The sequence below is a fragment of the Agromyces sp. Y558 genome (assembly GCF_059445415.1).
This window is the reverse complement of sequence record NZ_JCAIUH010000001.1, coordinates 2,053,202-2,110,872: the sequence shown is the minus strand read 5'-3', so window position 1 is coordinate 2,110,872 and position 57,671 is coordinate 2,053,202. Positions and strand designations below refer to the sequence as shown.

Genomic DNA, 57,671 nt, shown 5'->3' with positions numbered 1-57,671 from the left:
CATGACCGACCACTCGTCGTGGCTGCCGGTGGCGCCGAGCGGCAGGTCGAGCACGGCACGCAGGTGTTGCTCGAACTGCCCGGTGGTCGAGCCGTCCATCGACCAGTGCCCGCTGTTGTGCGGGCGCATCGCGAGCTCGTTGATGAGAATACGGTCGTCGGTGGTCTCGAAGAGCTCGACGGCCAGCACGCCCGTGACCCCGAGTCCCTCGGCGATCGTGATCGCGACGTCTGCCGCGACATCCGCGAGCCTGCCCGCCGAGCGGGGCGCAGGCGCGATGACCTCGCTGCAGACACCGCCCACCTGCACGGTCTCGACGAGCGGCCACGCCGCGACGTCACCGGAGGGCCGGCGGGCGACGAGCTGCGCGAGTTCGCGACGGAAATCGACGAGTTCCTCGACGAGGAGCGCCCCATCGCGCCCGTCTTCGGCGATCGTGACGAACCACTCTGCGACCTCTGCTGCGCTGCGCACGAAACGCACGCCCTTGCCGTCGTACCCGCCACGAGGCGTCTTCACGACGGCGATGCCGTCATGGGCTGCGATGAAGTCGTCGAGCTCGGCGACGGTCTCGACACGGGCCCAGTCGGGCACCGGCAGGCCGAGTTCCGAGAGGCGCTCGCGCATGAGCAGCTTGTCTTGAGCGAAGCGCAGTGCATCGGGGCCGGGATGCACCGGCACACCCGCGTCGACGAGGGCGTGCAGCACGTCTTGCGGCACGTGTTCGTGGTCGAACGTCACGACGTCGACGTCGCGTGCGAACGCGAGCACCGCTGCGGCATCGGTGTAGTCGCCGATGCGATCGGCCGCGATCGCCGCGGACATGCCGTCGGCCTCGGCGAACACTCGAATATCGACGCCGAGCTCGATCGCCGCGGGAATCATCATCCGGGCCAACTGCCCCCCACCGATCACTCCGACTCGCACGCCATGCACTCCGTTCGCCGCCGTCATCGGCGCCCGCGCGGGCGCCCTCTTCAGTCTAGGCCGCGGCCGACGGCATAGGATGTGCCGGTGTCCACCCGCCTCGCGAGCGCCATCGCACGCCTCTGGAACGGCCTGCTCGCCTATGCGGTGAAGTTCGGCGTCGTCGGGCTGATCGGCCTCGTGATCGATGTCACGCTCTTCAACCTGCTGCGCCTCGGCGTCTTCGGTGACGACCACTGGGCGCAGTCGGCGATCGGCGCGAAGACGATCTCCACGAGCGTCGCCATCATCTTCAACTGGTTGGGCAACCGCTACTGGACGTTCCGCAACCACCGCCGCCGCAACTACGTTCGCGAGTTCGCCGAGTACGTCATCGTCTCGCTCGGTGGCATGGCCATCGCGCTCGGATGCCTCTGGGTCAGCCACCATTGGCTCGGCTACACGAGTCTCGTGGCCGACAACATCGCCACGAACGTCGTCGGCCTCGCGCTCGGCACCGCGTTCCGGTTCGTGCTCTACCGCTACTGGGTGTTCGGACACCACCGCTCCGACGGGCTCTCGACCCTCGCCCGCGTCGAGGAGGCGCAGCGCACGCTCTTCGAAGAGCCCGACAGCGCACCCGCTCCCTGAGCCCGTCGAAGGGAGCTAGCCCGCTTCGACAGGCTCAGCGAGCAGAGGAGGCCCGCTTCGACAGGCTCAGCGAGCAGAGGAGGCCCGCTTCGACAGGCCCACGAGCAGAGGTTCTGCTATTCCACCGCGTCAGCAGTGGGCTGGAACCACGGCGGATACACCGCGACCCGCGCGCGCACGCCTGCGCCGGCGAGCGCGGCACGCACCCGGTCGCGCACCGGATCGTTGGCCACCGCGATGAGCGCGACGCTGTCGAGCGGCAGGCACTCGCGCACGAGCAGTTCGGCGCCGTCGAGGCCGGCTCCCTCCTCGTCGCGATGCAGTCTCTGCAGGAGGCGCTGCGCGTCGGACCACTCGGATGCGACGGCCGCACCGGCGACCGCGGCATCCGCTTCGCTCACGACGATCGCACCGGGCACATCTGCGTTGTCCGCCTGCACGCTCGCCAGTGAGCTCACGAAGATGACGAAATCGGCGGGAGCACGCTTCACGGCCTCTGCACCGAGCCGCGGATCGGGGGTGGCGGTTCGCACCGCGTTCCACACATGGGCGTCGGTCGTGAGCAGGAACGGCACGTAGTCGGCGACCACCGTGTCGGTGTCGCCGATCGCGGCGCTGCGTCGGTACTCGCGGGCATCGGGCGCAGCGAGGTCGACGATCGGCACCGCGCCGGCGGTATCCGCCAGCAGTGCCCCTGCGTCGAGGATCGGCGGGAGGTTGTCGATGTGCGTCACGTGGTAGATGCGCATCGCCTTCAGGTCGAGGCGCGGTGCGTCGGAGGCGATCGCCGGGCGCGAGGCACCGGGTACCCGGGCCGGCGGGCGGCCGTTCCGGGTCGTCGTGGAGCGTGCGGATCGAGCCACCGGCGCGGGCGCGGGCTTGGGCTCCGGTTCCGGCGGCGGGAAGCAGATGGCGCAGAGGCCGTCATCGAAACCGTGTTTGCATTCGTCGGCCAAGAGGAACCCTTCATCGTGAGGCTCGCACTCGGGGGCGCACGAGACCACCTGTCAACGTTACGTCCTTTGGAGAGGTACCGTGGCATCGAGTTCCACTGCCCGGCAGAACGAGCGCCGTCAGCGGCCGCCCCAGGCGACCGTATCGCCGTCGATCATCGACTGTTCGGCACGACGACGATCGGCGATCCGGGAGTGTTCCTCACCCTGGAGTTCCTGCAGCGCACCGAGCACGAGCTCGGGCTTCGGCAGGTCTTTCAACACGAAGGGCTGCTCATGACCTGTGTTGATGCGCACATCACCGGACCCGAACGAGCTCTGCACCCAGTTGCGGCGCACCGTCACGTCGTACCCTCTGCTATGCAACAGCTCCTGTCGCACGCGCACGAAGATGCCGCTGCGCACGATGATGCGGCGGGTGGTGATGGTCGTCCGTCTCGTCAGCCATCCGAGGAACGGCAGGAACGAGCCGAGCAGCACGACGAGTACTGCCCCGCCCACGATCGCGAGATCCTGCCAGAGCTCGGGCGCGAGGCCGAGGCCGAAGGCGGTCGCGCCGGCGACCGCGGCGAGCAGTATCGCGGGAATGGTCAGCACCCGTGCGTGCCGCCGCACCCGCGCCACGACGCGCTCGGGTGGCTGCGCCGGCGCCGCAGCAGCCGTGTCGGGTATCCCGGCATGCCTCATACGCCATTAATACCGCAGGTGGGTCACGTCTCCGGCGGCGACAGACCAAGGCTCACCGTTCTCACGGTCGATCACGACGAGTCGACCGTCGCCATCGAGGCGCTCGGCGTGCCCGAGCAACTCACGGTCGCCGGGCAGTTCGACCCGGACTTCGCTGCCGAGTGTGCCGCAGAGCGCACTGACCCGGTCGGCGATGCCGCTCGCCGAGGCATCCGCCCCCGAGGCGGCGAATGCGGCGAACATCTCAAGGAACGTCGCCAGGTAATCGGCCAGGACGGCGTCGGCATCGGGCTGCTCGCCGGTGACGAGCAACAAAGACGTCGAGGTGAGCGTCGGCAGGTCGTGCTCGTCGAGCGTCAGGTTGAGACCGGCGCCGACGATCACGGCTCCCGCGGTTCCTGAGCCCGTCGAAGGGGGCAGCAGTTCCGAGAGGATGCCGCAGATCTTGTAGCCCGAGACGAGCACGTCGTTGGGCCATTTGAGCTCGACTTCGACACCGCCCGTGCGGCCTTCGATCGCTTGCTCGCTGAGCTTGTCGAAGCGAGCGGGTGACGCGGGGGTGGTCCCTTCGACAAGCTCAGGGAGCGCGACGGGCTCAGGGAGCGCGACGGGCTCAGGAAGCGAAACGGACACGGCGCGGCGCACCGCTTCGGTCATCGCCGCCCCGGCGATGAGCGGAATCCAGCCGTAGGCATCGGCCGGAAACGGCACGCCGCTCTCGAGCTCCGGCCGCAGCAGCACCGAGATCGCCAGCGTCTTTCCCGTCGGCGCGAGCCACACACGCCCGAGGCGGCCTCGCCCGCGCGTCTGGTTGTCGGTGACGAGCACGGCGCCGTGACCCCACTGCGCGGCATCCGCCCCGCTTGCAGCCTCGCGCAGCTCGTCGTTCGTCGACCCCGCCTCGGCGAGGAACTCGAACCGCGGCACGGCCGCGCGCGATCGCTCCCAATCCATGGCATCACCCTATCCACCAGCGAGTTGCCCGAATCTCGCCATATTCGGGCACTCGGCATGGACGGCGACGGGGCGCGGCCTGGAAGGTGGGCGGGGCGGGGCCCGGCGGCATGGCGATAGCCACCAGTGCCGACCCGGTATTTGTAGGATTCCGTCAACGAAGTCGGCCTGATGTTCGCCGGTAGAGTGAACGGCGTGACCGAAGCGACTGACGGCCCCGACCTCTCCACGACCGCCGGCAAGCTCGCCGACCTCAAGCTGCGTTACCACGAGGCCGTGACGGCTTCGGGTGAAGCGGCCATCGAGAAGCAGCACGCCAAGGGCAAGATGACGGCGCGCGAGCGCATCGCCGAGCTGCTCGATCCCGGCTCGTTCGTCGAGCTCGACGAGTTCGTGCGGCACCGCACGCACTCGTTCGGCATGGAGGCCAAGCGCCCGTACGGTGACGCCGTCGTCACTGGCACCGGCACCATCCACGGCCGGCAGATCGCGGTGTACTCGCAGGACTTCACCATCTTCGGCGGCTCGCTCGGCGAGGTCGCGGGCGAGAAGATCATCAAGGTCATGGAGCTCGCACTGAAGACCGGCGTGCCCATCATCGGCATCCTCGATTCAGGCGGCGCGCGCATCCAGGAGGGCGTCGTCGCGCTCGGCAAGTACGGCGAGATCTTCCGACGCAACACGCAGGCCTCCGGCGTCATCCCGCAGATCTCGATCGTGTGCGGCCCGGCGGCAGGCGGCGCGGTCTACTCCCCCGCGCTCACCGACTTCGTCATCATGGTCGACAAGACGAGCCAGATGTTCGTCACCGGCCCCGACGTGATCAAGACCGTCACCGGCGAAGACGTCGGCATGGAGGAGCTCGGTGGCGCGCTCACGCACAACACGGTGTCAGGCGTCGCGCACTACCTCGCGAGCGACGAGTCCGACGCACTCGACTACGCGCGCACCCTCATCTCGTTCCTGCCGGACAACAACATGACGGATGCCCCCGTCTACGACGCCGAAGCCGAACTCGAGATCACCGACGATGACCGGCGGCTGAACGCCGTCATCCCTGACTCGCCGAACCAGCCCTACGACATGCACTCGGTCATCGAGGGCATCGTCGACCACGGCGACTTCCTCGAGGTGCAGCCGCTGTTCGCTCCCAACATCCTGATCGGCTTCGCCCGGGTCGAGGGACGATCGGTCGGCATCATCGCCAACCAGCCGAGCCAGATGGCCGGCACCCTCAACATCGCTGCCGGAGAAAAGGCCTCGCGCTTCGTACGTTTCTGCGATGCGTTCTCGATTCCGATCCTCACGCTCGTCGACGTGCCGGGCTACCTGCCCGGCACCGAACAGGAGTGGACCGGAGTCATCCGCCGCGGGGCGAAGCTGCTCTACGCCTATGCCGAGGCGACCGTGCCGCTCATCACCGTCATCACCCGCAAGGCCTACGGCGGCGCCTACATCGTCATGGGCTCCAAGCAGCTCGGTGCCGACATCAACCTCGCCTGGCCGACCGCAGAGATCGCGGTCATGGGCGGGCAGGGTGCCGTCAACATCCTCTACCGCGCCGAGATCAAGGCGGCGGAGAGTGCCGGTGAAGACGTCGCGGCCGTGCGCACGAAGCTCGCGAACGAGTACACCTACAACGTGGCTTCGCCGTTCCTCGCCGCAGAACGCGGCGAGCTCGACGGCGTCATCGAGCCGGCGGCGACCCGCGTGTCCGTCGTGAAGGCGCTTCGCGCGCTCCGCACGAAGCGGGCCAGCCTGCCATCGAAGAAGCACGGGAACATCCCCCTGTAGGGAGCGAAATGGACGACGACATCGACGACCGCACCTCCGCGCTGCGATTCACGAGCCATGACGTCACCCCCGACGATGCCGCGGCCGTCACCGCCGTGCTCCTCGCGGCATTCGACGAGGAGTCGTCAGCCGCGGCATCCGTCGCCGACGACGGGCGCAGCGCCTGGGTGCGCAGTGGCGGGGCGATGCGCCGGCCGCTCGAGGTCGGCGCCGGCCGCTGGGCTCGCGCGTCTCGCTGAAGGCCGTGTCCTCATCGTGTCCCCCGAAATGACGACTTTGCCCCTGTGCGCCCGTGCACCAGTATTGGATGTGCAGGCTCCATAGGAGTCGCCACCGTCATCGGTCGGGTAACCGATGACAGTTGGGGGCGAGTCAGGGCGATATTCGGGTTATCGCCGTGACTCGGACTTGATGGGGGGCCGATCTCAGATCGGTCCCCCACTTTCTTGTCCGGACGCTCTTGTGCGGACACTGTTGTTCGGACACTTCGCGCCGACCACGGATGCTGCGGGCGAATCCATCACGAATGCCGCGGGATCTCCAGCCACAGTTCGACCTCGGCCTCATCCGTGTCCGAATCCGAGATGTCGCCTTCGGCTTCGCACAGGCCCACGACGGTGACTGCCACGGGCGATCCCTCCGCCGCGGTGCGGGCGATGATTCGGTCGGCCTTCGAACCGGCGACCGCCTCGGCCAAGCGGGACAGCACCCGGTCGCGCATCGCTTCGTCGAGGTCGTCGATGCCGCCCTCGTCGAGCAGCGTGACGGTGATGCCCCGAGCACGAGCGCGCTGCACTTCGACGCGAACGGCATCGGTAAGCAGCATCCGGCCCCGGATCTCATCGCGGATCGCCGCCTCGAGCATGCGGCATTCGGCACGCTGAGCCTCGGTGAGCTGACCATTCCGATCGGCGATGCGCCGCAGCATCGGCGACGCGAGCCGGTTGGTGTGCGCGAGTCGCATGCGACCCTCGAACAGGTGCGCATCTTGGGCGGCCTGCCACGCCGCCGCCTCACGCTCGGCCTGCGCGTAGCGCCTCGTCTCCCGTGCCGCACCCGTGAGCGCCTTCGTCAGCATGTGTGCGATGCCGACCCACACGATGCTGCCGATCACGCCCAGGCTGCCGAGTGCCAGCGGCCCCGCCCACACCACGGTCTGCACGGCGAGCGCGATGACGCCCAGCCATGCTGCAGTCAGCTGGCGGCGGGCGGCGGTGATCGTCATGAGCGTGCCGACCGCGGCGACGTACCAGGTGGCGTAGCCGTTCTCGGCGTGGGGATCGAGTTGACTCGTCACGAGCAGCGGCAGCACGATCGAGACCGCGAGGCAGAAGGCCGCGAGCCAGTCGGGCATCCTCACGCGCCTCGTCGGCCACAGGCTCAGGGCGGTGGCCGCCGAATACAGCAGCAGGGCCACGATCGCGGGCCACGGTGACGCGGGCACATCGAGCGAGTAGATGCCGAGCACGACGTGATAGGTCGAGAACAGCGCCCCGAGCACGAGGAGGAGCCAGCGGGGAATGGAGATCATGCGCTGCCTCCTGCACCGACGGGCCAGGCGATCGTCACTGTCGTGCCGTGTCCGAGCTGCGATTCGATCTCGGCGGCGCCACCGGCGTTCACCATGCGTTCCTCGATCGACACCCGCAACCCGAGCCGCTCCGAGGGCACTCGATCGACCTCGAACCCCCGCCCGTTGTCGGCGATCTCGATGACGCACCCGCCCGCTCGCACCCCGCGGATGCGCAACTCACGTCTCGTCGAGAGTCCGGGCTCGTCCGCGTGCTGCAGGCTGTTGACCATCGCCTGCACCGCCGCCGTGTAGAGCGCCTCCATCGCCTCCACGGGCAGTTCGACCCCACCGGCGTTGATGACGCGCACCGTGAACGGCGTGTTGAACGTGGTGAGCGCGGCGCGCAGCCGACGCACCAGCACCGGCAGTCCGACGCGGTCGAGTGCACGCGGGCCCGTCGCACCCGCTTCATCGAGGCGGTGCACGGCGTCGCGGGCCATCCGGGCCGCGAGCAATTGCTGCTCGGGCGACGTCGCCGCGGCGGCGGAGAGCAGCGTCGTCAGCACGCTGTCGTGCACCAGGGCGTCGATCTTCACGCGCTCGATCTCGTTGGCGTGCTGCCGTGCGGCGACGTCGTACCGCTGCAACGCCGCCTCCTGTGCGGAGTCGACCGATTCGGCGGCCTGACGCAGCATCGTGATGATCACGAGCACGACGACGCCGAGCACGACCGCGTAGAGCGCATCGAGCACCGCCAGCAGCGGGCCGGCGTCACCACCGCCCGGCATCAGCCGGATGACGCCGTACACGGCCGGGATGACGAGCGTGTAGGCAGCAGCCCAGATCGGCAGCACCGCGATCACCGCCGCCGTCGTCGCGACCGTGCAGAGGTAGTAGAGCCAGGGCGTGCTGCCCTCCAGTGCCGCCGGATCGGCGACGAGGAACGGCCACGCCACGAGCGCCAACGCGTACAGGGCCGCGAAGCCGAGACAGGCGGCGCGCACCGCGACCTTGGTCACCGTCGCGACGGCGAGCGCGACGATCGCACCGTACATCACGGCCATGAGGGCAGCGCCCGCGCCATCGACGAGCGCGTCTGCCTGATGGAGGGCCACGGGTACCGTCTGCGCTCCGAACACGAGCCCGAAGAGTCCGAGGGCGCGACCGGCGACCGTCTCGACCTGGGCACGGGTCACCGTGGACCGGCGACGCGCGAGGCGCGTCACCCGCCAATCAACGGCGGCCATCTCCACCGTCGTCGAGTCCGGGAAGAATTCCATCCTCCACGGCCCGGCGGAGCAGGTCGACCTTCGTCGGGGCCGGGCGGCCGACTTCGACGTACTTGGCGCGGATCCGGTCGAGGTACTCGCGCGCGGTCGAGTGCGCGATGCCGAGCTGCGCCGCAACAAGCTTCAGCGGCAGGCCCGAGGCGTAGAGGTGCAGCACATCGTGCTCACGGCGCCCGAGCTGTGCCTTCGCGAAGTCTCGGTCGGCCTCGATCGCGCTGGCCCACTCCACGTTGTTGAGCACCTCACCTCGGGCGACCGTGGCGATCGCACCGATCACCGCCGACATCGGAGACGCCTTCGGGATGACACCGGCAGCCCCGGCGGCGAGCGACTCCCGCACCGCCCCGACCCGATCGGCGATGCTGTGCACGAGCACCGCGCTGCCGGTCGCCAGAACGGCACGCACGTTCTCGGTCACGGATGACCCGTCGCCGAGCGAGAGGTCGAGCACCACCACGTCGCAGCCCCGACCCGAGAGCCCGGCGAGAAGCTCGGGCACACTCGCCGCATCGATGACGACGTCGTACCCGGCGTCGCCGCACGCGGCCCGAAGCCCCAGCCGAACGGCTTCATGGTCGTCGACGATCGCGACGGTCGCCGCAACCCCTGTTGTTCCGGCCGTTGCTGCGGTCACGACTTCCTCTGTTCCACGTTCACACGATAGCGCGGAGCCGTGCGACCGCTTCGACGTGGTGGGTATTCGGGAACAGGTCGTACGCGCGCAGCTCGTCGAGTTCGTAGCCGAGCCCGCGGAAGAGCCCGACGTCTCGGGCGAAAGCCACCGGGTCGCACGCCACGTAGACGAGTTGGCGCGGACGAAGCTCGGCGAGCCGTTCGACGACCGCGCGGCCCGCGCCGGAGCGCGGCGGATCGAGCACGATCGTGGCGTCGCGCAAGCGCCCGCGTTCGGCTGCCCCCGACTCCGCCGCGAGTTCGTCGAGGTAGCGGTCGACGCGCGCGGTCACCGCGCGGGCGCCGATCCACTCGGCGAGGTTCGCGCCGGCGTGCTCGGTCGCGCGCGCATCGGACTCGACGGTCGTGATGCGCACCGTCTCACCGAAACGGTCGCCGACGGCGGCCGCGAGCAGCCCGACACCGCCGTAGAGGTCGTGGTTGGCCGCACGCGGGTCGAACAGGTCACCGTCGATGAGTTCCTGCACCGCGCGAGTGAGGGTCGCCGCGGCACCTCGGTGCACCTGCCAGAAGCCGTCGCGATCGAGCTGGAAGGCGCGATCGCCCACGCGCTCCTCGATCGTGGTGCGCGGGCCACGAGACATCCGCTCGCCCTCGACCAGGACGATCGCCGGGTCGCCGGCGCTCGGCGCGACGAGGTCGACCGCGCTCGCACCCGGGAATCGGTCTTCGAGTGGCGCCAGCGCCTCGAGCTCGGGTACCGCGAGAGGCACGGATGCCACGGGCACGACCGAGTGGCTTCGGGCGGCGTACGGCCCCACACGACCGTCTGGGCCGACGTGGAGGCGCATCCTGGTGCGCCAGCCCGTTCCGGTCTCGACAGAGGCCCCTGGCGCGAGCAGCGGGTCGACGGGTCGAACCTCGACGTCGGTGTCGACGCCCGCCATTCGCGAGAGCGCCTCGCGCAGCACCTCGCCCTTCAGCGCACGCTGCCGCGGCATCAGGATGTGACCGAACTCGGCGCCCCCTGCCCGCAGCTCGGGCGCGCGGTCGACGGATGCCTCGGCCCAGACGTGCGCTCGCCGGTCGGGCGACGCGTCGAGCACCGACACGGTCTCGGCTCGCCAGAACCGCTCACGCCCCTGGTCGCTGACCCGTGCTGCGACGCGCTCACCGGGGATCGCATCGGCGACGAACACCACGCGCCCCTCGTGATGGGCGACGAACACTCCCCCGTGCGCGACCCGCTCGATGTCGACCTCGATCACGGGGCCGTCGGTGGCGGGCGGTTTCGGGGCGAGGCGGGGCGACCGCGTCTGCCTGCGCGCGCCTGGACGACGGGGACGTCGGTTCTCTGCCATGCAACGAGCATTCCACAGCGCCGGCGCCCCGGGGCAGGATGGACGCATGCGCCTCTACCTCGCCTCGACCTCGCCCGCCAGGTTGCAGACCCTCCGTGCCGCCGGCATCGAGCCGATCGCGGCGCCGCCCGGCGTCGATGAGGAGGCCGTCGTCGCCGCGCGCGAGGCCGAGTCGGGGCCGCTGGCGGCGCGCGAGATGGTGCAGCTCTTGGCTCAGGCGAAGGCTGAGGCGCTCGTCGGTACCGAGCCGGGCGGCGAGCCGATCGACGGGCTCATCCTCGGCGGCGACTCGGCGTTCCTCACGGGCGGCGCGATCCACGGCAAGCCGCACCGGCCCGAGGTGGCGAGGCAGCGCTGGCTCGCCCAGAACGGCGGGCACGGCGAGCTGTGGTCCGGACACTGGCTGATCGATCACCGCGGCGGCCGGGTGCACGGCGCGGTCGGGCGGGCGGATGTCGCGACGGTGCGCTTCGCGGCGCTCGACGAGGCCGAGATCGATGCGTACATCGCCTCGGGCGAGCCGCTTCTCGTAGCGGGCGCGTTCACGATCGACAGTCTCGGCGGTCCGTTCATCCGGCGCGTCGAGGGCGACCCGTCGACGGTCGTCGGCCTCTCCCTGTCGACGCTGCGCGACCTCGTGCGGGAGCTCGGCGTGGCGTGGCCCTCGCTCTGGAACCGCACGGGCTGAGTGCGACAACGGATCCCTTCGACAGGCTCAGGGAACAACGACCGCTCGCTCAGGGAACAACGGCCGCTCGCTGAGGAGCAACGACCGCTCGCTGAGTTTGTCGAAGCGACGCGATTGTCGACGTCCGCAAGAGACATCCGCTCTTTTTGTGGAAGGCACCCAAAGGACGACTCGCCCCGAGCCATAGGCTTGAGCATTATGCCGCGAATCACCAAGGTCCTCATCGCCAACCGTGGCGAGATCGCCGTCCGCGTCATCCGGGCCGCCCGTGACGCCGGCCTCGAAGCCGTCGCCGTCTACGCCGATCAAGACCGCGACGCGCGGCACGTCAAGCTCGCCGATGAGGCCTACGCCCTCGACGGCACCACGAGCGCCGAGACCTACCTCGTGATCGAGAAGATCCTCTCGGTCGCCCGCCGTTCGGGTGCCGACGCCGTGCACCCCGGCTACGGCTTCCTGGCCGAGAACCCCGACTTCGCCCGCGCCGTCATCGACGCCGGCATCGTCTGGATCGGCCCGTCGCCCGAGGCCATCGAACGCCTCGGCGACAAGGTCTCCGCACGGCACGTGGCCGAGAAGGTCGGCGCGCCGCTCGCACCCGGCACGCTCAACCCCGTGGCGGATGCCTCCGAAGTGCTCGATTTCGTCGACGTGCACGGCCTCCCCGTGGCCATCAAGGCCGCCTTCGGCGGCGGCGGGCGAGGCCTCAAGGTCGCCCGCACCCGCGAAGAGGTGCCCGAGCTCTTCGAGTCGGCCACCCGCGAGGCCGTCGCGGCGTTCGGCCGTGGCGAGTGCTTCGTCGAGAAGTACCTCGACAAGCCCCGCCACGTCGAGACGCAGTGCCTCGCCGACGCGCACGGCAACGTCGTCGTCGTCTCGACCCGCGACTGCTCGCTGCAGCGCCGCCACCAGAAGCTCGTCGAAGAGGCCCCGGCGCCCTTCCTCACCGAGGCCCAGACCACGCTGCTCTACGAGTCCTCGAAGGCGATCCTCCGCGAAGTCGGCTACGTGGGCGCCGGCACCTGCGAGTTCCTCATCGGCCAAGACGGCACCGTCTCGTTCCTCGAGGTGAACACGCGCCTCCAGGTCGAGCACCCGGTTTCCGAAGAGGTCACGGGCATCGACCTCGTGCGCGAGCAGTTCCGCCTCGCCGAGGGCGGCGTGCTCGACTACGCCGATCCCATCTCGACCGGTCATTCGATCGAATTCCGCATCAACGGCGAAGACCCGGGTCGCGGCTTCCTGCCCGCACCCGGTCCCGTGCACGTGCTGCGCTTCCCCGGCGGCCCCGGTGTGCGCGTCGACTCGGGGGTCACCACCGGCGACGAGATCTCCGGCGCCTTCGACTCGCTGCTCGCGAAGCTCATCGTCACAGGCTCCAGCCGCCGCGATGCGCTCGAGCGGGCCCGTCGTGCCCTCGACGAGTTCGAGGTCGCCGGGCTGCCGACCGTGCTGCCCTTCCACCGCGACATCGTGAACGACCCGGCGTTCGCGCCCGAGGGCGATGAGCCCTTCTCGATCTACACGCGCTGGATCGAGACCGAGTACGACAACCAGCTCGAGCCCTGGTCGGGCGAACTCGCCGAGACGAGCGGCCCCGCCGCGCGCACGAGCGTCGTCGTCGAGGTTGCAGGTCGCCGGGTCGAGGTCACTCTGCCGAAGCGACTCGCCGGCGGGGCATCCGCAGCGCACACCGCCGGCCCTGCCCCTCGCCGCCGCACCGCCGCGCACTCGGTCGCCACCTCGACCGGCGACGCCGTGAAGGCGCCGATGCAGGCGACCATCGTGAAAGTCGCGGTCGTCGAAGGCGACCATGTCGTCAAGGGCGATCTCGTGCTCGTACTCGAAGCCATGAAGATGGAGCAACCGATCCTCGCCCACAAAGACGGTGTCGTCGGCCTCGTGAACGCCGAGGCCGGAGCCACCGTCTCGAGCGGGCACCTGTTGCTCGCGATCAACGACGCCTGACGCACCTCTTCTCAGGAGTTTTTCGCTCCGGGGAGCGTCTTTCGTGCTGTTTCTCCTGAGAAGCGGACGAGTCCGGGGCGTCGTTCCTGAGAAGCGCGGTCCTCACGTGGGCGGGCAGCCGCGGTTCAGGTTGTGCACGGCGAGGGGCTGCGGCTCAGGCGGCGAGCGCGGCGAGCGCGTCGGCGACGAGGCGCGCCGCGGCGAAGCGATCAGCGATGACCAGCTCAGCTGGGATCCGCAACGTCGGTATTCCTCGACCGAGCATCGCACCATCACGTCGACGATCACGTCGGAACGCTTCGCGACCCTCGTGGTACCGGTAGCCGTCGACTTCGACGATCAGCCGCCCATCGACGAGGAAGTCGACGAAGCCCACGCCGTCGAACGGCACCTGTTGGGCGAACGTCACGTCGAGCTCGCGAAACGTCTCGGCAAGATAGGTCTCAGCTCCGGAGCCGTCCAGCCCGCAGAGCACGGGAGCGCCGAGCCGGTCAGGTGCAGTCGCGTCGAGCAAGTGTTGGGCTGCTGCAAGCCCGAGCTGTCGGGTCTGCACCGCCGACTCGAATGCAGCGACGACATCGACGCGCGCGGCGCACCTCGCGATCTGTCCGAGCGCCGTTTCCAGCGGCACCCGCCATGACGACTCTTCAGGAGCGCGACGAGAGACCGCGACATCCGACCAGTGCAGTTCGACCTTGACTTCGCTTCGATCCGCGGTCAGCGGCTCGTCGCACGGAACAAGCACGCGGTTCGTGCGGAGTCGCGCAGCGTTCGTCGGCAGCGAGACATGCACCACATCGCCATCGTTCACCCAGACACCGTAGCTCCGTGCCGCGGCCATGCATCCGACTCGACCGCCGATTCGAACTGCTGCGGTCGCACCGGACGGCGCCGTCGGCAGTGCGTAGTGCGCCCGGCGGATGCGCCGGACCTCCCCAGCGCGCCCAGCGAGTGATATCTCGGGCCCACGAACACCCGCCGCGATCAGCTGTCCACGCGCCGCGATGCCGCCGAGCGATGCGAGAACCTGCGTGATCCGAGACATGCCACGAGCATGTTCGCGACTCGCACCACGGCCGGATCGCGGCATCCGAATTGTGGACTCCCGCCGTCGGCGCCGTCCTCGGGAGGACGACTCGGCCTTCGTCCGGCCAGGGTTGCCTTTCTCAGGAGCGCCCTGCCGAAACCGCTCGCTTCTCAGGAAGAATGCGTGCGAGATCCGGCGATCGTCCGAAGAACTCCTGAGAAAAGTGTCTCGAGTGCGGCGCTACGGCGCGCCCTGAGCCGTCGGCAGCTCGACCTCGCTGACACCCTCGAGGCCGACCCTCGACCGACGCCGTCCGTAGATCAGGTAGATCACGATGCCGATCGCGAGCCACACCAGGAAGCGCACCCAGGTGAGCGTGGTCAGGTTCAGCATGAGCCAAAGGCAGAGGACCGCCGACAGGATCGGGAGCACGGGCGACCAAGGGACCCGGAACCCGCGTGGCAGGTCGGGGCGGGTGCGGCGCAGCACGACGATGCCGAGGCTCACGAGCACGAATGCCGAGAGCGTGCCGATGTTGATCATCTCCTCGAGGAGGCCGACGTCGGTGAACGCCGCGACGAGTGCGACGACGGTGCCGCTGATGATCTGGATGCGCGCAGGCGTCTTGGTGTGCTCGGTGGTCTTCGACAGCCATCGCGGAAGCAGCCCGTCGCGACTGAGCGCGAAGACGATGCGCGACAGGCCGAGGAGCAACACCATGATCACGGTCGTGAGTCCCACGAGCGCACCGAGTGAGATCACCGCAGAGGCCCAGTCCTGGCCGACGAGGCGGAACGCAGTGGCGAGCGAAGGGGTCTCCTCTGCGGCGAGGTCCGTGTACGAGACCATTCCGGTCATGACGATCGAGACGAGCACGTAGAGCGCGGTGACGATGCCGAGGCCGAGGAAGATGCCCCGCGGCAGACGCCGCTGCGGGTCGCGCACCTCCTCCGCGCTCGTGGCGACGACGTCGAATCCGATGAATGCGAAGAACACGAGCGACGCGGCCGAGAGCAAGCCGAAGATGCCGTACTGCGCGGGCGCCGCGCCAGTCGCCCACGAGAAGAGCGACTGCGTCCAGACATCCTGGGCGCCCCCCTCGGTCGGGACGGCCTCGGGGATGAACGGCACGTAGTTCGCCGCGTTGATGAAGAAGAACCCCACCACGATCACGAACAGCACGATCGCGACCTTGATGATCGTGAACACCGACCCCACACGAGCGGTGAGCTTCGTGCCGGCCACGAGCAGCGCGGTGAACACGGCGACGATGAGGAACGCCGGCCAGCTCACCTCGAGCCCCGCGATCTCGAACGTGGCCGGGAACGGGAGACCGAAGGCGATCAGCGCCTCGCCGAGGTAGACGCCCCAGTACTTCGCGATGACGGCCGCGCCGGTGAACATCTCGAGGATCAGGTCCCAGCCGATGATCCACGCGAGGAGCTCGCCCATGGTCGCGTACGTGAAGGTGTAGGCGCTGCCGGCCACGGGCACCGTCGAGGCGAACTCGGCGTAGCACATGATCGCGAGCCCGCACGTGACGGCGGCGAGGAGGAACGAGATGGTGACGCTCGGACCGGCGAAGTTCGCGGCCGCCTGCGCCCCGACCGAGAAGATGCCCGCACCGACGGCGACGGCGATGCCCATGAGCGCGAGGTCCCAAGTGCCGAGCGAACGTTTCAGACTCCGCTCGGCGTCGGCGGCGTCGGCCATCGACGCCTCGACGGATTTCACACGCAGATTCATGTGCACCCCCGGTTGTCGGCACCGACCCCCGCGGCGCTGCGACACCTCAGCGTACGATGTGCATCGCCCTCGCCGCATCCGTCAGCGAACCGCTCAGCGACGGGTAGACCGGGAACGCCTCGGCGAACTGGTCGACAGTGAGCCGGTGCTCGATCGCGAGCGTCATGGGGAAGACGAGCTCGGAGGCCTTCGGCGCGACGATGACGCCGCCGATGATCGCGCCGGACCCGTTCGAAGCGAAGAGCTTCACGAATCCGTCGCGGATGCCCATCATCTTCGCGCGCGGGTTCGACGAGAGCGGCAGCTTGTAGACGACTCCTGGCACGACGCCCTCTTCGATCTCCTTCTCGGTCCAGCCGACGGTGGCGATCTCGGGCTGCGTGAAGATGTTCGAGGTGATGTTGCGCAGCTCGGGCGGGTTCACGATGTCGCCCATGGCGTGGAACACCGCAGTGCGACCCTGCATCGAGGCGACCGAGGCGAGCGGCAGGAACGTCGTGCAGTCGCCGGCGGCGTAGATGTTCGGCATCGAGGTGCGCGCCACCCGATTGACACGGATGTGACCGCTCTCGGACATCTGCACACCGGCCTCTTCGAGCCCGATGTCGGTCGTGTTCGGCACCGAGCCGACCGCCATCAGGCAGTGGCTGCCACGCACCTCGCGCCCGTCGGTGAGCGTGGCTACGACGCTGTCGCCGTCGCGCACGACCGACTCGGCACGCGACTTGTTCATGACCTTCATGCCGTTGCGCTTGAAGACCTTCTCGATGACGGATGCCGCGTCGGCATCTTCGCCCGGAAGCACTTGGTCGCGGCTCGAGATGAGCGTGACCTTCGCTCCGAGCGCTCGATAGGCGGACGCGAACTCGGCACCCGTGACGCCCGAGCCCACGACGATGAGATGCTCGGGCACCTGCTGCAGGTGGTAGAGCTGGGTCCACGTGAGGATGCGCTCGCCGTCGGGCACCGCGGTCGGCAGTACGCGCGGCGAGGCGCCCACCGAGATGACGAGCGTGTCGGCCTCGATGCGGTCGAAGTCGGTGCCGCCCCTGGCTGTGGAGACGATGACCGCATTCGGTCCGTCGAGGCGCCCTTCGCCCTGAACGAGCTTCACGCCGGCCTCGATGAGGTTGCCGCGCATGTCTTCGGACTGCTGAGCGGCGAGCCCGAGCAGTCGCTTGTTGACGGCCGCGAGGTTGATCGCCACCTCGGGCTTCACCGCCTTGTCGGAGGACCCCTTCGCGAAGAATTGTACGCCGAGGTCGGCCGCCTCCTTCACGGCGTTCGACGCCTCTGCGGTGGCGATGAGCGACTTCGACGGCACGACATCGGTGAGCACGGCGGAGCCGCCGACGCCCGTCCGCTCGATGAGCGTGACCTCCGCCCCGAGCTGTGCGCCCGCGAGGGCCGCCTCGAATCCCCCGGGTCCTCCTCCGAGGATGGCAATGCGTTGCGTGCGCTCGAACTCGTAGGCCATGCTCACATTCTGGCAGCTGCGGCCACTCGGTCAGTAAACGAGCAGCGGATGCCGCGGCATCCGTCGCTCATTTAGAGTGGGATGATGCACGCTGCCAACCCGCTCGACGACCCGACCGCCGACCCGTTCGCGATCGCCGCCCTCGCGGCCGAGCGCATCGCGGAGCTCACGGGCGTCGAACGCCACGACATCGCCCTCACCCTCGGCAGCGGCTGGGGGCGGGCCGCCGAATTCATCGGCGAGACGACGCACACCATCGCCGCGACCGACGTGCCCGGGTTCTCCAAGCCCGCGCTCGAAGGCCACGTCGGCACGCTGCGGTCGGTACTGCTGCCGAGCGGCAAGCGCGCCCTCGTCATCGGGGCACGCACGCACTACTACGAAGACCACGGGGTGCGCCGAGTCGTGCACTCGGTGCGCACGGCCGCTGCAACCGGCGTGACGACGATGATCCTCACGAACGGTGCCGGCGGCATCAAAGAGCATTGGACGCCCGGCACCCCCGTGCTGATCAGCGATCACATCAACCTCACGGCCGATTCGCCGCTCGAGGGCGCCACATTCATCGACCTCACCGACCTCTACTCGAAGCGACTCCGCGACCTCGCTCGCACCATCTCGCCCGAACTCGACGAGGGCGTGTACTGCCAGTTCCGCGGGCCGCACTACGAGACGCCCGCCGAGGTCCAGATGGCGAAGATCATCGGTGGCCACATCGTCGGCATGTCGACGGCCCTCGAAGCCATCGCCGCCCGCCAGTCGGGCATGGAGGTGCTCGGCATGTCGCTCATCACCAACCTCGCCGCCGGCATCCAGCAATCGCCGCTGAGCCACGAAGAGGTCCTCGAAGCCGGGCGCTCGGCCGAACCGGTGATCTCGAGCCTGCTCGCCAAAATCGTCGCCGAACTCTAGGCAACTCGTTCCCCGAGCCGGTCGAGGGAGCACCCACAACTCGCTTCGACCGGCTCAGCGAGCGACTCAGTACACGACTCGCTTCGACAGGCTCGGCGAGCGACTCAGTAAAGGAGCAGCGGATGTTGCAGACCGACGCCGACCAGCAGCGCATCGCCCGTGCCGAGGCGTGGCTCCGTCAAGATCCAGACCCCGAGACGCGGGCTGAGCTCGCCGCGATCATCGACGCTGCGCGGGGCGGCGACCCTGCGGCATCCGCCGATCTCGCCGATCGCTTCGACGAGCGGCTCGCGTTCGGCACGGCCGGCCTGCGCGGCGAGATCGCGGCAGGCCCGAACCGCATGAACCGGGTGCTCGTCTCCCAAGCGGCCGCAGGGCTCGCGGCGTACGTCATCGATCGTGCCGAGCTCGGCCAGACGCCGTCGGTCATCGTGGGCTACGACGGTCGGAAGAACTCGGCCGTGTTCGCGCGCGACACGGCCGAGATCATGGCGGGCGCGGGCGTGCGCGCGATCCTCATGCCGCGACTGCTGCCGACCCCGGTGCTCGCCTTCGCGGTGCGTCACCTCGATGTTTCAACAGGCGTGATGGTGACGGCCTCGCACAACCCGCCGAACGACAACGGCTACAAGGTGTACCTCGGTGGCGACGATCGGGGCTCGCAGATCGTGCCGCCCGCCGACGCCGAGATCGCCGCGCGCATCCTCGAGGTCGCCGACACGGTCAACGTGCTCGAACTGCCTCGCGGCGTCATCGAGACGGCCGCAGAGTCGGTGATCGACGAGTACGTGCGACAGACGGCCGCGGTCGCACCCACGCCGACGGCGCAACCGCGAGTCGTCTACACGGCGATGCACGGCGTCGGGTGGCAGACCATGTCGAGCGTGCTGGATGCCTCCGGCTTCGAGACTCCCGCGCTCGTCGAAGAGCAGATCGCACCCGACCCGGCGTTCCCGACGGTGGCGTTCCCGAACCCTGAAGAGCCCGGCGCGATGGACCTCTCCTTCGCCCGCGCCCGCGAGGTCGGTGCCGAACTGATCGTCGCCAACGACCCCGACGCAGATCGGCTCGCCATCGCGATTCCCGACGACTCCGCCGAAGCGGGCTACCGGCGCCTCACCGGCAACGAGGTCGGGCTGATCCTCGGCTGGCAGGCCGCCGAGCGCGCCGCGGCCGCGCCGGGCGACTCCGGTCCGAACGGTGCGCTCGCGTGCTCGATCGTCTCCTCCCCCGGCCTCGAGGCCATCGCCCGCGCGTACGACCTCGACTTCGAGGCGACGCTCACGGGCTTCAAGTGGATCTCCCGCGCGCCCAACCTCGTCTTCGGCTTCGAGGAGGCGCTCGGCTACCTCGTCAACCCCGGCACGGTGCGCGACAAAGACGGCATCTCGGCCGGCATCGCGTTCCTCTCCCTCGCGGCGGCACTCAAGGCCGAGGGTCGAACGGTCGCCGATCACCTCGACGCGTTCGTCGAGCGGTTCGGATGCCACGACTCGGCCCAGATCTCGATCCGGGTCACCGAACTCGACCGCATCGGCGAGATCATGGCGAGGCTCCGCGCAGAGCCCCCTGCGTCGGTCGGCGGCATCAGAGTCGAGCGCATCGAAGACCTGGCCGACGGATTCGGCGGGCTGCCTCCGTCCGACGTGCTGCGCATCGTGCTCGATGGTGGTGCTCGAGTGATGGTGCGCCCGAGCGGCACCGAACCGAAGCTCAAGGTCTACATCGACGCCGTCGCCGAGACCGGTTCGGTCGCCGAGCGTCGCGCTGCGGCATCCGCCACCGTCGCAGCCCTCGAAGGCGGCATGCGGCAACTGACCGCGTAGCGAGCGCTCGCCGAGGCTCCCTTCGAAGAGCTCCACTCGACGAGCTCAGGGAGCGAGAGCTCAGAGAGCGAGAGCTCAGGGAGCGAGAGAGCAGGGAGCGAGAGATCAGCCGAGGGATGTCTCGAGCTTCGCGCCGATCTCATCGACGTCGAAGTAGTTCGACACCTCGATGATCTCGGCGAAGCTGCGTCCGACCGCGGTGCGCACCGCCTCTGACAGCTCAGTGGAGGTCAGGATCACCTGCGCGTCCGCAGCCGCAGCCGCGATGCCCGCCAGATCGCTCGCGTCGACGTCGGCAGAGAGGCCCAAGCGGTCGAGCGCGCGCTCGGCGTTGACCTTCAGGATGGCGGACGTGCCGATGCCCAACCCGCACACAGCGATGATCTTCATGCGCCGGCCTCAGTGTCGAAGCCGAGCAGCGCTCGCACCTCGTCGGCCGTGGTCGCCCGCGCGATGCGCCCGACGATGCCACTGTCGTTGAATGCGTTGGCGAGCTTGGCGACGGATGCCACGTGCTCTTCGGCGTTCGACACGGCGAGTCCGACGACCACTCGCACCGGGTCGTTGTGCGGATGCCCGAACGGCACCGGTTCGGCGAGCGTCACGACTGCGAGCCCTTCGCGGCGCACATCGGAGCCGGGTCGGGCGTGCGCGAGTGCAAGGCCCGGGGCGACGACCACGTAGGCACCGAACTCCTCGATCACCGCGATCATTCGCTCGGCGTACTCCGAACGGGTCGACCCGGAGCGCACGAGGGCGCGGCCCGCCTCGCGGACGGCGGCGCGCCAGTCGTCGACATGCGCGCCGAGCACGATCGCATCGTCTGGAAGCGGCGGAAGGGTCATGGGGGTCCGTTCAGGGTGATGCAGGCGGGCGCGCGGTGCGTCGCGGCAAACGCCGCGTCAGGCTTCGTCGAAGCCATCTTGAATCTGTTCGGCGAGCTGTTCGCGATCGTCGAGCGGCAGGAAGGCCGATGACGCGGCGTTCAACTGGAATGTCTCGAAGTCGTCGAGGTCGTAGCCGAAGGCGTCGCTGAGGAGCGCGAGCTCACGCGTGAGGCTCGTGCCCGACTGCAGGCGGTTGTCGGTGTTGACCGTCACACGGAAGCCCAGCTGGTACAGCAGGTCGAACGGGTGGTCGACGAGTTCGTCGCCCCACGCCGCGATTGCGCCGGTCTGCAGGTTCGACGACGGGCTCAGCTCGAGCGCGATCTCACGGTCTCGCACCCACTGGGCGATCGGACCGAGCGACACGTAGGTGTTCTCGTCGTCTTGACGATCGATGATGAGGTCTTCGGCGATGCGCACACCGTGGCCGAGGCGCAGGGCACGACCGTCGAACAGCGCGCTGCGGATGGATTCGAGCCCATCGGCCTCGCCGGCGTGCACGGTGACGGGCAGGTACTGGCTCGCGAGGTAGTCGAACGCCGTGCGGTGGCGACTTGGCAGGAACCCGGCCTCTGCGCCCGCGATGTCGAAGCCCACCACGCCCCGGTCACGGTGACGCACGGCGAGCTCGGCGATCTCGAGGCCGCGCTCGGCGTGACGCATGGCGGTGACGAGCTGGCCGGCGAGAATGCCGTGGCCCTGGCTCCGGGCGTCGTCGATGCCCTGCTCGATGCCCGCCTGTACGGCTTCGACGGTCTCGTCGAGACTGAGACCGCGCGTCAGGTGCTGCTCGGGCGCCCAGCGGATCTCGCCGTAGATCACGCCGTCGGCCGCGAGATCTTGCACGAACTCGCGCGCGACCCGGCTGAGACCCGCCCGGGTCTGCATCACGGCCGTCGTGAGGTCGAACGTCTTCAGGTATTCGACGAGCGAACCGGAGTTCGACTGCTCCGTGAACCACTGGCCGAGCGCCTCAGCGTCGGCCGCCGGTACGTCGAGCCCGATCTCATCGGCGAGCTCGATGAGCGTCTGCGGACGCAAGCCGCCATCGAGATGATCGTGCAGTGAGATCTTCGGCAGGGACTGGATGTTCGTGCCGTCGCCTTCGAGGCGGTACTCCGTCGGAATCGTGTTCACGAGTCAACGATAGCGACAGGTCGCCCCTGAAGTCTCGGCAATCTCGAAGCAAGCCGATTCCCGCGTGAACCGCTGTCGTCAGCGACCGATGCGGTCGGCGATCAGCGGGCCGCCGTCGTCGATCGGGTCGCCGGCGTCGCCGATGCGCCACGCACCCTCGACCGCGTCGAGCGCGCGCGCGAAGCGGGCGGGCTCGTCGGCGTGCAGCGTGAACAGCGGTTCACCCTTTCGCACCGCGTCGCCGGGCTTGGCGTGCAGCTCGATGCCGGCAGCGTGCTGCACCGGGTCCTGCTTGCGTGCCCGGCCGGCGCCGAGACGCCACGCGGCGATGCCGAACGGCAGCGCCTGCTGCGCGACGAGCACACCGTCGCGCTCGGCGGTCACGACGTGCTGCTCTCGTGCGACCGGCAGTGCGGCGTCGGGGTCTCCGCCCTGAGCGCGGATGGCGCGGCGCCACGTGTCCATGGCGCGGCCATCGTCGAGGGCCGCCTCGACGTCGGCATCGGGCTGGCCCGCGAGCGCGAGCATCTCGCGTGCCAGTGCGACGGTGAGTGCACGCACATCGGAAGGTCCGCCGCCGGCGAGCACCTCGACCGATTCGCGCACCTCGTTGGCGTTGCCGATGGTGAGACCGAGCGGCACATTCATGTTCGTGATGAGTGCGGAAGTCGCGACGCCGGCATCTTCGCCGAGTTCGACCATCGTGCGGGCGAGTTCTCGCGACCGCTCGATATCGGTGAGGAATGCACCGGAGCCGAACTTCACGTCGAGCACGAGTGCGCCCGTGCCCTCTGCGATCTTCTTCGACATGATCGAGGACGCGATGAGCGGGATCGCCTCGACGGTGCCCGTGATGTCGCGTAGGGCGTAGAGCTTCTTGTCGGCTGGGGCGAGTCCGGCACCGGCGGCGCAGATCACGCCGCCGACATCACGCAATTGGGCGAACATCTCGTCGTTCGTGAGGTCTGCGCGCCAGCCCGGAATCGACTCGAGCTTGTCGAGCGTGCCGCCGGTGTGGCCGAGACCGCGGCCCGAGAGTTGCGGCACCGCGACACCGAACGTCGCGACGAGCGGCATGAGCGGCAGCGTGATCTTGTCGCCGACACCTCCCGTGGAGTGCTTGTCGCTCGTGGGCTTGCCGAGGCCCGAGAAGTCCATGCGCTCGCCGCTCGCGATCATCGCCATCGTGAGGTCGCGGATCTCACGGCGGGTCATGCCGTTCAGGAAGATCGCCATGGTCATCGCCGACATCTGCTCGTCGGCGACGTAGCCGCGCGTGTACGCATCGACGAGCCAGTCGATCTCGGGCGTCTCGAGCTCGTGACCGTCGCGCTTCGCGCGGATCAGGTCGACGGCGTCGAACGGTTCGACCGTGCTCATGCATTCACTCCCTTGTATTCGGCGAGCTGCCGCGGACCGAACGCGTCGGGCAGCACCTCGTCGATCGTCTTGATTCCCGAAACGGTGTCGAGCAGCATCCCCTCGGCTGAGTGCTCGTAGAGCAATTGCCGGCAGCGCCCGCACGGCATCAGTGCGGCGCCGTGACCGTCGACGCAGGCGAATGCGACGAGCTTGCCGCCGCCCGACATGACGAGCGCCGAGACGAGCGAGCACTCGGCGCAGAGGGTCACGCCGTACGAGGCGTTCTCGACGTTGCAGCCGCTCACGACCCGGCCGTCGTCGACGATCGCCGCGGCCCCGACCGGGTACTCCGAGTACGGCGCGTACGCCTTCGCCATCGCCTCGCGGGCGCGCCCGCGGAGCTCGTTCCAGTCGATCGCATCCGTTGCGGTCATGGTGCTCCCCCGTTCCAGGATGGGTGGTGGCGGGCGCCCCCGCGGGGCGCCCGTCTCAAGATTTGATGTATGGCTTGCCGGATGCCGCTGGGCCTCGGGATTGTCCGACGAGACCTGCGACCGCGAAGATCGTCACCAGGTACGGCAGCATCAGCATGAACTCGCTCGGCACGGGCGACCCGATGATGCTCAGTACGTTCTGCAGGTTCGACGCGAACCCGAACAGCAGCGCTGCGAGCGTCGCGCGGATCGGGTCCCATCGGCCGAAGATAACCGCTGCGAGCGCAATGAAGCCCGCACCCGCCGTCATCTCTTTGCCGAAGGCGCCGACCGAACCGAGCGTGAAGTACGCGCCTCCGAGGCCCGCGATCGCGCCGGCCAGCGAGACATTCCAGAAGCGCGTGCCAGTCACGTTGATGCCGACCGTGTCGGCCGCCTGGGGGTGCTCGCCCACTGCGCGCAGGCGAAGACCCCACCGGGTGTGGAAGATGCCGAAGTACACCGCCGCGACGCCGATGTACATGAGGTACACGATGAGCGTCTGGCGGAACAGCACCGGCCCGAGGATCGGGATCTCGGAGAGGAACGGGATGTCGATGCGCTCGAATCGCGGCGGCGCATTCAGGGTCGCGGCGTTGGGCGCCAGCAACTGGGAGAAGAGGAACCCGGTCAGGCCCGTGACGAGCACGTTGAGCACGACACCCACGATGACCTGGTCGACGAAGTACTTGATCGAGAACGCCGCGAGCACGAAGGAGACGAGCATGCCGGCCACCATCGCCGCCAGCAGACCGAGCACCGCCTGCCCGGTGATCGAGGCGACCAGCGCCGACGTGAAGGCGCCCGCGAGCAGCTGTCCCTCGATCGCGACGTTCACGACGCCGACTCGCTCGGAGATGACGCCGCCGAGGGCGCCGAAGATGAGCGGCACGGCGAGGCTGAGCGAGCCGAACAGCAGGCCGGGCACGGGAATCGTCGCGCCGGCCGCTGCCCAGGCGAGGAAGCCGACGAGCGCGAGCACCGCGAAGATCGAGATGAGCCAGAGCGGCGTCTTGCGTCGTTGCACGACGAGCCAGATGCTGATGGCGGTGATCACGAAGAGCAGGATCGTGATGACGATGCCGGTCTCACGGGTGGGCAGGTGCACGTCTGGCAGTTGGATCAGGTCGCGGCCGGTCGAGAGCCGCATGGTGCTGATGCCATCTCGCCCGAAGACGACGAACAGCAGGAGGGCGAGCACGCTGAAGATGCCGAGCGCGACGGGAGTCTTCCAGTTGCGGATGAGTGCCACGGCAGGGCCGGGCGCCGGCTGATGCGGCTCGGTCGGCCGGCTCACAGGGGCGACGGTGCTCACTTGGCCTCCACCTCCTTCGTGACGGACGGGGTCGCTTGTCGAACCGTCTCTGGCGACGGAAGTCGGAAGATCGCCCGCACGAGCGGCGGTGCCGCGATGAACAGCACGATGAGGGACTGCACCACGAGCACGATGTCGATCGGCACGCCTTCGGCAGCCTGCATCGAGAATCCGCCGGCTTTGAAGGCTCCGAAGAGTATTCCGGCGACGAAGACGCCCCACGGGCGTGATCGACCGAGCAGCGCGACCGTGATCGCATCGAAGCCGATGCTCGAGTCGATGCCCGCGCCGAATCCGCTCGTCGTCTGGCCGAGCACCTGGTTGATTCCGGCGAGACCGACGAGCCCGCCCGAGAGGAGCATCGCGTAGACGTACATGCGCTTGACGCTGATGCCCGCGACACGAGCGGCGTTCGGATTGGCACCGACCGCCCGGAACTTGAATCCGAGGTTCGATTTCGAGAGCAGCCACCAGGTGAAGACGGTCGCCGCGATGACGAGGATGAATCCGAAGTGCAGGTTGTAGTTCGGCCCGAGCAGATCGGGGAACACCGCCGTCTCCCTCGTCGCGGGGCTCTTCGGGTTGTTCGATCCTGGCGTCTTGAGGAAGCCCTCGCGCAGCCAGAAACTCACGAGGTAGAACGCGACGTAGTTGAGCATGATCGTCGTGATGACCTCGTGGGCCCCGGTGCGTGCCTTCAACAACCCGACGATGCCGCCCCAGAGCGCACCACCGATGATGCCGACCACGAGCGCGGCGACCATGTGCAGCACGGGCGGCAGTTCGAGTGCGAACCCGACCCAACCGCCGAGCGCCGCGGCGATGAGCATCTGACCGCGTCCGCCGATGTTGAAGAGGCCGACGCGGAACCCGAGCGCCACGCCGAGACCTGCGGCGATGAGGGGCGTCGCGAACGTGAGGGTCTCGGTGAACGGCTTGATTCCGTCGGCGAAGCCCGGGCGCCGGAAGTTGTAGATCGAGCCCTGGAAGAGCGCCGAGTATGCGCCGGCGACGGAGTCCCAGATGGCGACGAGCAGGTCTCCGGGCCGCGCGAAGAAGTAGACGGATGCCGCCTGCACGTCTTTGTTCGTGAAGGCGATCATGACCGCACCCACGATGAGCGCGAGCACGACGGCGAGCACCGAGATGATCGCGTTGCCCGTGGTGATCTCGCGGAAGGCCATGTGCCAGCGCGACGGCTCCTGCGGCTCGGAAGGCTCCGGTGTCGTCGCTGCGTCGGGTGCTGCGGCCTCGTCGGGCGGCGACATGGGTCGATCGGCGCTCATGCGGCGGCTCCTTCTCCGGTAGGTGCGTTCGGGCCGCCGGTGCCTGCGGAGGCGCCGGCCATCATGAGTCCGAGCTCGGCTCGAGGGGTGTCTCCGGGCACGATGCCGACGACACGACCGCGGTACATGACCATGATGCGATCGGCGAGCGCGGCGACTTCGTCGAGCTCGGTCGAGACGACGATGACGGGTGTGCCCGCGTCGCGGGTGGCGACGATGCGCTTGTGGATGAACTCGATCGAACCGACGTCGACACCGCGCGTCGGCTGGGCAGCGACGAAGAGCCTGAGATCGCGGCTGAGTTCGCGCGCGAGCACGACCTTCTGCTGGTTGCCACCGGAGAGCCGGCGCACCGGTTCGTCGATGCCTTGCGTTCGCACGTCGAACTCCGTGACCTTCTCGCGGGCGAAAGCCTCGAGCTGCGCGGTCTGGATGTTGCCGAACCGCACGAACGGTACACCGTCGGATCGATCGAGCATGAGGTTCTCAGCGACGGTGAACTCGCCGACGAGTCCGTCTTCGTTGCGGTCTTCGGGTATGAAGCCGACCCCGGCGTCGAGGATCTTGCGCACTGAACGGCCTCGGAGCGGCTTGCCATCGAGGCTGATCTCGCCGAGCACTCGAGGCTGCAGGCCGAGGAGCGCTTCGGTGAGCTCGGTCTGACCGTTGCCCTGCACACCCGCGATGGCGAGGATCTCACCCTCGGCCACACTGAAGCTCACGTCGTCGACGACGATATGCCCGAGCGGGTCGAGCACCGTGAGATTCTGCACGACGAGAGCCGGCTTGCCTGGCTCGGCCGGCGCCTTGTCGACCGTCAGGTCGACGGCACGACCGACCATGAGCGTCGCGAGCTCTTCGTTGGAGGCGGTCGGCGAGGCCTCACCGACGACCTTGCCCAGCCGGATGACCGTGATGCGGTCGGCGACCTCGCGCACCTCGCGCAGCTTGTGCGTGATGAAGACGATGGAGGTGCCGCTCTCTTTGAGCTGTCGCATGATCGACATGAGCTCGTCGGTCTCTTGTGGTGTGAGCACCGCCGTCGGCTCGTCGAAGACGAGCACGCGCGCGTCGCGCGAGAGTGCCTTGATGATCTCGACGCGCTGCTGAACGCCGACGGGCAGCTCTTCGATGAGAGCGTCGGGATCGACGTCGAACCCGAAACGGTCGGAGATCTCGCGCACCTTCGCGCGTGCGGTCTGCAGGTCGAGCACGCCGCCGGCCTTGGTCGACTCGTGGCCGAGCATGACGTTCTCGGCGACGGTGAAGACGGGGATCAGCATGAAGTGCTGATGCACCATTCCGATGCCGGCCTTCATGGCATCGCCTGGGCCGGCGAAATGCTGCACGACGTCGTCGAGCAGGATCTCTCCGCCATCGGCCTGGTAAAGGCCGTACAGCACGTTCATGAGTGTGGACTTGCCCGCGCCGTTCTCACCGAGCAGGGCGTGGATCTCGCCCGCCTCGACGACGAGGTCGATGTGGTCGTTGGCGACCAGGGCACCGAATCGCTTCGTGATGCCGCGAAGTTCGAGCTTCATGCTTCCAGATTCTATTGAGCGTTGTACAGTCGCGCGATGCCCTGCTCCGATGAGCAGTCGACCGATCGCTCGTCACGCGGGTTGCGTGCGGCCGCAGGAGCATGCGAGAGGGAGGCCGGCTCGTGCCGACCTCCCTCCGGTGCAGGTGCTGCAGGGTCGTGCGGGACCTTACTGCGGGGTCGAGGGCGACTCGACCGTGATGGTGCCGCTGATGATGTCTGCCTTGAGCTGCTCGATCTCGTCGAGCAGCGCCGGGTCGACCTTCGACTCCCAGTCGTGCAGCGGGGCCAGGCCCACACCCTCGTTCTCGAGGGTGCCGATGTAGGGGTCGGCCGAGAACTCGTCGTTGCCGGCGTCGACGATGATCTCACGCGTGGCATCCGTCATCTGCTTCATCACGGAGGTGAGGTACATCTCGCCGAACTCGGGAGCGGTCAGGAACAGGTCGCTGTCGACGCCGATGATGGCGACGTCTTTGCCCGAGTCCTGGATGGCCTGAGCCGAGCCCTGGAAGAGCGGGCCTGCGACCGGGAGGATGATGTCGGCACCCTGGTCGATGAAGCCCTGGGTCAGGGTCTTGCCCTGGTTGATGTCATCGAAGCTGCCGGCCATGGTGCCGTCTTGCGCGGCCTTGTCCCAGCCGAGCACCTTGACGTCGGTGCCCTTGACCTCGTTGTACTTCGCGACGCCGTCGACGAAGCCGTCCATGAAGATCGTCACCGACGGGAACGGCAGGCCGCCGAACGTCGCGACGGTGCCGGTCTTGGTCGTGCCGGCGGCGAGGTAGCCCGCGAGGTATGCGGCCTGCGCGGTGTCGTAGAGCACCGGCTTCACGTTGTCGAGCGTCAACGGCGAGAAGTCGTCGTTCGAGAGCGCCGAGTCGATGAGGGCGAACTCGGTGTCGGTGCTCTCCTGCGCCGCGTCGCGGGTGGCGTTCGCGAGAGCGAAGCCGACCGTCAGGATGAAGTCGCAGCCCTGGTCGACCATGCTCGAGACGTTGCTCTCGTACTGGTCTTCGGACTTCGACTCGGCCTGCTTGAATTCGACGCCGAGCTCTTCTGCCGCCTCGGTGATGCCATCGAAGCTCGACTCGTTGAACGAGTGGTCGTCGAAGCCACCGAAGTCCGAGACGATGCAGGGCAGGAAGTCGGGGGCGCCGGCGTCGCCGGAACCGCCTTCTTCGGGTGCGGCTGCACAGCCGGCGAGCAGCACAGCTGCGCCGAACAGTGCGAGGCCGCCCATGGCGGCCTTCTTGATCGTGACCTTCACTGTGTCCTCCAAAGACTGCGCCCCGACCGTTCCGAGGCTCGTGCAGTCACGTTACCGAATGTTGCGTCGCGCGCCGCGGCCTGAGGGGCACGCGGCATCCAATGGTTATCAAGACGCGATGTTCTGCTCATATGAGCAGGGCGGAGACCTCGTGAACGGGGGTGCTCAGCCACGTTCAGGGGCGCTCGGCGACTCGACGACGATCTCACCGGCGATGATCGCCTGCCGGAGTCCCTCGAGCTCACCGTCGAGCGCGGGCGGCACGAGCGACTCGAGGTCGTGATACGGCGCGATCTCCACCCCGCCGTTCTCGAGTGTGCCGATGAACGGCTCGTTGTCGAACGCCCCGTCGAGCACGTCGCCGACGATCTCGACCATCGCGTCCTGGGTGTTCTTCAGCACGCTCGTGAGCACGAGACCGTGGAACTCGGCGGGCAGCACGTCGTAGCCGTCGCTGTCGACCCAGATCACCGAGACGCCGGCATTCTCGCTCGCGGCCGCCGCCGCCCCCTCGCCCACCTGCCCGGCCACGGGCAGGATGACGTCGGCACCCTGGTCGATGAATGCTTGCGTGAGTGTCTTGCCCTTCGAGATGTCCTCGAAGTCGCCGGTGAAGGTGCCGTCTTGCGCGGCCTTGTCCCAGCCGAGGGCGCGCACCTGTGCGCCGTGCACCTCGTTGTACTTCGCGACGCCGTCGACGAAGCCGTCCATGAAGAGGGTGACCGGCGGCTGGTTGCCGCCGCCGAACGTCGCGACGACACCCGTCTTCGAGACGCCCGCCGCGAGATAGCCGGCGAGGTACGCCGCCTGCGCGGTGTCGAAGACGACCGGCTTCACGTTGTCGGCCTCGACCGTCTCGTCGACGATCGCGAAGGCGACGTCGGGGTTCTTGCCCGCCTGGTCGAGCGTCGACTCGGCGAGCTCCCATCCGACGGTGACGATGAGCTCGCAGCCCGAGTCGACCGCCTGCTGCACGTTCGGTGCCAGGTCGGTCTCCCCTGTGGAGACGATCGCCTCGGTGGTGACGTCGTACACGTCTTCAGCCGCCTGCAGCCCCTCCCAGCTCGACTGGTTGAAGGAGCGGTCTTCGAGGCCGCCCGAGTTCGTGACCATCCGCACGCACGATTCACTCGCCTCGCCGCCGTCACCGCCTTCTGGCGCAGGGGCGCACGAGACGAGGGCGACGGATGCCGCGACCAACGTCGCACCCGCGATGATGCTTCGACCCAGAGACATCCGGAACCCGCTCTCTCGCGCTCGCTAGAGCACGTCGCTCGAACCGCCGAGGCGAAGGGCGTCGACGACCGCTTTGACCCGCTGCGCATGCTCGCTCGTGGTGACGAGAAGCGCATCCGGCGTGTCAACGACGACGATATCGTGCACGCCGATCAAGCTGATGACCCGCTTCGAGCGGCTGATGACGATGCCGCTGGACGCGTCGGAGAGCACGCGGGCGTTCTCTCCCAGGATCGCGAGCTCGCCGGAGCGGCCCGCGGTGTTGAGCTTGGCGAGCGAGGCGAAGTCGCCCACGTCGTCCCACGCGAAGTGACCGCGGATGACCGCGAGGCGACCCTCGGCAGCGGCAGGCTCTGCGACCGAGTAGTCGATCGCGATCTTCTCGAGCCGCGGCCAGATGCGATCGACGGCGGGGCCGCGCTTGTCGGGGTCGTCCCACGCCGCTGCGAGTTCGACGAGCCCCGCGTGCAGTTCGGGCTTGTTGCGCGCGATCTCGGCGAGGAGCGCGTCGGCCCGGGCGATGAACATGCCCGCGTTCCAGAGGTGCTTGCCGCCCGCGAGGTAGCGCTTGGCCGTTGCGAGATCGGGCTTCTCGACGAAGCTCGCGACCGCCTCGACGTGCGCGGCTCCTTCGACGTCGACGGTTGCGCCGCACTCGATGTAGCCGAAGCCGACGGCGGGCTCGGTCGGCGTGATGCCGATCGTGGCGATGTAACCCGCCCGGGCGGCCGCGACGGCGTCGACGACGGCGGCCCGGAAGAGGGCCGTTCCCGAGATCACGTGGTCGGCTGCGAACGAGCCGACGATGACACCCGGCTCGCGTCGTTCGAGGATCGCGGCGGCGAGCCCGATCGCGGCCGTGGAGTCGCGGGGCTCGCTCTCGAGCACGATGTTGTGGTCGGCCAGACCCGGCAGCTGCGCTTCGACCGCGGCGCGATGCGCGCGACCAGTGACGACCATGATGCGGTCGGCGCCCGAGAGCGGCACGAGGCGATCCCAGGTGTCTTTGAGGAGCGTCTGGCCGGAGCCGGTGAGGTCATGCAGGAACTTCGGCGCGTCGGCGCGGGAGAGCGGCCAGAGCCGCGATCCGACACCGCCGGCGGGAATGACGCTGTAGAAGCCGTCGATGGGGGTTGCGTCCATCAGCACAGCGTAACCGGGGGCGGTCACGGGCGCTTCGTCAGGCTCAGCGAGCGGAGACAGACTCAGCGAGCGCAGACAGGCTCCGCGGCATCCGTTATCTCGATGTCGAGAGAGTAAGGCTGGCCTAAGCGGCGGCCCGACTGGGTGCGGGTCTACACTCGAATCGGGTCGTGTGCCCAAATCAGCCCGCGTTCGGGGCGATGCACACAGCCAAGGAGGGTTGTTCATGCCAGAGACTTCGGCGGGAACCCTGACCGCACCCGCGAAGCCCGCGAAACAGAGGCCCGGCGGCACCCTGTACCGCGGAAACGAGGGCATGTGGTCGTGGGTACTGCACCGCATCACCGGTGTCGCGATCTTCTTCTTCCTCCTCGTGCACATCCTCGACACGGCGCTCGTGCGAGTGAGCCCCGAGGCCTACAACGCGGTCATCGGCACGTACCAGACGCCCATCATGGGCCTCGGCGAGGTCGCCCTCGTCGGCGCGATCGTCTTCCACGCCTTCAACGGCTTGCGCATCATCCTCGTCGACTTCTGGTCGTGGGCGACCCGGCATCAGAAGCTGCTGTTCTACATCGTCGTCGGCCTCTGGGTCGTGACGATGCTGGCGTTCGTGCCGCGCCACCTCATCAACGTCTTCAGCCACTAGGGAGCCGCGGGACATGACTGCCATGGAATTCTCCGATAGGCCGCGCCGCCGCGGCGTCAACTGGGAGAAGTGGGGCTGGATCTACATGCGCGCGTCTGGCGTCGTGCTGATCGTGCTCATCTTCGGCCACCTCTTCGTGAACCTCATGGTCGGCGACGGCGTGAAGGCCATCGACTTCGGCTTCGTCGGCGGCAAGTGGGCCGACCCGTTCTGGCAGTGGTGGGACGTGCTGATGCTCTGGCTCGCGCTAATCCACGGCGCCAACGGCATGCGCACGCTCGTCAACGACTACACGAACCCGGGTGTCGTGCAAAAGGTGCTGAAGGGCGCCCTGTTCGCCGCCGCCGCTGTGCTCATCATCCTCGGCACGCTCGTCGTCTTCACCTTCGAGCCGTGCCCGGTGGGCGCGCCTGCCGACCTGCTTCCCTCGTTCTGCGCTGCATAGGAGATCCGTGAACACCCAGAACGCCGACGCCGAGACCCAGGTCATCGACGGCGTCCACTACCACCAGTTCGACATCGTCATCGTGGGTGCCGGCGGCGCCGGCATGCGTGCGGCGATCGAGGCCGGCCCGGGCGCCAAGACCGCGGTCATCTCCAAGCTCTATCCCACCCGTTCGCACACGGGCGCTGCGCAGGGCGGCATGGCCGCGGCGCTCGCGAACGTCGAAGAAGACAACTGGGAGTGGCACACCTTCGACACCGTCAAGGGCGGCGACTACCTCGTCGACCAAGACGCGGCCGAGATCCTCGCGAAAGAGGCGATCGACGCGGTCATCGACCTCGAGAACATGGGCTTGCCGTTCAACCGCACGCCCGAGGGCAAGATCGACCAGCGACGCTTCGGCGGCCACACTCGCGATCATGGCAAAGCGCCCGTGCGTCGCGCCTGTTACGCGGCAGACCGCACGGGTCACATGATCCTGCAGACGCTCTTCCAGAACTGCGTGCGGCTCGGCATCAACTTCTTCAACGAGTACTACGTGCTCGACCTCGTCATGACCGAGGTCGACGGGCCCGATGGATCGAAGACGAAGCAGCCGTCGGGCGTCGTCGCCTACGACCTCGCCTCGGGTGAGCTGCACGTCTTCCAGGCCAAGGCCGTGATCTTCGCGACCGGCGGGTTCGGCAAGATCTACAAGACCACTTCGAATGCCCACACCCTCACGGGCGACGGCGTCGGCATCATCTGGCGCAAGGGCCTGCCGCTCGAAGACATGGAGTTCTTCCAATTCCACCCGACCGGCCTCGCCGGTCTCGGAATCCTGCTCACCGAGGGTGCCCGCGGTGAGGGTGCAATCCTTCGAAACGCGTCGGGCGAGCGCTTCATGGAGCGCTACGCCCCCACGATCAAAGACCTCGCACCCCGTGACATCGTCGCGCGCTGCATGGTGCAGGAGGTCGCAGAGGGGCGCGGCGCCGGCCCCCACAAAGACTATGTACTGCTCGACTGCACCCACCTCGGTGCAGAGGTGCTCGAGACGAAGCTGCCCGACATCACCGAGTTCGCCCGTACGTACCTCGGCGTCGACCCCGTGTACGAGCCCGTGCCCGTGATGCCGACCGCGCACTACGCGATGGGCGGCATCCCCACGAACGTGGCCGCAGAGGTGCTCTCCGACAACGACACCGTCGTGCCGGGGCTCTACGCCGCAGGCGAGTGCGCGTGCGTCTCGGTGCACGGTTCGAACCGCCTCGGTACGAACTCGCTGCTCGACATCAACGTGTTCGGAAAGAGGGCAGGCAACAACGCCGTCGCCTACGTGCAGAATGTCGACTTCACCCCGCTCCCGGATGACCCGGCCGCCGCGGTACGCGGCATGCTCGAACAGCTCCGCGACTCGAACGGCACCGAGCGCATCGCCGCGATCCGCAAAGATCTGCAAGACGAGATGGACAAGAACGCCCAGGTGTTCCGCACCGACGAGTCGCTCGAGCACGTGACGACGGTCATCGCCGCGCTCCGCGAGCGGTACAAGAACGTCGCGGTGCACGACAAGGGCCGGCGCTTCAACACCGACCTGCTCGAGGCCGTCGAACTCGGCTTCCTGCTCGACCTCGCTGAGGTCGTCGTCTACTCCGCCCGCAATCGCAAAGAGAGCCGCGGCGGGCACATGCGCGACGACTTCCCGAAGCGCGACGACGAGAACTACATGCAGCACACGATGGCGTACCTGTCGGGCGACGCGCATTCGTCCGACGCGGCCGACCACATCCGGCTCGACTGGAAACCGGTCACGATCACCCGCTACCAGCCCATGGAGAGGAAGTACTGACGTGAGCACTGCAACGCTCGAGAACCCGCCGACGGATGCGATCCAGTCATTCACGGTCACCTTCCTGATCCGCCGCTTCGACCCCGAGGTCGACACCGAGCCGCGCTGGCAGGACTTCGACGTCGAGATGTTCGCGACCGACCGCGTGCTCGACGCCCTTCACAAGATCAAGTGGGAGCAAGACGGCTCGCTCACGTTCCGCCGCTCCTGCGCCCACGGCATCTGCGGCTCCGACGCGATGCGCATCAACGGCCGCAACCGCCTCGCGTGCAAGACGCTCATCAAAGACCTCGACATCTCCAAGCCCATCTACGTGGAGGCCATCAAGGGCCTGCCGCTCGAGAAGGACCTGATCGTCGACATGGAGCCGTTCTTCGCGAGCTACCGCGAGGTGCAGCCGTTCCTGATCGCGGGCGCAGCACCCGTGGCAGGCAAAGAACGGGTGCAATCGGTCGCCGAGCGAGCCATCTTCGACGACACCACGAAGTGCATCCTCTGTGCGGCGTGCACCTCGTCGTGCCCCGTCTTCTGGACCGACGGCCAGTACTTCGGCCCGGCTGCGATCGTGAACGCGCACCGCTTCATCTTCGACTCGCGCGACGAAGGCGCCCAGACCCGCCTCGACATCCTCAACGACAAAGAGGGTGTGTGGCGCTGCCGCACGACCTTCAACTGCACCGAGGCGTGCCCCCGCGGCATCGAGGTGACGAAGGCGATCGCCGAGGTCAAGCAGGCCATCATGCGCGGCAAGCCGTAATCGCAGCTCGAAACGGGGTCGGTGCCGGAAGGCATCGGCCCTGTTTTCAGTTGGAGTCTCGATACGCGTCGTCGCTTCGCGGCGGCGCTACTCGACCGATGGAGCTGGCACGAGAGAGGGCCGGGTCATCGACCCGGCCCTCTTCATGATGAGGTGCAGCTACTCGGCGGACTCCTCAGCGCGACGACGACGGATCATCATCACGACGAGCAAGAGCGCACCGGCGACGAGCAATCCGCCCGCGCCCCACAGGAACGGCACCCCTGCGAACCCGGTGGAGGCGATGGCGCCGGGCTGCGGAATCCTGACGGGGACCGTCGAGTGATCGCACAGCACCGGCAGTGCGGGATCGATGGCCGACATCAGCCCGACCTCCGCCTCAGGCGTCTCCTCCTGGTTCGCCAGGTTGTTCCAGCAGACCTGGCCCGTGTTGTCGATGCTCGACTGCTTGGTGCCGGGGTTCAGCGTCACGTTGAGCACCACATCGGGGGCGTCTGGCACAGTGCCACCGATCATGCCGTTCAGCACGCAGTGCAGCGTGCCGCCATAGCCGTTCGAACTCGTGCCGGTGACCGCGCAGGAGTCCCAACGAGGGAAGGCGGGAGCAGGAGCCGTCGTGATCGCATTGACCTTGAGGTCAGCGGGAATCTCGTCCGTCAGCTCCATGGCCTCGACCGCGCCGAGCCCCGTGTTGGTGACCGCCAGTGTGTAGTCGAACGAGCTGCCCGGCTTCGCGTCAGTCACGCTCGACGTCTTCTCGATCGACACGCCCGGCTCACGTTCGACCACACAGGCCGGCGTGCGCATCGGGTAGACCGCGAGCACCGACTGGTTCGGGTTGACCGAGAAGTTGATCGTCATCGGGTTGGTCTGATCGGCGAAGGCGTAGCTCGGGAGGTTCGAGTCCTTCACCATGTTCTCCCACTCGTCGACGATGCCGTTCTGGCCGACGACGTCGCCCTCTTCGAGCAGGCGCCAACCGGGCCATCCGATCGAGATGCCATCGTCGTTCACCACGCCATACGGCCAGAGCGTCCGACCGTTGCGCTCCTCCCACGGAATCTCCGTGGTGAAGGGCTCTGCATCGGGATAGATGGTCTGGTCAGGCGTCCACGTGACCGTGATCGGGCCCGGAGCGACCGAGTCGGTCGTCAGCACGTTGTAGTGCAGGTACGGCACGTCGTTCTCGCACTGGACGAAGGCGTTCGACTCCATGGCCAGCGTCGGAACATCGGCCGGGTCGCAGTCGTTCGTCGGGTCGATGTCGTGCTCGTCGACGAGGACGCACGCGGTGTTCTCGATGTCGGCCGGCGTCAGAATCGGAGGCTGCTCCGCCGGGTTCTCGGGTACCTGCGGTCCGACGACGTTGTCCTTCAACGTCACGTGGATCGTGATGGTCGCCATCGCGCCCGGCCCGAAGGTCGACAAGCTCGTGGCGGTCAACGTGTTGTCGACGACGTTGTGGTCCCAGGTTCCGGTCGAGACGATCGTGACATCGGCCTCAACGAACTCGAGCGAGTCGGGCAGGGTGTCGGTGACGATCGCGCCTTCGACCGAGGTCGGGCCATTGTTCGTCACGGTCAGCACCCAGTCGAACTCATTGTCGGCACTGCTGGCCTCAACCGCGTCGACGCCGTCGGGCAGCACCGCAGTCTTCTCGATGCCGACGTCGACGATCGGAATGTCGGCGCAACCGCTGATCGGCGTCTCGATCGTGCCGCTCGTGAAGAGCGCCCCGTTGAAGAAGCCGTGGCCGCTCTCGGTCGCAACGCACTTCGCGAGGTCGAGATCGGTGATCTTCGTGATGTCGACCACAGCCTGGATCGTCCAGGTCTGTGCGACGCCGGCGAGAATCTCCCTGTCGTCGGCGAGCACGGTGTCGTCACCCGTGCCGGTCCAGCCGGCGACCGGGTCGCCGTCCGGGTCCGTTGCCGTCGCGGTGAACGTCACGCCCTCCGGGAGGGCCGGCTCGTCGCTCAGGTCGTAGTAGAGGTCCTTCTCGGGGTCGGCGGTGACGACGATCTCGTAGTTCACCGTCCAGGTGCCGTCGGGACCCTCGACAGGCGTTCCGACGACGTGCTTCTCAGCCATGGCGCGCCCCGGCTCATCGCACGCTGAGGCCTCGGTCGGCAGCCCGCCGACGGTGATGATGGCCGTGTTGCTGAAGCCCCCCTCCGTCTCGGTGCACTGCGTGGTCTCGTCGTTCCACGCATCCTCGGTCACCGTCGCGTTCACGGTCACGAGGTACTCGTGGGTGTGTTCCGGAGCGGTGAGGATGGTGCCATCGGCAAGCACCGCGAGGGGGTCGGTGGACGGATCGATCCATGCCCCGCTGGTGCCGCCGGGGCCGGTCCACGTTGCCGAGCCGACCGTGATGCCCGCGCCGAAGTCGCCGAGCGTGTCGCTGAGGTCGTAGGTCACGGCCGAGACGGGACTCTCGTCGGTCACCGTGATCTTGTACTCGATCGTCCAGGTGCCGTCGGCGTTCTGCTCGTTCGAGACGACCGTCTTATCGAGGGTGTAGGTGGCCGGAACCGCCGTGTTGGTGATCTCGCAGGTCACCTCCTGGCCGGGCTGGAGCACAACCGCTCCCCCGACGACCGGCGGCACGAGCGGCGCGACGCCGTTCGTTGCCCGGCAGGTCCAGAGCGAGGCGGTGAACTCGTCTTCGCCTTCGAAGTCCGCAGACTCCGTGAGCGTGTACCCGAGGTTCGAGTCGACCTGACCGGTCGCCGTGCCAGCTCCCGTCACGACCGGTGGGTTCGCGCCGTCCGCCGCGGACAGGGTCCAGAGGGTCGCGGGGAAGTCCGGAACGATCTCGGCGGGCTGCACGATCTTCTCGAGCGTCAGCGTCGGCGCGACATCCGTGTTGGTGATGTCGCAGTCGACGGTTGCGCCGAGCCCGGTGACCGTGAGGGTCGCGCTCGTGGCACCGGGTGTCGAGACGAGGGTGAAGGCGTCATCACCCTGCGGCGAGGTGCAGGTCCACGTCGAGGAGACGTTGTACGAGACCCCGTCGGGGAAGGTGGTGCTCACCTCGTTGAGGGCGTAGCCGACGTTCAGCGCGGCCGATCCGCTCGCAGTACCCGCTCCCGTGAAGGCGTCGCTGTCGTTTCCGACGTTGGTTCCGCTGAGGGTCCAGTCGGTGGGCACTGCTGCGCCCCCGTGCTGGTTGTCGACGTGCTTCTCGAGGTTCACCGTCTGCACGCAGGTGACGGGATTCGTCACCGTGAAGGTGGACACCGTGCCCGAGAGCGTCTGCTGGCCTGTGCCGGTCGGGTTCTGCGCGGTGCATCCGGTCGGAACGACCACGGCCGACTCGCCGACGGTCACGTCGTCGCCATCGGTGTACGGCCCTTGCTCGGTGCTCCAGGGCACGTCTTGGCCGTTGAGTGTGGCCTGGGCCGAGAAGCCGGCCGGGAGGGACTCGCTGTCCCACTCGATCGGCTGACCGCCGTTGATGGTCCACATCTTCTCGAGCACCACGACCACCGGAACGTCGAAGCACGCATCGTCGGTGTAGGTGTCGCCCGAGGTCACGGTCGCCGTGTTCTCGAGGCCCTGCGTCTCACAACTCAGCGAGGGGTCGGTCGCGTCGGGGGCGACGGTGAACTTGACGAGCACCGTGAAGACGTCGCTCGCGCCGCCCGGCAGTGCCTGGTTTGCCACGATCGTGTCGGTCGTCGGCGGCACCGCACTCCAGCCCGGGTTGACCGTCGCGTCAGCGCTCGTCACCGTGCGCTCCGTGATGGTGGCCGCGTCGGCGAAGTCGGGCGTGTCTGCGAGGTCGTAGACGAGTCCCTGGGCCGGCGAGGTGTTCGCCACGGTGATCGAGTAGCTCGCCTCCCAATGGCTGCCCACTCGGGTGACCGATCCCTGAGCGACCTTCGTCACCTCGGGCTCGGCGGGCACACCGCAACCGGTGTCGGTCTGGGTGCTCGTACCGGACGTTATCGCCGCCTCGTTCAGGAACCCGACATTCGGGGCATCCTCGCTCGGGGTGCAGGTGTCGGTCGTCGGGTCCTCGAACGCCGCCTTGCTGACGTTCGCGGTCACCGTGACGGTGAACTGCTCGGTGACGCCGACGCCGATCGTGCGCTCGGAGGCGACGAGGTCGACCGTCGGGTTCGTCGACGGATCGGCCCAGCTGCCCGAGGTCGTTCCCGACCACTCGGCAGTGAGGACCTCGATCTCGGGGCCGAACTTCAGGGTGTCCGCCAGCGTGTACTTCGTGATGTACGTGGCGTTGCCCGTGACCGTGATCGGGTAGGTGATGGTCCACGCGCCGTCGCCGCCCTGCACGACCGTCGGGTCGCCCTTGACGACTGTCGGCACTCCGCCGTCGGTGATGTCGGTGCAGTCCGTGTCTTCCAGCTCGAACTGACCGCTCGTGAGCAGAGCCGTGTTGAAGAAGCCCTTGCCCGCGGTCGGCGTGGTCGGCACGCACTCGCGATCGGCCTCAGGCACCGAGCCCGAGGGCACGTCGACGTTCAGCACGATCGTGTAGACGTGCGTCTCACCGGCCGCGATCGCCGTGTTGCCGGCGACCGCGATCGCTCCGCCGGTGTACGCCTCGACGGCACCGCCGTTGATCTGGTACGAGATGTAGTCGACTCCTGCCGGGAAGCCCGGCTCGTCGTCGAGCGAGTAGTGCGAGGGCTTGGCGCCCGGCGCCGTGTTCGACACCGTGAGCGTGTAGCTCACATTCCAGCTGCTGTCGGGCTGCTGGGCCGCGGTGGCACCGGCCTTCACAATGGCCGGAACACTCGGCGTGTCGCACGCGGTGTCTTCGGTGTCGACCCCTGCGACGGTCAGCGTCGCGAGGTTGTTGAAGGCGCCGGGGTCCGACGTGTCCGTCGGGCAGGTCGATTGGGCGGGTGTGAGCGTGGGACCCGTGAGCGCGATGCCCGTGACCGTGATGCGGTAGACGTCACTCGGGTCGGGGTCGCCAGCCGCGAGGTAGTTGCCCGTCGCGAGCGCGGTTCCGTTCGTCCACGGTGCCGGTGCGGCGCCGTTCTTCGCGAGCGACAAGGTCGCACCCGAGATGTCGACGCCGGTTCCGAACTTCGTCGTATCGACGAGGTCGTAGACGCCGCCGATCGCTCCGGTGTTCGTGACGGTGATGTCGTAGGCGATCGACCAGGTTCCGTCTTCGGCCTGGCTCACCGAGTCGGGCACGACGGTCTTGTCGTGCACGATCGTCGGCTCGTCGACCGTGACGCAACCGGTTGCGTCACCGGTCTGGTTGCCTGACGTGGCGGTCGCGGTGTTGTCGAGACGGTTGTCGGCGTTCGAGCACTCGAGTGCCGGAGCATCCGCCCCGATCCTAACCGTCACCGCGATCGTGTAGACGTGCGTGTCGACGCCGGCGGTACCGGCGAGCGTCACGTTGTCGGCGAGGGCGGTGTTCGGCGCGACGCCGGTCCAACCGGGCACGAGGGTGACGCCGGCCGGCGGGGCGGCGACGGCGCTCAGCACCTCGACGGTCGCCGGGTAGTCGAGCTCGTCGGCGAGGTCGTACTGAACGTTCGTGGTGGCCGAGGGGTTCGTCACCGTGATCGTGTACGGCAGCGTCCAGGTGCCGTCACCGTTGTCGACGGCGGTGCCGCCGACCTTTGCGATCGTCGGGTTGACGGGCAGTGAGCAGTCCTGTGCGGGGTACTCGACGCTGCCCACGGTCATGACCGCGGTGTTGAGGAATCCGACGGTGCCGGGGGTGCCGGCGTCGCACTCGGTGGGGTTCGTGCCGGTGAAGTCGGCGTCTGCATCGACCGTCGCGTTGACCGTGACGTGCCAGGTGTGCGAGGTGCCCTTGGCAAGCGTGGGTTCACCGGCGAATGCCTGCAGGTTGCCGAACGGCACGGACCAGGCCGTGACCGCGCCCGGCGGAGCGGGCAACGTGCGCTGGTAGCTCGCGCTGTTGATCGTGACGTTGCTGCCGAACTCGAGCGTGTCGGTGAGGCTGTAGGTCAGGTTCTCGAAGGCGCTCGGGTTCGTCACGACGATGTCGTAGCCGATGTCCCAGCTCACCCCGTCGGCGTTCGGCGTCGGCACTGCCGCGGTCTTCACGATCGTCGGCGTGATCGACTTCAGCGTGTTCGTGACGGTGCAGTCGACCTCGTCGCCCGCACCGAGCGCCGCGACGTTCGGACCCGGAAGGGGATCTTCGCCGTTCACCGAACAGAGCCAGGTGCCGGCCGCGAACTGGTCGGCGTTCGGCAGATCGGTCGACTCCGAGAGCGTGAGCGCGACTCCGGCGGGAACGTCGACGAAGCCGTCGGTACCGCCGTCGCCACTGGCCACGATGGTGTCGTCATCGTTGCGCGTTGCGGCGAGCAGCCACTCGTCGGCGGGAGCGACGTCCCCGGTCACGACCTTGGTCAGCTTGAGCTTCGGTGCGATCGGGGTGTTCGTGAAGACGCAGATCGCCTCGCCGACGGCCGGAAGGGTGACGCTCGTCGCTTCGACGTAGGCGCCGTTCGGGCCGGTGTTGCACTGCAGGGAGACCTGCTCCCACCCCGCGGGGCCGCCTGCCTCAGTGAGGTCGTAGGCCTTGTCGGGGCGGATGTAGATCGTCGTGCCGGTCGTGACCGTCTGTGCCTCGAGGCCATCGATCACGGGCGCCTGCGGCGTCGCGGTGAGGTCCCAGTCGCTCGGGTCGGCCGTCACGCCGGCGAGCGGCACGATGACCTTCCGCAGCTCGAGCGCCGCGGTCTGGTTGACGGCCGAACAGCGCACGTAGTAGCCGAGCGGCACCGTCACGCCGCCGTTGGCACCGTCGGCGAAGCCGGCGAGCACGTTGCCCTGGGCATCGGTCTGCACGCAGTTCCAGCTGCCGGTCGCCGGGGGCGTCACGACAGCGCCCTCGATGATCGTCTGCAGGTAGCGGGGGTCACCGTCTTCGGTGAGCGGGTAGCGCACGATCGGCGTGACGGGTGCGGAGACACCGCTCTGCCCGTTCGGTCCGGCCAGCGCGCCGTCGGGTGCGACGGCGTCGAGCTCCCAATCGCTGATGGCGGCGTCGCCGTTGGCGACCTGCTTGACGAGCGTGAGATCGGCAGTGCAGTCGACCTCGTTCGTGATGGTGTAAGTATTCTCACCCGACGCGAGAGTCGGCGTGTACGGCAGCGCCTGATCGACGGGCGCACCGTTCGCGAGCGTGACCCGGCTCGAGGTGACTTCGCAGAGAGTTCGGGTACCGACGCCGGTGGTTTCGCTGATCTTCACGTCGTCACCAGCGGTGTACCCGCCCTGCACCACACCGAACGGGCGGTTCTCGTCGTCGAGCAGCAGCTGAGCGGTGAGGCCGATCGGCTGATCGCCGTTCGCAAAGGTCTGACCGTTGACAACCCACGTCTTGTCGACGCGAATGTTCGCCTGTGGCTCGGGCGGTCGGTTCCAGACCATGCAGGAGATCGCGCCCGTCGCGGTCACCGGAAGGGTGAACGAGGTCGCGCCGGTGTTCGTCACCGGCACGGATGCCCCGGAGCTGACATTCGTGCAGACGGCGTTGTTGCCGTCCGTCGTCACGATCGTGTGGCCGGGCTGCTGTGTCTCGGTGACCGACACTGTGCCCGAGGGCGTGCCGCCTGCGAAGTCCAGGGGGAAGTTCACCGCGCCGGTGACGGCGGCGGTCGAATCGGTCTGCGTCGCCGGGTCGATGCCGCCGGTCGTCGGCGCGACGGTGAACTCCCAGCCTCCGGTCGGGACGGCACCGGTCTTGTCTTCACCCTGGGTGCCTTCGTCGACGACCTGCTTGACGATCGAGACCGACCCTTCGCAGTCACCGAGCGCGAGAGCGCGGAGCGCCTCGCCTGCTTCGGTGTAATCGCTCGTCTGGTAGTAGTCCGAATTCAGGTCGGGGCCCGAGATACCGATCAGGTTCTCGGGGTCGCCTTCGACGCCCTCGCCGACTCCGACCGCGACGACGCGGGTGCCGAGATCCTTGAGCGCGTTCGAAGAGAAGATGCCGTTCTCGACCTCGCGGAACCGGGTGCGGTTTCCGGGGCCCTCGTCGTTGCCGTACACCGTCGGGTTGCCGTCGGTGAGCACGATGGCCAGATCGTACGAAGTTCCGCCGAGCGCGACCTGGGAGATGCCCGTGTCCCAGTTCGTCGCCTCCACCGGTGTGCCGAAGCCGTCGATGTGGGTCTTGATGGTCGTCGCGCTCTCAGGAGTCGAGACGGGGGTGATCGGCAGGTTGCTGCCGACGCTCGCCGGCGCGACGTTGTTGAAGGTGAACAGTCCGATCTGCGACGGAGTACCGGTCAGTGCGTCGACGAATCCCTTCGCCGCGTTCTTCAGCTCCGTTTGGTACGGCGCGACAGACCCCGAGAGGTCGATGATCAGCGCGACGTCGATGCCGCACTGCTGCGGCTGGTCGGGGTTGACGCGGGAGTTCTGCCAGATTCCGCCGGATGCCTGGTTGTTGGTGTTTCCCGTAGCGACCATGAAGTCCGACTGCGACGAGTACGTCTGGCCGCCGCGCAGCAGGTTCCCGGTACGGAAGGTGTACTGCTGGGCGCTCGGGTTGGTGCCGATGGCGAGCTCGTCGTTGTCGAACCAGTCCGTGGGCACACCCTCCTGCACGACCCAGAATCGGCGGTCGCGATTCGCTGCGTTGTTGTTGGTGTTCGGCACCGTGAACGAACAATCGCCGTCGGCGTCTGAGACGCAAGTTGCCCAGCCATCAGCGACCGGCGTCGTCGGGCCGTTCGTGCCGTCGTAGAGGCGCAGCGTCACTCCGGCCAACGCCGAGACCGCCGACGGACCCACGCGATCGCCGCCGACCTTGACCGTGATCACCGACTGGGTGTTCGACGGGTCGGGGATGAGCATCGGCCCGATCTCGATCGGCGCGTCCTTGCTCGCGGGCGCCTCCTCGGTCGGAGTCTCGTCGGCCGGCGCCTCCTCAGCGGGAGCCTCTTCAACCGGCGTCTCCGCAGGCGGCTCCTCTGCCGGTGTCCCCTCTGCCGGAGCAGGTGCCGCGGGCGTCTCAGTCGACGACTCTTCGCTCGGCTCTTCGCCCGGCGTAACCCCATCTTGCGACTCGCTCACCGCGACATCCGGAGTTGCCGGCGTCGGCTGCTCGGCGAATGCCGTCATCGGCAAGCCGATCGCGAGCAGTGCGCCGACCGACAGCGATGCGATGAGCGCGCTCAATCGACGCTTCCTGAGCTCCGCGCGCAGTCGACGTGATCGACGGGGGCGGGTGGAGTCGTCATGAGATGCGTTGTCGAGCCAGCTGTGCATGATGGTCGAACCTTCTCCTCGGCTGAGATCGCAGAACTTGAGTCGTTACACGATCGCGCCGAGTCAAACAGAGGCGAAGGGGCGCGTGTAAGGACACCAGTGGCACCAGTCCGGGGGGTCCCGATTGAGCCGAATTCGCCACTGGTCAGGCTTTTCACGCGACTTGTCACCTGAATGCGGGGTATGCGAGCTTTACTCGATTTCCCCCGAACGAGGGTCGCAATCCGTCTCGGCCACCTCCCGCAACCCCCGTCTGCCCGTCGTGTCCCCGCCTCGGATCAGTAGGGTTGGAGCGTGACCGAGCGTGATGCCACCGACCGCCGGCGCGGCGGGCGGAGTGATGACGGCACGCGTGATGCGCCTCCTGCTGAGGATCCGCTCGACCTGAACGGCACCTCCCGGTCGGCGAAGAATCGGTTCGACGAGTTCAGCCAGCCGATCCGCGAGCGCCTCGAAGAGCCGATCAGCAAGGTCAGCACGATCACCCAGAAGACGATGGAGCTCTTCCCGGTTCGGGTCTGGCGCCACTTCCTGAGCCGAAACGGCTTCATCCTCTCGTCGGGCATGAGCTACCAGGCGCTCTTCGCGATCTTCGCGGCGACCTACGTCGTCTTCGCCGTCGCCGGCATCTGGCTGACGGGGAACGACGACACGCTCGACGCGTTCGTGAGCCTGTTGAACACGTATGCCCCCGGACTCATCGGTGACGAGGGCGTCATTCACCCCGACGAACTCACCAAGATCGCCTCCTCGAGCACGAGCCTCTTCGGCTGGACGGGTGCGGTCGCCCTCGCGGGCCTCATCTGGACGGCCATCGGGTGGATCACCTACGCGCGCATGGCCGTGCGCAGCATCTTCGGGCTGCCGAAGGACACACGCGCCTACGCGCTGCTGAAGGCCCGCGATTTTCTCGCGGGCTTCGCGTTCGGTGCGATCCTGATGCTCGCGGCCGTGCTCTCGGTGGCGGCGACATCGTTGCTCGGCTGGGTGTTCAGCCTCATGGGCCTGCCGAGCGAGACCGGTTGGTCGGGGTTCTTCGTGCAGCTCGGTGCGATCGTCGTCGTCTTCGTGATCGACACGCTCGCCCTCGCCGTGATGTTCCGCTTCCTCTCGGGTGCAGCGATGCCATGGCGGCGCATGTGGGTCGGTTCACTGCTCGGCTCCGCGGCGCTGTCGGTGCTGCAGTTCCTCGGCGGCTGGCTCGTCTCGAGCGTGACGACCAACCCGCTCCTCGCCACCTTCACGGTGTTCATCGGACTTCTCCTCTGGTTCCGGCTGACGAGCATCGTGATTCTCGTCGCCGCGAGCTGGATCGCCGTCGAGGCATCCGACGCTCACGAATCCCTGCGCAAGGTGACACCCGAGCAGCTCGCGGCGGAACAGCTCGCACAGGAGCACCGGGCCCTCGTCACCGCCGCGCGAGTGCGGCTGCGCGAGGCGCAACGGGAACTCGACACCGCCAACTGGATCGAGCGCTTCCCTGCACGACGCCGTCTCGCGAAGGCCGAGCAGGAGCTCTCCGAGCTCGAGGCATCCGCTGCACCTCTCGGCCCGCGATCCGACGTCGGAGGCCTCCCGTAGGATCGATCCATGCCTTCTGCGAAGCCCCTCCGTCTCGCCAGCGTCAACGTCAACGGAGTGCGTGCCGCGTTCCGAAAGGGCATGGGCGAGTGGCTCGCCGCGCGCGACGTCGACATCCTCGCGATGCAGGAGGTTCGCGCCTCGACCGAAGATCTGCAGGGGCTCCTCGGCGAAGAGTGGGACATCCTGCACGACCCCGCCACAGCCAAGGGCCGCGCCGGTGTCGCGATCGCGAGCCGCAACCGGGCGAGTATCCATCGCGTCGAACTCGGCGCGACCGACTTCGACAGCGCCGGCCGCTGGCTCGAGGCCGACTACGAGGTCGGTGACCGCATCGTCACCGTGGTCTCGGCCTACGTGCACTCCGGTGTGGTCGACACCCCGAAGCAGGTCGAGAAGTACAAATTCCTCGACGCGATGGTCGAGCGGATGCCGCGGCTCGCCGAGCACTCGGCGCTCGCCGTGATCGTGGGCGACCTGAATGTCGGGCACCGCACACTCGACATCAAGAACTGGAAGGGCAACGTCAAGCACGCAGGCTTCCTGCCCGAAGAGCGCGCCTACTTCGACCGCTTCGTCGGCGCCGAGGGTGACGAGTCGTACAACGCGGGCGCCGGGTTCGGCTGGGTCGACCTCGGCCGCCGCTTCGCCGGGGAGGTCGACGGCCCGTACACCTGGTGGTCGCAGCGCGGCAAGGCGTTCGACACCGACACCGGTTGGCGTATCGACTACCAGCTCGCGACCCCGGCGCTCGCCGAGACCGCGGTCTCGTACGTGATCGATCGTGCCGACGCCTGGGACACGCGATGGTCCGACCACGCTCCCGTGGTCGTCGACTACGCCATCTGACCTGCCGCAACGCGGCCGCACTCTCGAAGGATCTCCCATGACACGTAAACCCCGCCTCTACTCGGGCATGCAACCCTCCGCCGACTCGCTGCACGCCGGCAACTACATCGGCGCCCTGTTGCAGTGGAAGGAGCTCCAGTCGACGCACGACGCCTTCTTCTCCGTCGTCGACATGCACGCCATCACCGTGGCCCAAGACCCCGCCGAACTCCGTGAGAAGACCCGGCGCACGGCCGCGCAGTACATCGCAGCGGGCATCGACCCCTCGAGCTCGACGCTCTACGTGCAGTCGCACGTTCCAGCGCATGCCCAGCTCGCCTGGGTGCTCAACACCATCACCGGCTTCGGCGAAGCCGGACGCATGACACAGTTCAAAGACAAGTCGCAGCGGCAGGGCGCGGATGCCACGAGCGTCGGCCTCTTCGCCTACCCCGTGCTCATGGCCGCCGATATCCTGCTCTACCAGACGGAGATCGTGCCCGTCGGCGACGACCAGAAGCAGCATGTGGAACTCACGCGCGATCTCGCTGCGCGGTTCAACGTACGCTTCGGCGCCGACACCTTCGTCTTGCCCGAACCCGCCATCCAGCGAGAGACGGCGCGCATCTACGACCTGCAGAATCCGACGTCGAAGATGTCGAAATCGGGCGAGACGCCGGCCGGTATCCTCTGGCTGCTCGACGAGCCTTCCGTCACTGCGAAGAAGATCATGCGCGCCGTGACCGATACCGATGGCGAAGTGCGCTTCGATCGTGAGAACAAGCCGGGCGTCTCGAACCTCCTCACGATCTTCTCCGTGCTCTCCGGCCGCACGATCGGCGACATCGAGCAGGAGTTCGCCGGTCGCGGGTACGGTGACTTCAAGAAGGCACTCGCCGAGGTCGTCGTGAGCGAGTTCGAGCCGATCCGCTCCCGCGTTCTCGAGCTGCTCGACGATACCGCCGAGCTCGACCGCCTGCTCGCCGTCAACGCCGGCCGAGCGAGCGAGGTCGCCGAGACCACTCTCGCGACGGTGTACGACCGCGTTGGGTTCCTCCGGCGCGTGCGCTGAACATGCTGCCCGTCGTGCTCAGTACCGAACGACTCGTGCTCGACCTCCCGGTCGAGGGCGACATCGAACTCGTGACGAAGTACTGCGCCGATCCGTTGTTCCTCCGGTATCTCACGACCCCGTGGCCGTACACGACCGAGCACGCCAGAGCATTTCTCGTGGAGTACATTCCTGAGGCATGGGCTTCGGGCGATGAGCTGACGTGGGCACTTCGGCGTGGCGTCTCCGAGCCTCTCCTCGGGGTCGTCGGGCTGCGTCGCGGCAACGAGATCGGCTTCTGGCTCGGCGCCGAGCACCGCGGCTCGGGACTCATGGCCGAAGCTGTGACTGCGGTCTGCGAGTGGGCACTCGCGGGTGCAGTGCCCGGTGCAGAATCGGTGCTCTGGCGCGCGAATGAGGGAAACCTGGCGTCGGCGCATGTCGCCCGCGCCGCTGGTTTCCGGCGCACGACCCCGAGAATCGCCACCGTGCCCGGGCGCGACGGCCGAACTCTGCCGGCGTGGCATGCCGAGCGCCGAGCCGACGACGACCCCGCCGCTTTCACGAGCTGGGAACCGCTCTTGGGGAGCATGACGTGACCGATGCGTTCGAATCGCGCGCTGCGCCGCTCGTGCTTTTCGACCTCGATGACACCCTCATGGCTCACCGCGAGGCGGTCAACGCCGGCATCGACCTGCACATGCGGGAGCGGGCATACGACGGCGACCTGGCCGCCGCCTCGACCCTCTGGCATGAGCTCGAAGAGCAGCACTACCACTCCTACCTCGCGGGCCGACTGACGTTCGAGGGGCAACGTCGCGCACGAGCTCGCGACTTCGCGATCACGCACGGCGACGAACTCGACGATCTCGCGGCCGGTGCGTGGTTCGACCGATACTTCGAGCGTTATCGCGAGTCCTGGACCCTGCACGACGACGCACTCCCGGCGCTCGATGCGATCGCGACAGCTGTTCCCCGAGTACGATTCGGCGTGATCACGAACGGCGAGCTCGACTTCCAGCTCGCCAAGCTCGAACGACTCGGAATCCGCAACCGATTCGAGCACGTCATCGCGTCAGGCGACGTCGGCGTGACGAAGCCTGACGCCGAGATCTTCCGCATAGCGCTCGCACGCTTCGCTGCCGAGGCGCCCGTCGGCCGCGCGGCGTACATCGGCGACCGGCTCGCCACCGACGCCGTGGGCGCTGCCGAGGCTGGTCTCATCGGCGTGTGGCTGAACCGGCACGGCATCGAGGCGGCAGCCGCCGAGCCGACGACGGATGCCGCGGCATCCGCTGTGCTCGAGATCGCCTCGCTCGCCGAGCTCCCGGCCCTGCTCGCTCCGCGCCTGCTCGACTGACGCGCACGCAGGCACATTTCGCGCGAGCGCGTGATGCCGCTCCGCGGACGGGTGCCATCGACCCCTGAACGAACGGTGCCACCGCTCCCCGAACACGGGAATGGGCCGGGCACACCCCCATGCGCCCGACCCGTCCTCCCACCGTAGCCCTGCAGCCCGCGTACGACGCTGCATCGCGTCATCACCCGATTGACATCCTCCGGTCGTCAGTTCAACCGGTCAGACCGCTCGGAACGCTTCGGTCGGCCCGCTCGAGCTCCGCCCGAGATCCGGAGGCGGCCTCATCACGATGCTGAGACTCCCCGCTCCTGAGCCTGTCGAAGGGAACCGATGCGGCACCTCTTCGACAGGCCCAGCGCGCGTCAGACGACGTCGGCGTCGACCCAGTCGAGGGTCTTCGAGACGGCCTTCTTCCAGTTGCGGTCGAGGCGGGCACGCTCGGCCTCGTCCATCGACGGGGTCCAGCGCTTGTCTTCCTGCCAGTTGGCGCGCAGCTCGTCGAGGTTCGACCAGAAGCCGACCGCGAGGCCGGCCGCGTAGGCGGCGCCGAGCGCCGTCGTCTCGGCCACGACGGGTCGCACGACCGGAACGCCGAGGATGTCGGCCTGGAACTGGAGCAGCGTGTCGTTGACGGTGGCCCCTCCGTCGACCCGGAGCTCGGTGAGGTCGACGCCGGCATCGGCATTCACGGCCTCGATGACGTCTCGCGTCTGGAACGCGATCGCCTCGAGTGCAGCACGCGCGATGTGGCCCTTGTTCACGAAGCGGGTCAGGCCGACGAGTGCGCCGCGCGCGTCAGGTCGCCAGTACGGTGCGAACAGGCCCGAGAACGCCGGCACGAAGTACGCGCCGCCGTTGTCGTCGACAGACTTCGCGAGCTCCTCGACCTCGGCGGCCGAGGAGATCAGGCCGAGATTGTCACGAAGCCACTGGATGAGCGAGCCCGTCACCGCGATCGAGCCCTCGAGCGCGTAGTGCACCGGCTGGTCGCCGAGCTTGTAGCCGACGGTCGTGAGCAAGCCGTTCTTCGAGTGGACGATCTCTTCGCCCGTGTTGAAGATCAGGAAGTTGCCGGTGCCGTACGTGTTCTTCGCCTCACCGGTCTCGAACGCTGCCTGGCCGAACGTCGCCGCCTGCTGGTCGCCCAGAATGCCGGCGATGGGCGTCTCGCGCAGCAGCGAGTGCTCGTTCGCGATGCCGTACACCTCGGACGAGCTCCTGATCTCGGGCAGCATCGAGCGCGGCACGCCGAAGGCCGCGAGGATCTCGTCGTCCCACGCGAGGGTCTCGAGGTCCATGAACATCGTGCGCGAGGCGTTCGTGACATCCGTCGCGTGCACACCGCCCTTGACGCCGCCGGTCAGGTTCCAGAGCACCCACGAGTCGGTCGTACCGAAGAGCAGGTCGCCTGCCTCGGCCTTCTCGCGCGCGCCCGGCACGTTCTCGAGGATCCACACGATCTTCGTGCCCGAGAAGTACGTCGCCAGCGGCAGGCCGACCTTCGCCTTGAAGCGCTCGACGCCGCCGTCGGCCGCGAGCCGGTCGACGATCGGCTGCGTGCGGGTGTCCTGCCACACGATCGCGTTGTAGACCGGCTCGCCGATGTTCTTGTCCCACACCACCGCGGTCTCGCGCTGGTTCGTGATGCCCACCGCCGCGATATCGTGCCGGGTGAGGTTCGCCTTGCCGAGGGCCTTGCCGATCACCTCGCCCGTATTGCGCCAGATCTCGGCAGGGTCGTGCTCGACCCAGCCCGCCTTCGGGAAGATCTGCTCGTGCTCGAGCTGCCCGGTCGAGACGATCGATCCGGCCTTGTCGAAGATGATCGCGCGCGACGAGGTCGTGCCTTGGTCGATTGCGAGAATGTAGTCAGCCATCTGAGAACTCCGTTGCTGTCAGTGAACGATGAGATGAAGAGCGGATGCCGCGCGCTCAGCCGATGAGCGGCAGCAGCGGGATCGCGGCCCAACCGGCTGCGAGGCCGCCGAGCAGCGGACCGACGACGGGCACCCACGAGTACGACCAGTCGCTGCCGCCCTTGCCCTTGATCGGCAGCAGTGCGTGGGCGATGCGGGGGCCGAGGTCACGGGCCGGGTTGATGGCGTAGCCGGTCGGGCCGCCGAGCGAGGCGCCGATGGCGATAACGATGAGCGCGACCGGCAGTGCGCCGAGGGCCGCGAGGCCGCCGTCACCCTGGCGTCCGCCGCCGAAGCCGACGACGGCGAAGACCAGCACGAAGGTGCCGATGAATTCGGTCACGAGGTTCCAGCCGTACGAACGGATCGCCGGGCCGGTGGAGAACACGCCGAGCTTGTTGCCCGCCTCGGGCTCGGCGTCGAAGTGCTGCTTGTAGGCGAGCCAGACGAACACGGCACCGAGGATGGCGCCGATCATCTGCGCGCCGATGTAGGTGAGCACCGAGACGACGCCGACCGGCACTTCGATGCCGGCTCCCGCGTTGCCGAACTCGGTCGCGCCGTTGGCGACGAGTCCGACCGTGACGGCCGGGTTCAGGTGAGCGCCCGAGGCGTACGCCGCGATGACGCCGGCGTAGACCGCGAGGCCCCAGCCGATGTTGATCATGAGCGTGCCGCCGCCGAAGCCCTTCGTCTTGGCGAGGATGACGTTCGCGACGACACCGCAGCCGAGGAGCACGAGCAGCGCCGTACCGACGAGTTCGGAGAGGAAGACGAGACCGAGATTGTCCACATTGACCTACTTTCAGAATGACTGGGGCAATGGCCCCCGAAAAACGGTATCGAGCGTCAGCGCCCCGACACGGCGTTTGGAGTGCACATGCGTGCAGTTTCGAGCGTCGCTGGTCGAGTAGGCGCGCCCGGGCCGTATCGAGACTCCGTCACGGGATCTCGATACGCTCGCCGGCGCTCGCTACTCGATCGACGAAGGACGGTTGCGACTCGTTCAACGGAGTACGGATGCCTCGAGCTCGACCCCGTGGTGCTCGGCGAGCAGCTCCTGTGTGCCGGCCGTCTCGACGGCGCGTCGCTCGAAGTCCCAGCCGATCTCACTGCCGACGATCTCGGCGAGTTCCTCGAGCAGCGGTGCCGTCAGCGCGCCGGTGAAGGCGATGCTCGTGCGGCGCAGCACGACGTCGGCGAGGTGCACGACCCGCTCGGTGCCGGCGAGCCAGGCGATCTCGCGCCGGCTGTAGCCCGCATGGTGGGCGAGGGGTTCGTCGTGCTCGCCCTCGATCGACTCGATGAACGCCTCGGCGCGGGTGCCGTAACGCTCGAGCAGCTCCTCGGCGCGGACTCGCCCGACCTCGTCGCCGTGGGTGACCGTCCAGACGCGACGGGCGTCGTCGGTCGTCGGATACCCGGCGCCGCCGCCGATCGCGAGGCCGGCCGTCGAACGAGTGCGTTCATGGCCGAGCAGCTGGAGCACCTCGTTCGAGAGGTGTTCGGCGAGGGCGCGGAAGGTCGTCCACTTTCCGCCGACGAGGCTCAGCAGAATCGTGCCGGGGCGCTCCGGGACATCCGCTCGCTCGATGCGGTAGTCGCGGGAGACGAAGCCCGGTGCCTCGTCGTCGTGGCGCGGCAGCGGGCGCACGCCCGAGAAGCGGAAGACGATCTGCGAACGGTCGACGTGCACCGCTGGGAAAACGTGCGCGATGAGCTCGAAGAAGTAGTCGACCTCGGCTTCGGTGCACACCGCAGGCTCGCGCATGTCGTGCTCGAGGTCGGTCGTGCCGACCATGACTTTGCCCTTCAGGGGGTAGATCAGCACGATGCGACCGTCTTCGTGCTCGAAGAAGATCTCCCGGCCGCCGGTCGCCGCGAGCAGCTCGTCGTTGTCGAGCACGATGTGCGAACCCTTGGTGCCGCCCATGAAGGCGGTCGGGCGGCCGAGCTCCTCATTGGTGAGGTCGGTCCAGGGGCCCGAGGTGTTCACGACGACGTCGGCGGCGACGTCGAACTCCGCGCCGGTGAGCGTGTCGCGGAGGCGCACGCCCCGCTCGCCCATACCGACGGCTTCGAGGTAGTTCGCGGCGCGGGCGTGCACGCCCGCCGCGACGCCGTCGAACAGCACGTCGAGCGCGAGCCGCTCTGGGTCGTGCATGCTCGCGTCGTAGTAGGTCGCGGTGTACTTGAGGTCGGGGTTCAGGGCGGGCAGCTCGGCGAGCGAGCGCTTGCGCCCGTGGAAGCGGTGCCGTGGCACCTGGCCGCCGCCCCGCGAGAAGGAGTCGTAGATCACGAGCCCCGTCTTGATGAGCGCGGCGCCGCGCTCGGTGGGCTTGCCGGCCTTGTGCGTGAGGAAACGCAGCGGCGCCGAGAGGATTCCCGAGAAGGTCGAGAAAATGGGCACGGTCGTCTCGAGCGGCTTCACGTAGTGCGGCGCGATGCGAATGAGCGCGTTGCGCTCGGTCACCGACTCCTGCACGAGCCGGAACTCGCCGTTCTCGAGGTAGCGGATGCCTCCGTGGATCATGTGCGACGACGCGGCGGATGCCCCCGAGACGAAGTCGCCCCGTTCGACGAGCACGACGTCGACTCCCTGCAGGGCGAGGTCGCGGAACGTCGCGATGCCGTTGATGCCGGCGCCGATCACGAGCACGGAGGCCCGCGGCCGGGTGCGGATGGCCGCGACATCCGCTCGCTCGCCGCTCGAGTACGGGCGGGGCTGGGTCGGGGTCGTCTGCTGCGGAGACAAGTTGTCCTCCTCGGGTGTGGAACGGCGGCTTGCACGAGCATGCCTGGTGTGGATGAATACATCGTGAACACGGCAGAACGAACTTGCAAGCCGGGTGAACAAACGTGCAAGGATGGAGATGATGATCCAGCAACACTCCGGCCCACTGGCCGACGGCGCCGAATCGGTGCCGGGCAAGACCCGCGACGCACTTCGAGCGGCGCATCTCTACTACATGCAGGACCTCACGATGGATGCCATCGCGCACGAGCTGCACACCTCGCGATCCTCGGTGTCGCGCCTACTGAGCCATGCCAGGGCGAGCGGTCTCGTCGAGATCTCCATCCACTCACCGCTCGATCTGCCGAGCCACATCGAGCAGGAGATCCTCGAGCGATTCGAGGTCGGCGCGCATGTGATTCCCGTGCCCGACCATGCGAGCGACGTCGATCGGCTCGACCGCGTCGCACTCTCGGCTGCACGAATTCTCGGCCGGTTCCTCGACTCGAACCAGACCATCGGCATCGCGTGGGGCTCGACGATGAGCGCCATGAGCCGCCACCTCGTGCCGAAGGCCACGCACAACTCCGAGGTCGTGCAGCTCAACGGCGCCGGCAACGGCCGCACGACCGGCATCGTCTACGCGAGCGAGCTGCTGCGCCGCTTCGGCGACGCGTTCGGTGCACGCGTGCAGCAGTTCCCGGTGCCCGCGTTCTTCGACGACCCCGAGACCCGCCGCGCATTCTGGCGTGAGCGCAGCACACGCCGCCTCCTCGAGCTGCAGGAACGCATGGACGTCGCGCTCTTCGGCGTCGGGTCCCCGTTCGCCGAGGTGCCGAGCCACGTCTACCAGGGCGGTTACCTCGAGCGCGCCGATTACCAGTCGCTCTCCCGCGACGGTGCGGTCGGTGATGTCGCGACCGTCTTCTACCGGGCCGACGGCTCGACCGACGGCATCGCTCTGAACGAACGTGCGACCGGGCCCGACTTCGCGGTGCTGCGGCGGGCGCCCCGTCGCATCTGCGTCGTCTCGGGCCGCGCGAAGCTCGCGAGCCTGCGCGGCGCACTCGCCGCGGGGCTCATCACCGACCTCATCGTCGATGAGGGCACCGCGCGTGCGCTCGTCGAGACCCCGAGTGACGGGGAATAGCCGGGCGCCGCAGGCGTTGATCTAGGATCGAAGAGAGAAACGTGCTCCGGGGTCGGTGTAAGTCCGAACCGGCGGTAACAGTCCGCGAACTGCGAGCGCGAGGTCGAGAGGCCCCGCACCCGTGGTCGAACCGGTGGAATTCCGGTACCGACGGTGAAAGTCCGGATGGGAGGCGCACGTGTCGGCAGCGCTGTGCGCCGTCGACATCAGAAGTTGTCGACAGCGTCGATAGCGCTGAGCACCCCCGGAGCCTTGAGACAGGATCACGGATGAGTGCGGGCGAACCTACGGCAGCGGATGTTGCGGCGATGCGCCGCGCGCTCGAACTCGCCACCTTCGGCCCGGCTCGCGGGGTGAACCCGCGTGTGGGCTGCGTCATCCTCTCACCTGGCGGGGACGTCATCTCCGAAGGATGGCATCGCGGAGTGGGCACGGCGCACGCCGAAGTCGACGCCCTGTCGAAGCTCGCACCCGACGCCGTCCGGGGAGCGACGGCCGTCGTCACCCTCGAGCCCTGCAACCACACGGGACACACGGGCCCGTGCGCCGTGGCGCTCATCGATGCGGGCATCGGCCGCGTCGTCTACGCCGTCGCGGACCCGGGCGATCACTCCTCCGGCGGCGCCGAACGTCTGCGATCGGCCGGGGTCGAGGTCAGCTCGGGCGTGCTCGCCGACGAAGTCGAGGCGATGCTCGACGACTGGCTCTTCACCGCCCGTCACCACCGCCCGCACATCACCGTGAAGTGGGCGTCGAGCCTCGACGGCCGCGCCGCCGCCGCCGACGGCACCAGCCAGTGGATCACGGGTCCCGAGGCGCGAGCCGACGTGCACCGGCGGCGCTCGGCCGCCGACGCGATCGCGGTCGGCACGGGCACCGTCCTCGCCGACGACCCCTCGCTCACTGCGCGGGAACCCAGTGGTCGGTTCTTCGAGTCGCAGCCGGTGCCCGTCGTCTTCGGCCGGCGCGAAGTGCCGTCGGATGCCGCAATCACCCGCCACCCTCAGGCGCCCCTGCTCTTCGAAGGCACCGACCTGCACGCCGATCTCGCGGAGCTCGCGCGCCGCGGCATCCGCTCGCTCTTCATCGAAGGCGGCCCGACGCTCGCGAGCGCATTCATCGCCGCCGGACTCGTCGACGAACTGCTCGTCTACCTCGCACCCGCACTCATCGGCGGGCCGCGCCTCGCCCTCGGCGAGCTCGGGGTCGCGTCGATCGACGCCGCGCTCCACTTCGACTTCGCCGTCATCGAACGGCTTGGCGACGACCTCCTGCTCGTCGCCCACCCCAAGCCCACGGAAGGGAACTGACATGTTCACCGGAATCATCGAGGAAATCGGCACCGTCACGCGCGTCGAGCGCACGGCCGATGCCGCACGACTCACGGTGCGCGGCCCGCTCGCCGTCGAAGGCGCCAAGCACGGCGACTCGATCGCCGTGTCGGGCGTGTGCCTCACGGTGGTCGACTTCGACGCCGAGAGCTTCACGGCCGATGTGATGGCTCAGACGCTCGCGATGTCGACGCTCGCCGACGCTGTCGAGGGGCTCACGGTGAACCTCGAACGCGCCGCCCGCGTCGGCGATCGCATCGGCGGCCACATCGTGCAGGGCCACATCGACGGCACCGCCGAGTTACTCGAGGTGCGACCGGGCGAGGCGTGGCGGGTGATCCGCTTCTCGCTCGATCTCGCGCACGCGCCGCTCGTCGTCGACAAGGGATCGATCGCGATCGACGGCGTCTCGCTCACCGTGAGCGCCGTCGGCGACGAGCCCGACGGGTCGTGGTTCGAGGTGTCGCTCATCCCCGAGACGCTCACGGCGACGACGCTCGGTGCACGCGAGGTCGGCGATCGGGTCAACATCGAGACCGACATCCTCGCCAGGCAGGTCGAGCGGATGCTGCGATTCGATCGGGACTCGCTCGCTGAGCCTGTCGAAGCGGGCGCGGCCCGGAACCCTTCGACAAGCTCAGGGAACAGGAAAAGCTCAGGGAACAGGAAAAGCTCAGGGAACAGGAACTCGCTCGCTGAGCCTGTCGAAGCGGGCGCGGCCCGGAACCCTTCGACAAGCTCAGGGAACGGGA

General features: G+C 68.1%; 44 protein-coding genes, 1 pseudogene and 1 riboswitch (1 of these 46 cut by a window edge). Of the genes and pseudogenes, 19 read left to right on the top strand and 26 right to left on the bottom strand.

Going from position 1 to position 57,671, the window contains the following annotated elements:
• Positions 1-954, bottom strand: the 5' portion of a protein-coding gene (locus AC1C2T_RS09885; RefSeq protein WP_495385158.1) for a 5-(carboxyamino)imidazole ribonucleotide synthase. Its footprint begins 204 nt before the window's first position; 954 of the gene's 1,158 nt are visible here — the first part of the coding sequence; its start codon is at positions 952-954; its stop codon lies off the left edge, out of view.
• Between the two features lie 60 nt (positions 955-1,014).
• Between AC1C2T_RS09885 and AC1C2T_RS09880 the strand changes: the two genes are divergently transcribed.
• On the top strand, positions 1,015-1,557 hold the full coding sequence (locus AC1C2T_RS09880; protein WP_495385157.1) for a GtrA family protein: 543 nt from the start codon (positions 1,015-1,017) through the stop codon (positions 1,555-1,557).
• Positions 1,558-1,673: 116 nt separating this feature from the next.
• Here the strand turns inward: AC1C2T_RS09880 and AC1C2T_RS09875 are convergent, their stop codons facing one another.
• From AC1C2T_RS09875 to AC1C2T_RS09865, 3 genes are all read right to left on the bottom strand, one after another.
• On the bottom strand, positions 1,674-2,420 hold the full coding sequence (locus AC1C2T_RS09875) for a DarT ssDNA thymidine ADP-ribosyltransferase family protein (RefSeq protein WP_495385156.1): 747 nt from the start codon (positions 2,418-2,420) through the stop codon (positions 1,674-1,676).
• Positions 2,421-2,630: 210 nt separating this feature from the next.
• Positions 2,631-3,197, bottom strand: coding sequence for a PH domain-containing protein (locus AC1C2T_RS09870; RefSeq protein WP_495362378.1), 567 nt, complete (start codon positions 3,195-3,197; stop codon positions 2,631-2,633).
• 6 nt (positions 3,198-3,203) lie between these two features.
• Positions 3,204-4,151: a biotin--[acetyl-CoA-carboxylase] ligase gene (locus tag AC1C2T_RS09865; protein ID WP_495385155.1), complete on the bottom strand. Its 948-nt coding sequence runs from the start codon at positions 4,149-4,151 to the stop codon at positions 3,204-3,206.
• Between the two features lie 195 nt (positions 4,152-4,346).
• Between AC1C2T_RS09865 and AC1C2T_RS09860 the strand changes: the two genes are divergently transcribed.
• Together AC1C2T_RS09860 and AC1C2T_RS09855 are read left to right on the top strand one after the other, a co-directional pair.
• Positions 4,347-5,945, top strand: coding sequence for an acyl-CoA carboxylase subunit beta (locus AC1C2T_RS09860; protein WP_495362376.1), 1,599 nt, complete (start codon positions 4,347-4,349; stop codon positions 5,943-5,945).
• A gap of 8 nt (positions 5,946-5,953) precedes the next feature.
• Positions 5,954-6,184, top strand: coding sequence for an acyl-CoA carboxylase epsilon subunit (locus tag AC1C2T_RS09855; RefSeq protein WP_495362375.1), 231 nt, complete (start codon positions 5,954-5,956; stop codon positions 6,182-6,184).
• Positions 6,185-6,465: 281 nt separating this feature from the next.
• Here AC1C2T_RS09855 and AC1C2T_RS09850 read toward each other — a convergent pair whose 3' ends face one another.
• Genes AC1C2T_RS09850 through AC1C2T_RS09835 form a run of 4 tightly spaced genes read right to left on the bottom strand, consistent with a single transcriptional unit; the run spans position 6,466 to position 10,741 of the window.
• Complete coding sequence (locus AC1C2T_RS09850) at positions 6,466-7,476, bottom strand: DUF8320 family protein (protein WP_495385154.1); 1,011 nt, start codon at positions 7,474-7,476, stop codon at positions 6,466-6,468.
• Positions 7,473-8,738 (bottom strand): sensor histidine kinase, encoded by a 1,266-nt coding sequence (locus tag AC1C2T_RS09845; protein WP_495385153.1) that lies wholly within the window; start codon positions 8,736-8,738, stop codon positions 7,473-7,475. Before AC1C2T_RS09845 ends, AC1C2T_RS09850 begins: the two co-directional genes overlap by 4 nt.
• Entirely contained in the window at positions 8,692-9,381 is a 690-nt protein-coding gene (locus tag AC1C2T_RS09840; RefSeq protein ID WP_495362374.1) for a response regulator, read from the bottom strand. The genes AC1C2T_RS09845 and AC1C2T_RS09840 overlap by 47 nt, the downstream gene beginning before the upstream one ends.
• Before the next feature lie 19 nt (positions 9,382-9,400).
• Complete coding sequence (locus AC1C2T_RS09835) at positions 9,401-10,741, bottom strand: class I SAM-dependent RNA methyltransferase (protein WP_495385152.1); 1,341 nt, start codon at positions 10,739-10,741, stop codon at positions 9,401-9,403.
• A gap of 46 nt (positions 10,742-10,787) precedes the next feature.
• On the opposite strand from AC1C2T_RS09835, the gene AC1C2T_RS09830 reads away from it, so the two are divergent.
• The gene (locus tag AC1C2T_RS09830; protein WP_495362372.1) at positions 10,788-11,429 is read left to right on the top strand and encodes a Maf family protein; all 642 of its coding nucleotides are present in this window, start codon (positions 10,788-10,790) and stop codon (positions 11,427-11,429) included.
• A gap of 198 nt (positions 11,430-11,627) precedes the next feature.
• Positions 11,628-13,397 carry an acetyl/propionyl/methylcrotonyl-CoA carboxylase subunit alpha gene (locus tag AC1C2T_RS09825; protein ID WP_495385151.1) on the top strand — a complete coding sequence of 590 codons (1,770 nt, stop codon included), beginning with the start codon at positions 11,628-11,630 and terminating at the stop codon, positions 13,395-13,397.
• A 154-nt stretch (positions 13,398-13,551) separates the two neighbouring features.
• Here the strand turns inward: AC1C2T_RS09825 and AC1C2T_RS09820 are convergent, their stop codons facing one another.
• From AC1C2T_RS09820 to AC1C2T_RS09810, 3 genes are all read right to left on the bottom strand, one after another.
• A complete protein-coding gene (locus tag AC1C2T_RS09820) occupies positions 13,552-14,442 on the bottom strand; it encodes a putative endonuclease domain-containing protein (protein ID WP_495385150.1) in 891 nt (296 codons plus the stop codon).
• A gap of 222 nt (positions 14,443-14,664) precedes the next feature.
• Positions 14,665-16,170, bottom strand: a complete 1,506-nt coding sequence (locus tag AC1C2T_RS09815; protein ID WP_495362369.1) for an APC family permease — start codon at positions 16,168-16,170, stop codon at positions 14,665-14,667.
• A 46-nt stretch (positions 16,171-16,216) separates the two neighbouring features.
• Positions 16,217-17,647, bottom strand: coding sequence for an NAD(P)H-quinone dehydrogenase (locus tag AC1C2T_RS09810; protein WP_495362368.1), 1,431 nt, complete (start codon positions 17,645-17,647; stop codon positions 16,217-16,219).
• Positions 17,648-17,731: 84 nt separating this feature from the next.
• Here AC1C2T_RS09810 and AC1C2T_RS09805 point away from each other — a divergent pair, with 84 nt between their 5' ends.
• Positions 17,732-18,559 (top strand): purine-nucleoside phosphorylase, encoded by an 828-nt coding sequence (locus tag AC1C2T_RS09805; RefSeq protein WP_495362367.1) that lies wholly within the window; start codon positions 17,732-17,734, stop codon positions 18,557-18,559.
• Positions 18,560-18,681: 122 nt separating this feature from the next.
• On the top strand, positions 18,682-20,385 hold the full coding sequence (locus tag AC1C2T_RS09800) for a phospho-sugar mutase (RefSeq protein WP_495385149.1): 1,704 nt from the start codon (positions 18,682-18,684) through the stop codon (positions 20,383-20,385).
• 105 nt (positions 20,386-20,490) lie between these two features.
• Here the strand turns inward: AC1C2T_RS09800 and AC1C2T_RS09795 are convergent, their stop codons facing one another.
• The 11 genes from AC1C2T_RS09795 to AC1C2T_RS09745 all read right to left on the bottom strand — a co-directional run bounded on the left by AC1C2T_RS09795 (position 20,491) and on the right by AC1C2T_RS09745 (position 32,034).
• Entirely contained in the window at positions 20,491-20,775 is a 285-nt protein-coding gene (locus tag AC1C2T_RS09795; RefSeq protein ID WP_495362365.1) for a PTS sugar transporter subunit IIB, read from the bottom strand.
• Positions 20,772-21,230, bottom strand: coding sequence for a PTS sugar transporter subunit IIA (locus AC1C2T_RS09790; protein WP_495385148.1), 459 nt, complete (start codon positions 21,228-21,230; stop codon positions 20,772-20,774). Before AC1C2T_RS09790 ends, AC1C2T_RS09795 begins: the two co-directional genes overlap by 4 nt.
• 57 nt (positions 21,231-21,287) lie before the next feature.
• Positions 21,288-22,409, bottom strand: a complete 1,122-nt coding sequence (locus tag AC1C2T_RS09785) for an adenosine deaminase (protein WP_495362363.1) — start codon at positions 22,407-22,409, stop codon at positions 21,288-21,290.
• Between the two features lie 78 nt (positions 22,410-22,487).
• Positions 22,488-23,789: a thymidine phosphorylase gene (locus tag AC1C2T_RS09780; RefSeq protein WP_495385147.1), complete on the bottom strand. Its 1,302-nt coding sequence runs from the start codon at positions 23,787-23,789 to the stop codon at positions 22,488-22,490.
• Complete coding sequence (locus AC1C2T_RS09775; RefSeq protein WP_495362361.1) at positions 23,786-24,205, bottom strand: cytidine deaminase; 420 nt, start codon at positions 24,203-24,205, stop codon at positions 23,786-23,788. The genes AC1C2T_RS09780 and AC1C2T_RS09775 overlap by 4 nt, the downstream gene beginning before the upstream one ends.
• A 55-nt stretch (positions 24,206-24,260) precedes the next feature.
• Positions 24,261-25,559: an ABC transporter permease gene (locus AC1C2T_RS09770; protein WP_495362360.1), complete on the bottom strand. Its 1,299-nt coding sequence runs from the start codon at positions 25,557-25,559 to the stop codon at positions 24,261-24,263.
• On the bottom strand, positions 25,556-26,845 hold the full coding sequence (locus tag AC1C2T_RS09765; RefSeq protein WP_495362359.1) for an ABC transporter permease: 1,290 nt from the start codon (positions 26,843-26,845) through the stop codon (positions 25,556-25,558). The genes AC1C2T_RS09770 and AC1C2T_RS09765 overlap by 4 nt, the downstream gene beginning before the upstream one ends.
• The gene (locus AC1C2T_RS09760) at positions 26,842-28,386 is read right to left on the bottom strand and encodes an ABC transporter ATP-binding protein (RefSeq protein ID WP_495362358.1); all 1,545 of its coding nucleotides are present in this window, start codon (positions 28,384-28,386) and stop codon (positions 26,842-26,844) included. Before AC1C2T_RS09760 ends, AC1C2T_RS09765 begins: the two co-directional genes overlap by 4 nt.
• Positions 28,387-28,554: 168 nt before the next feature.
• Positions 28,555-29,655 (bottom strand): BMP family lipoprotein, encoded by a 1,101-nt coding sequence (locus AC1C2T_RS09755; protein ID WP_495362357.1) that lies wholly within the window; start codon positions 29,653-29,655, stop codon positions 28,555-28,557.
• 165 nt (positions 29,656-29,820) lie between these two features.
• Positions 29,821-30,891 (bottom strand): BMP family lipoprotein, encoded by a 1,071-nt coding sequence (locus tag AC1C2T_RS09750; protein ID WP_495362356.1) that lies wholly within the window; start codon positions 30,889-30,891, stop codon positions 29,821-29,823.
• 24 nt (positions 30,892-30,915) lie between these two features.
• Complete coding sequence (locus AC1C2T_RS09745) at positions 30,916-32,034, bottom strand: mannose-1-phosphate guanylyltransferase (protein WP_495362355.1); 1,119 nt, start codon at positions 32,032-32,034, stop codon at positions 30,916-30,918.
• Positions 32,035-32,260: 226 nt separating this feature from the next.
• Here AC1C2T_RS09745 and sdhC point away from each other — a divergent pair, with 226 nt between their 5' ends.
• The 4 genes from sdhC to AC1C2T_RS09725 are packed head-to-tail and all read left to right on the top strand — an operon-like array spanning position 32,261 to position 35,716.
• Positions 32,261-32,683 carry a succinate dehydrogenase, cytochrome b556 subunit gene (gene sdhC / locus AC1C2T_RS09740; protein ID WP_495362354.1) on the top strand — a complete coding sequence of 141 codons (423 nt, stop codon included), beginning with the start codon at positions 32,261-32,263 and terminating at the stop codon, positions 32,681-32,683.
• Between the two features lie 13 nt (positions 32,684-32,696).
• Entirely contained in the window at positions 32,697-33,128 is a 432-nt protein-coding gene (locus AC1C2T_RS09735; RefSeq protein WP_495362353.1) for a succinate dehydrogenase hydrophobic membrane anchor subunit, read from the top strand.
• A 7-nt stretch (positions 33,129-33,135) separates the two neighbouring features.
• Complete coding sequence (gene sdhA / locus AC1C2T_RS09730; RefSeq protein WP_495362352.1) at positions 33,136-34,959, top strand: succinate dehydrogenase flavoprotein subunit; 1,824 nt, start codon at positions 33,136-33,138, stop codon at positions 34,957-34,959.
• Between the two features lies 1 nt (position 34,960).
• A complete protein-coding gene (locus AC1C2T_RS09725; RefSeq protein WP_495362351.1) occupies positions 34,961-35,716 on the top strand; it encodes a succinate dehydrogenase iron-sulfur subunit in 756 nt (251 codons plus the stop codon).
• A gap of 159 nt (positions 35,717-35,875) precedes the next feature.
• Here the strand turns inward: AC1C2T_RS09725 and AC1C2T_RS09720 are convergent, their stop codons facing one another.
• Entirely contained in the window at positions 35,876-44,878 is a 9,003-nt protein-coding gene (locus tag AC1C2T_RS09720) for a hypothetical protein (RefSeq protein ID WP_495385146.1), read from the bottom strand.
• A gap of 384 nt (positions 44,879-45,262) precedes the next feature.
• On the opposite strand from AC1C2T_RS09720, the gene AC1C2T_RS09715 reads away from it, so the two are divergent.
• The 5 genes from AC1C2T_RS09715 to AC1C2T_RS09695 are packed head-to-tail and all read left to right on the top strand — an operon-like array spanning position 45,263 to position 49,788.
• Positions 45,263-46,549, top strand: coding sequence for a YihY/virulence factor BrkB family protein (locus AC1C2T_RS09715; RefSeq protein WP_495362350.1), 1,287 nt, complete (start codon positions 45,263-45,265; stop codon positions 46,547-46,549).
• 9 nt (positions 46,550-46,558) lie between these two features.
• A complete protein-coding gene (locus AC1C2T_RS09710) occupies positions 46,559-47,398 on the top strand; it encodes an exodeoxyribonuclease III (RefSeq protein ID WP_495362349.1) in 840 nt (279 codons plus the stop codon).
• A 37-nt stretch (positions 47,399-47,435) separates the two neighbouring features.
• On the top strand, positions 47,436-48,449 hold the full coding sequence (gene trpS, locus AC1C2T_RS09705) for a tryptophan--tRNA ligase (protein ID WP_495385145.1): 1,014 nt from the start codon (positions 47,436-47,438) through the stop codon (positions 48,447-48,449).
• A gap of 14 nt (positions 48,450-48,463) precedes the next feature.
• Positions 48,464-49,027 carry a GNAT family N-acetyltransferase gene (locus AC1C2T_RS09700; RefSeq protein WP_495385144.1) on the top strand — a complete coding sequence of 188 codons (564 nt, stop codon included), beginning with the start codon at positions 48,464-48,466 and terminating at the stop codon, positions 49,025-49,027.
• Positions 49,024-49,788 carry an HAD family hydrolase gene (locus AC1C2T_RS09695; RefSeq protein ID WP_495385143.1) on the top strand — a complete coding sequence of 255 codons (765 nt, stop codon included), beginning with the start codon at positions 49,024-49,026 and terminating at the stop codon, positions 49,786-49,788. The genes AC1C2T_RS09700 and AC1C2T_RS09695 overlap by 4 nt, the downstream gene beginning before the upstream one ends.
• Positions 49,789-50,150: 362 nt before the next feature.
• Here the strand turns inward: AC1C2T_RS09695 and glpK are convergent, their stop codons facing one another.
• The 3 genes from glpK to AC1C2T_RS09680 all read right to left on the bottom strand — a co-directional run bounded on the left by glpK (position 50,151) and on the right by AC1C2T_RS09680 (position 54,459).
• Positions 50,151-51,665 (bottom strand): glycerol kinase GlpK, encoded by a 1,515-nt coding sequence (glpK, locus tag AC1C2T_RS09690; protein ID WP_495385142.1) that lies wholly within the window; start codon positions 51,663-51,665, stop codon positions 50,151-50,153.
• A gap of 55 nt (positions 51,666-51,720) precedes the next feature.
• Positions 51,721-52,497, bottom strand: a complete 777-nt coding sequence (locus AC1C2T_RS09685) for an MIP/aquaporin family protein (protein WP_495362344.1) — start codon at positions 52,495-52,497, stop codon at positions 51,721-51,723.
• A 213-nt stretch (positions 52,498-52,710) separates the two neighbouring features.
• Positions 52,711-54,459: a glycerol-3-phosphate dehydrogenase/oxidase gene (locus AC1C2T_RS09680; protein ID WP_495385141.1), complete on the bottom strand. Its 1,749-nt coding sequence runs from the start codon at positions 54,457-54,459 to the stop codon at positions 52,711-52,713.
• Positions 54,460-54,577: 118 nt separating this feature from the next.
• Here AC1C2T_RS09680 and AC1C2T_RS09675 point away from each other — a divergent pair, with 118 nt between their 5' ends.
• The 3 genes and pseudogenes from AC1C2T_RS09675 to AC1C2T_RS09665 all read left to right on the top strand — a co-directional run.
• Positions 54,578-55,588, top strand: coding sequence for a sugar-binding transcriptional regulator (locus AC1C2T_RS09675; RefSeq protein ID WP_495385140.1), 1,011 nt, complete (start codon positions 54,578-54,580; stop codon positions 55,586-55,588).
• 38 nt (positions 55,589-55,626) lie between these two features.
• Positions 55,627-55,769: riboswitch (FMN riboswitch) on the top strand.
• 88 nt (positions 55,770-55,857) lie between these two features.
• Complete coding sequence (ribD, locus tag AC1C2T_RS09670) at positions 55,858-56,898, top strand: bifunctional diaminohydroxyphosphoribosylaminopyrimidine deaminase/5-amino-6-(5-phosphoribosylamino)uracil reductase RibD (RefSeq protein ID WP_495385139.1); 1,041 nt, start codon at positions 55,858-55,860, stop codon at positions 56,896-56,898.
• 1 nt (position 56,899) lies between these two features.
• Positions 56,900-57,535 (top strand): annotated as a pseudogene (locus AC1C2T_RS09665) (riboflavin synthase); the annotation flags it as partial.
• Positions 57,536-57,671: the final 136 nt, after the last annotated feature.

Coding starts and splice junctions, on each gene's coding strand:
- AC1C2T_RS09750 (WP_495362356.1), bottom strand. CDS start 30,891: ATGTCTCTGGGTCGAAGCATCATCGCGGGTGCGACGTTGGTCGCGGCA.
- AC1C2T_RS09810 (WP_495362368.1), bottom strand. CDS start 17,647: ATGGCCTACGAGTTCGAGCGCACGCAACGCATTGCCATCCTCGGAGGA.
- AC1C2T_RS09850 (WP_495385154.1), bottom strand. CDS start 7,476: ATGATCTCCATTCCCCGCTGGCTCCTCCTCGTGCTCGGGGCGCTGTTC.
- ribD (WP_495385139.1), top strand. CDS start 55,858: ATGAGTGCGGGCGAACCTACGGCAGCGGATGTTGCGGCGATGCGCCGC.
- AC1C2T_RS09835 (WP_495385152.1), bottom strand. CDS start 10,741: ATGGCAGAGAACCGACGTCCCCGTCGTCCAGGCGCGCGCAGGCAGACG.
- AC1C2T_RS09790 (WP_495385148.1), bottom strand. CDS start 21,230: ATGACCCTTCCGCCGCTTCCAGACGATGCGATCGTGCTCGGCGCGCAT.
- AC1C2T_RS09830 (WP_495362372.1), top strand. CDS start 10,788: ATGCGCCTCTACCTCGCCTCGACCTCGCCCGCCAGGTTGCAGACCCTC.
- AC1C2T_RS09735 (WP_495362353.1), top strand. CDS start 32,697: ATGACTGCCATGGAATTCTCCGATAGGCCGCGCCGCCGCGGCGTCAAC.
- AC1C2T_RS09795 (WP_495362365.1), bottom strand. CDS start 20,775: ATGAAGATCATCGCTGTGTGCGGGTTGGGCATCGGCACGTCCGCCATC.
- AC1C2T_RS09825 (WP_495385151.1), top strand. CDS start 11,628: ATGCCGCGAATCACCAAGGTCCTCATCGCCAACCGTGGCGAGATCGCC.
- AC1C2T_RS09710 (WP_495362349.1), top strand. CDS start 46,559: ATGCCTTCTGCGAAGCCCCTCCGTCTCGCCAGCGTCAACGTCAACGGA.
- AC1C2T_RS09775 (WP_495362361.1), bottom strand. CDS start 24,205: ATGACCGCAACGGATGCGATCGACTGGAACGAGCTCCGCGGGCGCGCC.
- AC1C2T_RS09675 (WP_495385140.1), top strand. CDS start 54,578: ATGATGATCCAGCAACACTCCGGCCCACTGGCCGACGGCGCCGAATCG.
- AC1C2T_RS09855 (WP_495362375.1), top strand. CDS start 5,954: ATGGACGACGACATCGACGACCGCACCTCCGCGCTGCGATTCACGAGC.
- AC1C2T_RS09820 (WP_495385150.1), bottom strand. CDS start 14,442: ATGTCTCGGATCACGCAGGTTCTCGCATCGCTCGGCGGCATCGCGGCG.
- AC1C2T_RS09805 (WP_495362367.1), top strand. CDS start 17,732: ATGCACGCTGCCAACCCGCTCGACGACCCGACCGCCGACCCGTTCGCG.
- AC1C2T_RS09760 (WP_495362358.1), bottom strand. CDS start 28,386: ATGAAGCTCGAACTTCGCGGCATCACGAAGCGATTCGGTGCCCTGGTC.
- trpS (WP_495385145.1), top strand. CDS start 47,436: ATGACACGTAAACCCCGCCTCTACTCGGGCATGCAACCCTCCGCCGAC.
- AC1C2T_RS09865 (WP_495385155.1), bottom strand. CDS start 4,151: ATGGATTGGGAGCGATCGCGCGCGGCCGTGCCGCGGTTCGAGTTCCTC.
- AC1C2T_RS09815 (WP_495362369.1), bottom strand. CDS start 16,170: ATGAATCTGCGTGTGAAATCCGTCGAGGCGTCGATGGCCGACGCCGCC.
- sdhC (WP_495362354.1), top strand. CDS start 32,261: ATGCCAGAGACTTCGGCGGGAACCCTGACCGCACCCGCGAAGCCCGCG.
- AC1C2T_RS09780 (WP_495385147.1), bottom strand. CDS start 23,789: ATGAGCACGGTCGAACCGTTCGACGCCGTCGACCTGATCCGCGCGAAG.
- AC1C2T_RS09745 (WP_495362355.1), bottom strand. CDS start 32,034: ATGGACGCAACCCCCATCGACGGCTTCTACAGCGTCATTCCCGCCGGC.
- AC1C2T_RS09845 (WP_495385153.1), bottom strand. CDS start 8,738: ATGGAATTCTTCCCGGACTCGACGACGGTGGAGATGGCCGCCGTTGAT.
- AC1C2T_RS09800 (WP_495385149.1), top strand. CDS start 18,682: ATGTTGCAGACCGACGCCGACCAGCAGCGCATCGCCCGTGCCGAGGCG.
- AC1C2T_RS09870 (WP_495362378.1), bottom strand. CDS start 3,197: ATGAGGCATGCCGGGATACCCGACACGGCTGCTGCGGCGCCGGCGCAG.
- glpK (WP_495385142.1), bottom strand. CDS start 51,665: ATGGCTGACTACATTCTCGCAATCGACCAAGGCACGACCTCGTCGCGC.
- AC1C2T_RS09765 (WP_495362359.1), bottom strand. CDS start 26,845: ATGAGCGCCGATCGACCCATGTCGCCGCCCGACGAGGCCGCAGCACCC.